Source organism: Allobosea sp. GW821-FHT12C12 (genome assembly GCF_058807355.1).
The window spans coordinates 1-46,621 of record NZ_JBXAQP010000019.1; the positions used below are offsets into that span (position 1 = coordinate 1).

The following is a 46,621-nucleotide window of genomic DNA, read 5'->3' on the forward strand; positions in this document are numbered from 1 at the left end:
CGCATGCATCGCGCTCCGAATCCATCAGAGCCAAGGAATCATGCCAACAACGCCCGAACGAGAACCTTCTTCAACAGCCTGATAGCGCTCGAAATCAGCTTGAGTGGGGGGCGACGGTCAAAAACTAGCTGTTGCAGATTGTGGATAATCTGCATATCTTTCCGCGAAGAGCAAGGAATGTCATCATGCTTCATCCCCAAAGCGGCACCCCAGTTGGCGTGGCGGTCATAGGTCTCGGGTCGATGGGGCTGGGCATTGCCGGTTCGCTTCTACGGCAGGGATTTGCCGTAGCGGGCTACGATCCGTCCGGCGGCGCGATGGAGCGCTTCGCGGCGCTGGGCGGTTGCCCCGCGGCCTCGCCGGCTGCGGCGGTTGCCGAGGCGGATATCGTCGTCTGCGTGGTCGTCAGCAGCATGCAGACAAAAGCTGTTCTGGCGGGAGAGAATGGCGTCCTGCCGGTTTTGAAGCCTGGGTCGGTTTTCATATCTTCGGCGACGGTGCCTCCCGCCTCGGCGAAGCGTTTTGCGGCGCTGCTGCAGGAGCATGGCGTCTTGTATCTCGACGCCCCCATTTCGGGAGGCGCCGCGAAAGCTGCTGACGGCGCCTTGACGATCATAGCCTCGGGCAGCGCCGCCGCCTTCGAACGTTCGACAGCCGTGCTGGACGCCATCTCCGCCAAGGTTTATCGCCTCGGTGAGGAAGTTGGCGTCGGCTCTTCCGTCAAGATGGTGAATCAGCATCTGGCGGGAATACATATCGCTGCAGCATGCGAGGCCATGGTGCTGGCCGCCAAGCTTGGGCTCGACCTTCCCGTCGTTTACGAGGTCATCACCGCATCCGCGGGCAATTCCTGGATGTTCGAGAACCGGGTGCCGCATATCATCAGCGGGGACTACACGCCGCTGAGCTCGGTCGAAATTTTCGTAAAGGACCTCGGCATTCTCAATGACATGGCACGGGAAGAGCGATTCCCCATTCCACTCGCCGCCGCTGCACTACAGATGTATCTGGCGACCTCGGGCGCTGGGATGGGGCGCGACGACGATTCCTCGGTTGCGCGCACTTATGCAGCGCTTTCGGCAACATCGCTTCCCTTCGCCAAAGCTTCCATGTGACGAGAACCTCGAATGGAGCGGCTCGAAATTTCACGCAGGAAACGCGGCTAATCGACGAATCGCAGATTCCGAAGGTCGGAGCTTCACCCTGCCGCGGTGCGCGCCATAGCCCGTACGGCGACATGACGTCGTGGGCGATTGTTCCAGATGAAGTTGCATAATCGGCCAGCAACATGGGTGATAAAATGTCCAGGAATTTTGAGGGCAAGACCGTCGTGATCTCGGGCGCCGCTGGCGGCGTCGGCCGTGCGGCAGTGGACCTTTTCGTAGAGCACGGAGCCCGCGTCTGCGCCACCGATATCAATCCCAGCGTTTCCGAGCTCGAATATGGCAATGACATCGTCTCCGTCCCCGCCGACGTTACCGTCGCTACCGACATCGAGAAGATATTCCATACTGCAGAGACACGCCTCGGTCCGGTCGATGCGCTGGTCAGCAATGCCGGGTTCATCGTGTCGAAGGCGGTTCACGATACCAGTGAAGCCGAGTGGGACAAGGTGATGAACATCAATGCCAAATCCCTGTTCCTGATGTCGAGGCGAGCCCTGCCGTCAATGATCGCGCGCGGCTCCGGCTCTATTGTGGCAACGGGCTCCATCTCGAGCATCGTCGGCCTGCCGGAGCAGGGCGCCTATTGCGCCGCCAAGGGCGCCTTGCTGCAGCTCGTTCGCCAGATGGCGGTTGATTATGCGTCTCGCGGTATCCGCGTGAACGCCGTCGGCGCCGGGTCGATCGATACACCGTTCCTAACCCGTTATCTCGAAGGGCTGGAGGATCCGGAGGCTGGACGAGAACAGATCCGCAAAGCCCATCCGCTGGGCCGATGGGCAGAGGCGAAAGAGATTGCCGAAGCCATCTTATATCTGTCCGGCTCCGGCGCCTCCTTCGTAACCGGACAGATTCTCATGGTCGATGGCGGATATACGGCGCGTTGATCGGATACCGGCTTCGTATGGATTTGATCGCAGGGGGTGTAAGCTCGCAGCTGCCAATATTCCGTCTGAGAGCGCCGGCCTATGTCGCCTGGTCGATCGCTATGTAAGGAGCGTCGTTAGTCTCGTTGATTGAGCGTATCTGTTCGAGAAAGCGTTCCACTGCGACGGAGAACTTCTCGTTCCAGATGCTCTGCGCGGTTTCCAGATCCCTGTCGCAGATCGCGGTCACTAGTGCATTTGCGTATTTTTTCGCATCTGCCAATCGGTCAGTATACGCGATTCGCGAGAGGTTGTTGAAGCGCTGGACTTCCGCCGTCGTCTCCTTGAAAAAGCGTATGGTTCTCTCGGCTCCCGAAGACTCGACGATGAAATCCTGGAGCGCCAGATCGTTGGCGATCGATGAGGTCTGGTCCTCCAGCGACGCGAACGTGAGCGCGTTCTTTGCGAATTTTTTCAATCCCTTGACATGGGCTTGGCTCAGGCGGCTCTCGTCCGATACGATATGACGCAAAGCAATTGCGCCGAGCGCCGAGCGCAACTCGTAGATTTCGAGTATATTCCTAGCATCCAGCATGGCGACGATGGCGCCGCGATTTAGGCGTATCTCCACGAACCCCTCGCGGGTCAGCATTCTCAGCGCTTCGCGCACGGGATGGCGGGACAAGCCAAGCTGCTCCGTGAGGCGCTGTTCGACGAGACGCTCTCCCGGCCGGTAATGACCCGCGACGATAGCGTCGCGTATCTGGTCAGCGGCGAATGCCGCGCTTTCCATCACCTTGATCGGAGCAAGTAGCGGCGTCACGCCGCGAAGTTTTGTCATGGCGCTGATGAGTCCTCCCCGCTTCGCGATGCGGTCCGACCATATGGGGATGCAGATATGTCGTATCGGACATCCTCAATCAAGCGCGCCGATATGTCGATAGTCAGCAATCGGAATGGGTAGTGGACCTGCCGGCTCGAAACCTGGCGGTCCACGAATTCCCTAGGGTCGAGGGAAGGTCGCCGTTCACTGAACGGCGGCCGCGCGCTCCAGTAAAACGCGCGCTGCGTGCTCTGGCGTGATCGTACCGGCCGTCGAGGCGAGCTTCTCGCGGGTCCAGCTTAGGACGGACTGCCGGATCCCGCGCGGGATCGACATGGCAGTGTTGGCGAGCATGACGCTGGTTTTGGTCGGCCAGACGGCCTCGTGCCGCTCCCGAGCCGAGCCGATCGCCAGCCACGGCGCCTCTTCCTTTCCCCGCGAGCGCAGGGCCAGCGTCGTCTCCTGGTCGACCGCGCCGTTGCGGATCGAAACGCCATAATGCTTGGCGGCGGTCTCGGCCGAGATCATGCCATCCAGCGTTTCTTCCAGGACCTGCCGGGGGTCCCTGTCAAAGGGCCGGCCGAAGCCGCCGCCGGAGGGCGAAATCATGCGCAGCCGCTGTCCGCTCTTCAGATAAAGGACAAGCACCCGTCCAAGTTCCTCGATTTCGTCTCCGCGTTCGATATAGGCTTGACCGCGCCGCCCAGGCTGCCCTCCGAAGACGCCCCAGGGCTGGAAGTGGAATCGATCGAGCCCACGCACCGTCATCGTCACCTCGGGAGCGCGCGCCTCGATCGTTATTCCCACGGAGGCGCCGCCTCTGAATCGGCCATGGCCGAAGCTTTCCGGAATGAGGCAATGGCTGCGCACGATGAGCGGCGTCTCTATTTCCACATGCTCGATCGGGGTGCTCTTGAGCGAGCCGATCAGCGTATCCGTCGCATCCACGCCGTCTGCAATGACCCGCCCGCCCGAGCCACCGGAAAAAGGTTCGACCACCGCGACCCTGCTGAGGCCGGATTCGGGGTCTATCCAGGCAGAGGAGATGATCCCCGCCTGGCCGGAGCCGCATGCCGCCAACCCGTCGGGAACCGCCATGTTGAGGCAGCCGATCAACGCATCATAGACCCGCATCGCCATCACCCAACGGTTGCCCATCGCTGCCGGCATGTCTGCGTTCATCACGGTGCCGAGCGGCGCGAAGGACTTGATTGCCCGCATGATGCCGCCATTGATCGGTATCGCGGGCTCGACAGTCTGAATATAATTAATAAGACCAAGGCACAGGAACGGATGCGATCGCGAGCCGGTGGCGAAGTTGAATGCAGCCTTCACCTGCGGCGCCGAGCCTGTATAGTCGATCGACGCTTCATCGCCTTTGACTGTCAGCGTGCAATGCACGTGAACGATCTCGCCGCCATTGCCTTCGAGATAGTCGATGAACTTGTATTCCCCGTCCTTGAGCCCGCCAATGACCTCCCGCGCCTTTCTTTCCGCATAAGCGAGAACATCGTTTATGCCTTTGGAAAAAGCCGCCGCACCGAACCTGGCGCACATTTCCCCGGCGCGCCGCTCGAAGACGCGCAGCGAGGCCATCATGGCTTCTAGGTCCCCCCAGATCGCCTCACCGATGCGGGAGTTGTCCTTCAGCATGTTGACGATGTCGTGGTTCAGCGTGCCGGCGCGGACCAGCTTGGTCGGCCTGATCCTGATCCCTTCCTGATAGATCTCCACAAGATCGGGGGAGATGCTTCCGGGAACCGCGCCGCCGATATCCGAGGCGTGAATGAAGGCCCAGGCATAGGCGATGATCCGGCCCTCGAAGAAGACGGGCCTGAGCAAATGGATGTCCATGGTATGAGTGCACAGGCCGCCAGTCCGGAAAGGATCGTTCGATATCAGGACGTCGCCTGGCCGAAGGTCGTCTTCGTCGAAGTTGTTGAGGAAGTAGCTTATCGACTCGCCGCAGCTCGAGGTGACTCCCGTCATCAGCGGATAAGCGAAAAACTCGCCGGCCGGGCTCGCCAGCGCGACCTGAAAATCTTGGGTTTGCTTGATGAAGGTTGTGTGAGCCGTCAGATAGCCGACGGCCGCAGCCTCCTCCGCCATAGCGCTGAAATAGTTCTTCATCACCTCGACAGGAACGTTTCTCATGCTTCTTCTCCCTTCTCGAGGATAATGTCGCCGAACTTTCCCAGACATGCGTGGTAGCCGGGAGGCACGAGAATCGTGGCGAGGTCTTGTTCGACGATAGCCGGGCCATGCACCTGGCCTTCGGCTGACAGGCAATTCCAGGAATAGATCGGGGCATCCTTCATGATATCTTCGCCGAACTGGATGTCCCTTCGGCTTTCGGGTTTGGGCAACTTTCCGTCTTTCTTCTCCGCGATCGGATTGTCACCCGGTTTTTGCTGAAGGCCGGTCGTGCGGAGTCGCAAGCCATCCATGACAACGGGCATGTCTTCCATTGCGTGTCCGAACAGACGATCGTGCTCGCGATGGAAAGCGCCGCAGATCGCTTGCGCCCCCTTGCGGCTGCGCATCACTTCCGAGAGATCAACGGGAATAGTGAAAGATTGCGCAGCGTAACGCATGTCGGCGAAATAGGCATGGTCGACGCTCAGGATCTGACTGCTGAGGCTCTGCCGCTTCAGCCAGGCTTCGCCCTGGTCGCCGAGCTTCGCGTAGGTCGCCTCGATCCAGTCGTATGAAGGCAGTATACCTCCCACAGAATGGACACCATCGTGCATCAGGTCAGAAACCAGGCAGCCATATGCGCAGAAGACCGAAGGAATGCGTGGCACGACTATACGCGAAATGCCGATTTCCTTCGCCAGGATCGGCCCATGCAGCCCGCCGGCTCCGCCGAAGATCAGGAGGCTGAGGTCGCTCGGCTCGGCGCCAACCCGTGCCAGGAACGGCAGCACCTTGGTCAGCATGTTGGATGTCGCGACCTGGATGGCCTCGGCCGCCACCTCCCGGACGCTGCTTTCCAGCGTGTCCGCGAGGGGCTGGAATGCCGCTTCCGCCGCTGCCCTGTCAAGCGGAAGGCGACCTCCGAGAAGTCCGCGCGGGGATAGGTACCCAGCGATAAGATAGGCGTCGGACAGGGTCGGATTAAGGCCTCCCCTACGATAGCAGGCGGGGCCGGGCACGGAGCCTGCGCTCCTCGGTCCGACTTTCAGCACGTTTCCGTCGAGCCAGATCAGGGAGCCGCCGCCCGCGCCCATGGCCTCGATATGCGTGACGTGCATCGTCAGCGGGAAATCACCGATCTCGGCCTGGCCCGTGGTGCTGGCCCGTCCCTGGTCGACGAGGGAGACATCCGTCGATGTGCCTCCCATGTCGAATGTCAGGATGCGGTCATGGCCGAGTTGCCGGCCGAGCGTCTGCGCGGCTGTTACGCCCGCCGCCGGGCCCGACAGCAGGGTATGCACGGGCTGCGAGCGCGCTTCGGCAGCGGACATGCTGCCCCCGTTCGACTTGGTGATGAAGAGCTTTGCGTTTGGAAAGCTGTCGTCGAGATACTGCTCTATATCCTTGATATAGTCATTCATGATACCTTTCACGTAAACATTGAGAAGGGTGATCATCGCTCGTTCGTATTCGGAATGGAGCGGCCAGACCTCGTGGGACGCGACGACTTCGATGTCCTTGTAGAATTCCCTGCCGATCGCGGCTACGGCGCGCTCGTGCGCGGAATTCCGGTAGGAATGCAGGAAGCAGATGCCTACCGCCTTTAGGCCGGCTTCGCGTGCGGCTTGGAACGCCTGATGCACGCTTTCCTCGCAAAGTGGCGTGTCGACGGAGCCGTCCGAAAGAATACGCTCCCTCACCTCAAACACATGACGGCGCGGGACGAGCGGAATCGACCGGCGATTGAAAAGGTCGACCGGCTTGTCGAGGCGAAGCCGCGCTATGTTCAGAATGTCCCGATGCCCTTCAGTGGTGATAAGCCCTGGCGACTGCCCGGTCCGCTCGATCACTGCATTGGTCGAAACGGTCGTTCCATGCACGATCAGGATCGGCTCTTCGCGGTGGACATCAAGCCGCTCCGTGATTTCCCGGATTCCCTCGATAACAGCCTCTGCAAAGCGCGGGCGTGTCGTCGACTTCTTCTGGCTTTCAATATGGATGTATCCGTCGGCTTCCTTTCGCCACACGGCGAAATCCGTGAATGTGCCGCCGATATCGATGCCGATCCGTAGCAACGTAAACTCCCCTGAGGTCGGAATGAGGGTGGTTCCGGCAAAAATACCGGAGCCTGGCCTGGCGGCGTCAATCACCGAACATGTTCTCGTCGAAAATCGTCCGTGCCAGTGAAGACAAGAAGCGGTTCAGAAGGCTCATTTTGCTGTCGGCCGCCGCCTGACGTGGGACATCTGCTGGGAACCGTTGCTCGCGCTGAATTCGGTCCATGGGCAAGGACGCGGCCGCAAAGCATTCCGCTGCCTGCAGGTGTATCTATAGAATGATGATCATCGACAATCTGTCAAGGCCGCGCTGGATCTTTTTTTGAGAATCTGGCATTGACAGATTGTGGATAATCTAACATTCTCGGCTAAATTTCGGCCGCGCGGCCGCATAAAAATCTGCGAGGGAATTTAGGATGGCGACAAATGATTTGAGCGGCAAGACGGCGCTCATCACCGGAAGCGCGTCAGGGATCGGTTACGCCGCGGCAGAGATGATCGTGAAGGCAGGCGGCGGTGTCGCGATCAACTACCTGCCTGGCGATGAGCGAGGCCCCAAGGCCATTGCGAGCTTGCGGGGGCTTGGCGGCGGCAGCGTTGTTGACGCGCCAGGCGATATCGGCGATGCGGCCGCAATCGATGACATGGTGACGAGCGCTGCGGAAGAGCTTGGCGGACTTGATCTTCTTGTCAACAATGCCGGCATTCCCGGCGTGGCGCGACCCATTCCAATAGAAGACCTCGACTCCGTTTCCGACGACCTGTGGGGAAAGCTGCTCAACGTGAATCTGTTGAGCGTTTTTCGCTGCGCCAAGGCGGCGGCTCCGTTTCTGAAGAAGCGCAACGGGGCGATCGTCAATATGGCCTCGAATTCGGGTATCAACTGCAAGAGCAGCTCGGTCGCCTACAGCGCGTCCAAGGCGGGCGTCATCAGTCTGACCAAGAACCTCGCGCGTGCCCTGGCCCCGGAGGTTCGGGTGAACGCCGTCGCGCCTGGCCTCGTCCTGAGCTCATGGACGATCGAGTGGAACGATGAGGAAAAGAAGCGGGCGGAAGACGTGGCGCTGCTGAAGCGCGTGTGTGTTCCCGAGGACGTCGCGAAGCTCATCGTTTTCCTGGGTTTTGGAGACCGGATGATCACGGCGCAGACAGTCGTCATCGACGGCGGGATCTCGTTCTGATGCAAAATATCGCCAAATCCGCGGACGCGCCGTCCGAGGTCGTTTTCTCCAATGCCTCGCTCGTCGACGGTGCCAGCAGCGAGCCGCTCGTCGACCGGCATCTCTTGGTGAGCGACGGGGTTATCGCCGAGATATCGGATGCCCCGATCGTCGCGAAGGGGGCGGTGCAGGTTGATCTGCGCGGCAAGACCTTGATGCCCGGGCTGATCGACTGCCACGTCCATGTCGTCGCGACGACCCTGGCGCTGAGTCAGAATGCTCTGTTGCCGGATTCTCTCGTGGCCGCGCGGGCGAGCGAGATCATGAAGCGGATGCTTCTTCGCGGCTTCACGACGGTCAGGGACCTGGGCGGCGCCGACATCGGTCTCAAGATGGCGATCGACGAGAAGCTTTTCCTTGGCCCGAACCTGATCATCTGCGGCAAGGGATTCTCCCAGACGGGCGGCCATAGCGATTTCAGGGGGCGCTTCGATCAGCGGCCGACCGACTGGATGGCCGGCAAGCTCGGTTCCGTGGGGCGAGTCTGCGACGGTGTCGATGCGCTGCGGACGGCAATACGAGAGGAACTCAAGGCTGGTGCCGAGTTCATCAAGCTCATGGCGAATGGCGGGGTCGCATCGCCGACGGATCCCTTGGATTTCTACGGCTACTCGCGTGACGAGCTGCGTGCGGCAGTCGAGGAAACCGAGATCGCGCAGACTTACGTCGCCGCGCATCTCTACACTGCCGCGTCGATCCGACGTGCTGTCGAGTGCGGAGTGACGTGCATCGAACACGCCAACCTGATCGACGCGCCCACCGCTCGTTTCGTTGCGGAGCGGAAGGCGGTCATCGTGCCGACGCTGATCATCTTCGAGGCCCTGAACAGGCACGGCCGCGACCTCGGGCTTCCGGCCGCGTCGATCGCGAAGATCGATCCAGTCAGGAAGGGCGCTCTGGAATCGCTGGAGATTATCAAGGCCGCCGGCATCCCGATGGGCTTCGGAACAGATCTGATCGGCGAACTGCACGACTACCAGTCCGACGAGTTTCTGGTCCGCAGCGAAGTGCTGAGCAACGAGGAGATCATCAGGTCGGCAACGATCGATGCCGCAAAGATCTTAGGTCTCGAAGGGAAGATCGGTTGCCTGGAGCCGGGTGCATTTGCGGATCTGCTGGTCGTGGACGGCAATCCGCTGAAGGACCTCAAGCTCCTGACCGAGCAGGGCCGCTATATGCCTGCGATCCTCAAGCGAGGAACGTTCGTGAAGTGTGAATTGGACTCCACCCTAAACTAGGAGCATGCACAATGTCCTTGAATCGTAGGCAGTTAATTCAAAACTCTATTGGAGCCGCCATACTGACTTCGGTCGGCTCCTCGGCAACATTAGCCCAGGGAACCGATCCGATCGTCATCGGCGCGCTCAACCCGATCACCGGAAGCGGGAGTCCCTATGGGACGGGCATGCAGCAGATGATTATCGCGGCGGCCGAGCACATCAACAATGCCGGCGGCATCCAGGGCCGGATGGTCCGTGTCATCGTCGAGGACGATCAGAGCAACCCGCAGGCGGCCGTGCTTGCCGCGAAGAAGCTGATCGAGGTTAACAAGGTCCGGGCGATCGTCGGGACATGGGTGTCTGGCGTGACGCTGGCGGTTCTTCCGCTCTGCACGGCTGCCAACATTCCCCTTCTCTACACGTCCGGCGCGCCCTCGCTGTCGGAGTTGTCGGTCAATCCCAAGCGGCTTGGCTTCAGATACAGTACGCCGAACACCCGCATCGGCAATTGTTACGCCGAGGTCTGTCAGCGCGAAGGCTTCAAGCGCGTGGCGACCATGTCGCTCAATAACGCCTCCGGGCTCGGTCAGATCAATGGTTTCAAGGCAGCCTGGGAAGCCAAGGGAAACAAGGTCGTCGCTGAAGTCATCTACGAGCCTAACCAGTCGAGCTATCGGTCGGAACTGATGCAGGTCCTGGCCGCGAAACCGGATGTCATCGTTGCAGGCTCGTACTATGTCGACACGGCCATATTGATGCGCGAGTGGTACCAGACCGGGGCGACCAACAAGTGGCTGGTGCCAGGCTGGGCGGCGACGCCGGAGTTTGTCAAGGCGGTCGGCAACCAGGTGGCGGAAGGGCTCATGAGCGCCGACAACGTGCTCCTTGAGGATTCTGCTGGTTATGGCCTTTATGACAAGGCCTACCGCGAAAAGATGGGCCTGCCGGGCAACGCAAACCTCTATGGCGGCTTTGCCTGGGACATGATGCAGTCACTAGGCGTTGCGATGGAGGCGGCGAAGACCATGGACATGGTCGCCGTGTCGCAGAAACTGCGCGACGTAACCAATCCGCCTGGAGACAAGGTCTATTCGTTCCGTGAGGCGAAAGAGAAGCTCGGCGCGGGGCTCAAGGTGAACTACGAAGGCGTATCATCCGCGCTGGATTTCGATGAAGCAAATGATGTGCGCCCTGAATATGGCGTCTACGTCATCAAAGGCGGAAACCTGGTCAAAATGTATAACGTTGCGGTGTGACACCGGGCATCTGGCGCAATCAGACAATACGGAGCAAACAATGACGACCTTGCTCCGTATTGTAACTTCACGAATGAGAATAAAATTATACTGAAGATGCTTGGGGGGACGAGAAGGTAGTTATGGTGTATGCACTGCAACTAGCGATCAACGGCGTTGCACAAGGTTTTATCATCAGTCTCGCGGCTCTCGCCGTCACGCTTGTGTTTGGAATCGTCCGTTTTCCGAATGCGGCCACCGGCGACAGCATGACGGCCGGTGCCTATGCCTTGGTCACGGTCCAGAAGCTGACGGGATCGCTTCTTTTAGGGGTTGTGTCTGCGGTATCTTTTTCCGTGGGCCTCGCCGCGCTCATGTATTTTCTCGTCTTCAAACGGCTCCAAGGCCGGTCGAGCGTCGTCTTTCTCCTGGCCTCGATTGGCGTCGCCTTCTCGTACAGGGGAATCGTCGGGCTTTTCTATGGCCATAGTCCGCAGATAATGGATCTCCCGATCCATAGGCCATATGTCATCAATGGAATAATGATAAATGTACTTGACCTGCAGCTTGCAATGGTCGCGATGATTGTCCTGGCGTTATGCTTTGCGACGCTCTACTATACGCCGATCGGCCGTCAAATGCGCGCCGTTTCTGAGAACCCTGAACTCGCCCGGGTTTCCGGCATCGCTCCGACACGCGTCATGCTGGCCCTCTGGATGATGGCCGGCTTCATCGCCGCAGCAGCGGGCGGCATACTCGGCGCCAAGACGGTGATCACGCCTGAGATGGGCTGGGAGATGCTGATGCCGGCCTTCGCGACGGCGATCTTGGGTGGAATCGGAAATCCCGTTGGCGCCGTGGTCGCTGGAATCGTCTTAGGTGTCGCCCAAGAGCTGGTGACGCCTATCGTCGGGTTTTCCTACAAGGTCGCGCTCTACTTCGTCGTTATCTTCCTGGTTCTTCTATTCCGGCCAAGAGGTCTTTTCGGGCAGATCGAGGGAGCAAGGTAGTGGACGCGTACCTTATCGCCTTTTCGATCATTACGTTGATTTACCTGCTGTTGTCGTTCGGCTTGACGATCCAGTATGGCCTCACTGGCATCAGCAATTTCGGCGTCGTTGCGTTCTTCGCGCTGGGCGCCTACGCCTCTGCGATCCTGTCGAAGCACGGCGCCCCCTTCCCGCTCTCGATGATGGGCGCCATCATCGTCGCCGCAGCATTCGCGTGGCCGATCGGAATCGTATCGTTGCGGCTTCGCGACGACTATTTCGCTGTCGTGACCCTTGGATTCTCGGAAACGCTCCGGCTCATCTTCACCAACGAGAACTGGCTGACCAACGGCATTCAGGGAATGCCCGGCATATCCCCGCTTTTCGGCAACCTCAAATCTTCGCAGCCTCTTGCGGTGCTGGCGTTGCTCATCCTGGTGGTTGTCGCGGTGGTGGCGATCATGCTGCGCCTGGTCAGGAGTCCATTCGGGCGGGTGCTGGAGGCGATCCGTGACGACGAAGAGGCGGTGACGTCCCTCGGCAAGGATCCGGCCCGTTTCAAAGTCCAGGTGCTGATGTTCGGATCTGGTCTCGCCGGTCTCGCTGGCGCGTTCTATGCGCATTACATCACTTATATATCGCCAGACCAGTTCATCCCTATTCTGACTTTCTACATCTGGATGGCCATTATCATCGGCGGCGTCGGCAAGATATCGGGCGCTGTCTTGGGAACCGTCATCCTGATGATCTTCCTCGAGGGCACGCGGTTTCTTAGAGATATCATCCCCGCAATTCCTGACGCCAAGATGGCTTCGTTCAGGATACTGATCGTCGGCCAGATGTTGGTCTGGTTCACGGTGTTCCGACCCAATGGACTGATGGGGGATTTTACCAAAAGATGAGTTTGGACATCGCTTCCCTCTCAATATCCCTTGGTGGCCTGCCAATCTTGAAGGATGTCTCGCTTACAGCGGACAGCAAGGGCATTACAGGCATCATCGGTCCCAATGGGGCTGGAAAATCTACCCTGTTCTCGGGTGTTTCCGGCTTTTTGAAGTTGACCCAGGGCACTGTGAAGCTGGGCGATCGAGACATCACCGATCTGACGCCGGCCGCTCGGGCGAATCTTGGTCTCGTGCGAACGTTTCAGGTTCCGCGCGAGTTCCGGCACCTCACTGTTGAGGAGAATTTCTGCGCGGCGGTGCCCGATCAGCCGGGAGAGCGGCTCGTCGAGCTTTTCCTACGGCCCGGCCGCGTCCTGAAGGCCGAGCGCGCGGTACTTGAGAAGGCGCGCGATACCATCAAGTTCCTGCGTCTCGGGCGAGTCGCCAAGCTCCCGGCCGGGATGCTATCAGGCGGGCAGAAGAAGCTCGTTGAACTGGGAAGGGCGATGCTGGTCGGGCCCTCGATGATCATGCTCGATGAGCCTTTTGCTGGCGTCAATCAAGTTCTCATCGCCGAGATCATGGAGCGCATAAGGGAGCTCAATCAGCGCGGAATCGGATTCCTGATCATCGAGCATGACCTCGACGCATTGACGAAGATCGCAAAGCATCTTTTCGTCCTTGATAGGGGCGAGATCATTGCTGAAGGTCCTCCCGATCAAGTACTCAGGAATCAGCGCGTTAGGGATGCTTATCTTGGCGGAGCGCATGAACATTCTTGAAATCGATGATTTGCGTGGCGGTTACACGGAGGTGGATATCCTCACGGGAGTGACACTGCATCTGCGCAAGGAACAGGTGTTTACCGTCGCCGGCACCAACGGCGCCGGTAAATCGACACTGGCGAAGGCTATCGTCGGCTTGCTGCCGCGTGCCTCGGGCCAGCTGCTCCTGCGGGACGGGGATGGATTTCGGGATATCGGAAATGTTCCCGCCGAAAATCGTGCGGCTCTGGGCGTCGGCTATGTGCCGCAGGTCGCCAATGTCTTCAGGAGCATGTCGGTTCTGGAGAACCTTCAGGTTGTTCGCGGCGTGGATCGGCCGGCGGCGCGCATTGAAGAACTGTTCGAAGGGTTCCCCTTGCTGCGAGAGCGCAAACGCCAGAAGGCGAGCAGTTTATCGGGTGGCGAACGGCAGCAGCTGGCATTCGCGAGGGCCTTGATGAACCGGCCACGCGTCCTCGTTCTGGATGAGCCGACGGCCGCGCTCTCGCCTAGCAGGGCTGCGAACGCTTTCAAGCTGATTCAAGACCTGCCGCGTTTCGGCGTGTCGGTCCTATTGGTCGAGCAGCGCGCCAGGCAAGCGCTCGCCATCTCGCATTATGGTTGCATCATGGACAGCGGGCGCATCGCGATGGAGGGGCCTGCGGGAACTCTGCTAGCCGACGAGCGAGCGGCCGAACTTTACCTCGGCCAAGGCAAGCATGGCCAGAAAAACCCCACCGAGTCTCAACGGGCTCCGCAGGAACTCGGTTCCGGCTCAAATCCCTGACAATGCCAGCGGCCGCTGAGGCTCACTCATACCAACGGCCTCCTGCTTTGCCTCAAGAGGGTAGCGGGGGGCGATTGTAGTGGTTCTCTTGGCGCGAGGAGGATTCGCGCCATGCCTGCCGCCGTTGCGCTGAGGAGCGATTTCAGCGCTTCCGCCCTTCGTCGTCCTGCTGCGAGCTCGCGCCACGCCAACCAGACCTTCCGCTCTTCGAACGCAGATCGCGTGAGATCGCCGACCTGGGTACCTTCTCCTAGCGACACAAAGTTCTCGCCTACAAAATCCTCGGGACAGATTTCCGGCTCAACAGCCAATGGATGGTCGGGACGCATTATTGCGACGATCGCCTCGGAGAAGATCGGCGCGACATGAAGGTCGCGGTTCGCTTTGGATCCGAGGACGAAGCCGATCTCGTCGATGCCCGTATCGACGAGATCGACAACCTCATATTCGGGCTTCATGTTCATGAAGACCTTGGTTTTGGCGAATGTCTTGCGGAACGCTTTGAGCGCGGCCGGGACCACGCTGTAGCCCAGCGGTGCCGTTGCGACCAGCCTCAGGGTACCCGAGTGGTCGCCGCGCAGGCCTTTCGCGACCGCCTGAATGCGGTTGTGGGCGCCGAAAAGCGGATCCGCCTCGGCATTCAGCACCCGCGCCTCGCTGGTCGGGAAAAGGCGATTGTTAACCCGTTCGAACAGCGGAAAGCCGAGTTGGTCCTCCAAATGGCGTATCGCATTGCTGACGGCCGGCTGCGTCATGCCGAGTTCGGCTGCGGCCCTGACGGTGGTTTCGCAACGGATTTGAGCCCTCAGCACCTCGATCTGGCGAAGGGATATCTCTGATCTGCTCATTTCGATGATTACACTTCTGGCGGTGGCTTATGCATGGTGGCAATGTCGCAGCGGGAAAGCAATTTCGCTGCCGGGCTGGCAGGCTCCGGCGTTGGGTGGGCAGTCGCCGGATTGACCTTTCGCCGAACTATGCGGCGGCTGCTCGCCGCCCTGCATCTCGATTAGGCTGAGCCGGCTTGAATTTGCACGGCCAGTCGAGCCAAGCTCGCGCCATGAACCTGCGCCAGATCGAGTTGCTGCGAGCGGTGGTCCGTTGCGAGACGACAGTCCGGGCGGCGCAGGAGCTTGGCCTCTCCCAACCGGCCGTCAGCAACGGCATCAAGCATCTCGAGGCGCAACTCGGCTTCCCGCTGTTCGAGCGCGTCAACAACCGCCTCTTCGCCACCGAGGAGGCGCGGGCGCTCTACCGCGATTCTGATCCGCTGTTCGCGATGCAGGCGGCTTTCGCCACCCGCGTTACGGACCTCAAGGAGAACCGCGCCGGCCATGTCCGGCTGATCGCGACCCCGCCTCTCGGCTACAGCGTGGTGCCGGCCGCGCTCCAGCTCTTCCTGGCGAAGCGACCCAATATGAAGGTGTTCTTCGACATCCGCCGCTTCGAGAACGTCATCGACGCGGTCGACAGCGGCACGGCCGAGCTCGGCTTCGTGCTCGGCCTCGGCGATCATCGCGGGCTGAACTCGGAAGTATTCTTCGCCGAGAACATGGTCTGCGCCATGCGGCCAGACCATCCGCTGGCGGAAATGCCGGTGATCACGCCGGCCGATCTGCGCGGTGTACCCTTCATCGCCCTCGAACGCGGCACCAAGATGGGCACGCTGGTGCGCCAGGCCTTCGATCAGATGGCGGAGACCTACGACTTCTCCGTCGAGGTTCGCTACTGCAACACGGCCTGCATGCTGGCCGAGGCCGGGGTCGGCGTGGCGGTCGTTGATCCGCTGTCGCCGCTCTTCGCCGGCCGCTTCAAGCTCGCGACCCGCCCCTTCGAGCCTGCGACCCGCGTCGCGGCCTCGGTCGTCCGCTCCGACAAGCGGCCGCTGTCGCGGGCCGCCGAGGCCTTCCTGCGCGAGGTCAGGCAGGTTGCCTGCGGCCTTGCCGAGAAGCTGGGCTGAGCTTCCCCACGAGACTATTCGCGGCGGTTATCGCCCCCGACCATAAAGCATAGCTGGCGCGATTGCCGGCTCTCCCGATCCATTTCACTCTTCCTGCGAATTTCCGTTCCCGGACAGAGATATGGACCTGCTCATCACCGGCGCCACCCTCGTCACCTGCGACGGCGAGCGGCGGATCATCGAAGACGGCGCCATCGCGATCGCAGGGAACCTCATCCTCGCCGTCGGCAAGAGCGCCGAGCTGGAAAAGGCGCATCCGGCATTCGAGCGCATGTCCGGCCGCGGGCTCGCCGTCCTGCCGGGGCTGATCAACGCCCACACGCACACGGTCCTGACCTCGCTGCGAGGCACGGTCGAGGACTGGAACGGCGAGATCATCTACCGCTACATGTCGCCGATCTCCTACACGATGAGCGAGCATGAGCGTGGCGTGATGGCGGCGCTCGGCTGCCTGGAGGCGATCCGCAGCGGCACCACCACCCTGGTCGATCCCTTCCGCCATGTCGTGACCTATGCCGGCGCGATGGCCGATACCGGCATGCGTCTCTGGCTCTCGGAATCCTGCGCCGACATCGACACCCGCAAGATCCGCTTCGGCGACTATTCGGTCGACGAGGCCTTTGGACAGGCCTTCCTCGACCGTGCCCAGGCGCTGGTCGAGGGTTGGCACGGCGCCCGCAACGGCCGTGTCAACTGCCAGGTTGCGGCCCATGCTCCGGACAACTGCTCGCCGGCGATGCTCGCGAAGCTGCTCGAGCTCGCAGGCAGGCACAAGCTGACCCGGACCTGCCATCTCGCCCAGAGCACAGGCGAGGTCGCCTCGATCCGCGAGCGCTACGGCCTGACGCCGGCGGCCTATCTCGATCGCGAAGGGTTCCTCGGCCCGGACCTGACCTCGGCGCACTGGACTTACTGCACCCGCGAGGACGTGGCGCTGCTGGCCGAGCGCGGCGTGACGCTTGCCCATTGCCCGGCGAGTTCCAGCCGTCGCGGGCTGCACAAGGTCCCGATCGGCTGGATCCGCGATGCCGGCGCCCGCATCGCGATCGGCACCGACAACATGAGCGAGGACATGTTCCAGGCGATGGCGATCGGCTCGATTGTGCATCGCACCGGGCGCGGCCGCGAGACCGAAAACGGAACGTCGCCGACGCCGCAGGACGTCCTCGATATGGTCACGCGCGATGCCGCCGCCAGCGTCGGCGCCGGCGACGATATCGGCGCGCTCGCCCCCGGCATGAAGGCGGACCTGACGATCCTCGATCTGCGCTCTCCGGTCATGCGGCCGATCATCAGGCTGACCTCCAACATCGTGCATTACGGCCATCCCGGTCTCGTCCGCTCCGTCATTGTCGACGGCGAGTTCGCGATGCGCGACGGCAAGGTCCTGACCATGGACGAGGATGCCCTGCTGGAGGAGGCCGATGCCGTCACCCGGGCCGTCTGGGACCGGATGATCGCCGCCAACCCCGATATCGCTCCCCCGCCCGGCGAGCTTCGCTGGCTCAACAGTTGATCGGACCGACCCGATGACCCTCACCACCGCGCCCAAGACCGGTCACGCGAGCTTCCTCTATTCCGAGCTCGCGACCGACCTCGACAATCTCGGGACGGCCGACATCGCCTTCCTCGGCATTCCCTATGGCGATGCCTACAGCTTCGCCGAGATCGTCAACGACCAGACCAACATGCCGGCGGCGATGCGACGTGCCACCGACCGCATCACCCGCTCGATCGAGCGCTATGATTTCGACGTCGGCGGGCCGCTCTACGACAACCGCCCGATCCGGACGATCGACTGCGGCGACATCATCGGCGATTTCCGCGATCTCACCGGGCATTACCGCAAGGCCGAGGAGGCGATCCGCAAGATCCGCGCGGCCGGAGCCATGCCGATCGTGCTCGGCGGCGACCATGGCGTGCCGATCCCGGTGCTGCGCGGCCTCGACGGCGACGGCCCGATCACGCTCGTCCAGATCGACCAGCATCTCGACTGGCGCCTGGAGGTCAATGGCGTGACCCAAGGCTATTCGAGCCCGATCCGTCGCGCCTCGGAGATGGAGCATGTTCACGACATCTTCCAGATCGGCCTGCGCGCCACCGGCAGCGCCCGTCAGGAGGAGGTCGATGCCGCGCAGGCCTATGGCGCCCATCTGGTCAGCGCCTACGAGGTCCATGACGATGGCATGGAATCGGTGCTGGCGCGCATCCCGGACGGCGGCCGCTACTACCTGACGATCGACCTCGACGGCATGGACCCGGCGATCGCGCCCGGCGTCGCCGGCCCTTGCCCCGGTGGCGTCACCTTCGCCCAGGCGCGTAAGCTGATCCACGGCCTCGTGGCCAAGGGAAGGGTGGTCGGCATGGACGTGGTCGAGATCACGCCGCGCAGCGACGTCAACCAGATCACCTGCATCACCGCCGGGCGCCTCGTGGTGAACATGATCGGTGCCGCCGTGCGCGCCGGCTATTTCGGCAAATGAGCAGAGGGCCGGAGGCAGAGGCCGTCGCCGGGATGGCGATACCCGACGCGAGCGCCTTGAAGCGAGCCGTGGGTGAGCAGCGTGCGTCGGCGCTCGCCTTCTTCGCGCGGCTGGCCGAAGGCAGCCAGGGCGAGCCCGGCATCACCCGCGACACATACGGCCCCGGCGAGAATTTCGGCCATGCCGTCTTCGCAGATGCTGCCGGCGCCGTGAAGCTGGAGCTGCATCGCGACGCCGCCGCCAACACCTACGCGACCTGGCCCGGCAGCGATCCGTCGTTGCCGCGCATCCTGATGGGCTCGCATCTCGACAGCGTACCGCATGGTGGGAATTTCGACGGGGCGGCGGGCGTGGTCGCGGGGCTCGTGGTGATCGAGAGCCTGCGGCAGCTCGGCCTGCGGCCGCGCCGGGACGTCACGGTGATGGGCGTCCGCGCGGAGGAGAGCGTCTGGTTCCAGGTCTCCTATATCGGCAGCCGCGCCGCGTTGGCGACGCTGCCCGCAGGCGCGCTGGACAGCCCGCGGATCGATACCGGGCGGCCGCTGACGCGCCATATCGCCGAATGCGGCGGCGATCCCGAGGCTCTCGCGCGCGGCGAGCGCTTCCTCGACCCCGCCACGGTCCATGCCTTCCTCGAAGTCCATATCGAGCAGGCGCCGAGCCTGGTCGAGGCTGGATATCCGCTGGCGATCTGCACCGGGATCCCTGGCAATTTCCGCTTTCCGGACGTCACCGTGACCGGTCGGCACGACCATGTCGGCACGCCCCGCCGCTTCCGGCGCGACGCCGCGATGGCGGCCAACGAATTCGCAAGCGCGCTCGACGCGATCTGGGCCGAGCATGAGGCGGCCGGCGTGCCCGTAGCGATGACATTCGGCCGCTTCCACACCGATCCCGCGATGCACGGCATGACCACGGTGCCCGGCGCCTTCCATTTCAGCCTGGACGTGCGCGGCTACGACGCCGGTGTGATCGCGGCGATCGAGGCGCGGATTCCCGAGATCGTCGCGCGCATCGAGGCCGAGCGCCGCGTCAGCTTCGATTTCGGCGCTCGCGCCTCCGCCGCGGTCGGCCTCGTCGACCAGGCGATCTTCCAGGACCTGACCGAGACGGCGGCCCGGCTCGATATTCCCGCCATGCCGCTCGGCAGCCCGGCCTCGCACGATTCCGCGGCTTTCGCCGCAGCCGGCGTGCCGACGGCGATGCTGTTCGTGCGCAACGAGAACGGCAGCCACAACCCGCTCGAGCGGATGGACATCGACGACTTCCTCGATGCCTGCACGGTTCTCGCGGATTGGGTCGCCCGCAACGCCTGCTAGAGGACGAGATGAGCGAAGGCGCGATTGTTGAACTGGCCAGCTTCGTCGCCGCGCTCACTTGCGACGATATTCCCGAGGCGATCACGCTCAAGGCCAAGCATCACAGCCTCGACACGCTGGGCGCGGCACTCGCCGGCGCGGTCTCGCAGGAGGCAATCCGCGCCCGCACGATGCTCGCCGCTGCAGGTCATTCCGGGATGGCGGCCCTCTGGGGCACGGGCGAAAGCCTCGCGCCGCGCGAGGCCGCTCTCGTCAACGGCATCGCCGCCCATGCCTTCGAGCTGGACGACACCGGCGGCTGCGACCATTCCGGGGCCGTCATCCTGCCGGCGCTGATCGCGGCGCTGCCGCTCGCCGGACGTGCCGTCACCGGCAGGGAATTCCTGGCCGCGGTCGTAGCCGGCTACGATGTCGGCCGGCGGGTGATGGAAGGCTTTGGCGGCTACGTCGCGCATAACGGCGTCGGCTGGCATTCGACCGGGACCTGCGGCGCCTTCGCGGCGGCGGCCGCCTGCGCCTCGCTGCTGCGCCTGTCCGCGGCGCAGGCCGCCGACTGCCTCGGCATCGCCGTCAGCCTCGCCTCCGGCACCTGGGGCTTTATCCATGACGGCGCCATGACCAAGCGGCTCCATGCCGGCCGCGCCGCGGAAGGCGGGCTGACCGCGGCGCTTCTGGCGCGCGAAGGCTTCACCGGCCCGCGCCGTGGCCTCGACGATGTCTGGGGCGGCTTCTTCGCGACCTATGCCAATGGGCGCGAAAGCAAGATTGAGCGGCTGACGCAAAATCTCGGCAGCGACTGGATGCTGCGGCATGCTGCGATCAAGCCCTACGCCTCCTGCCGCGACACGCATGCCGCCGTGGATGCGATCGGCCGGCTGATCGAGCGTGAGCGGCTGGCGGCGGGCGACATCGCCAGCGTCTCGGCACGTCTCAACGCCTTCCTCGCCGGCATGGTCGGCGGCAGCGACGTCTCGACCATGCCGGCGGCCCAGATGAGCCTGCCCTATGCGGTCGCGGCCCGGATCTGCTTCGGTACCGCCGGCCTTGCCGCCTATGGCGAGGAGCGCCGCAATGCGCCGGAACTGCACGCGCTGCTGGGCAAGGTCTCGATCCTGCGGGACCAGAACGTCACCGCGAGCTGGGCTTCGTCGATGATCGTCGAGACCGTCGACGGGCGCCGTTTCGACGAGCCGACCTCGACGCCGCTCGGCGCGCCCGACAATCCGGTTTCGCCGGCACAGCTGCGCGACAAGTTCGACGGGCTCGCCGCACTCACCCTGCCGCGCGCGCAGGCCGACGAGCTCGCCGAAACCATGCTGGGCCTCGAGCGCCTCGACGACGTCGCGGCGCTGCCGAAGCTCCTGGCGGCTTGAGACGCACCGCCTCAGTCCGGGTGCTACTGCACCATCACCGTGCCGATCGCCATCGCGACGGCGGCCTGGGTCGGATCGATCACCGGGATGCCGAGTGCCTCCTCGAGCGGCTTGCGATGGCGGGCCATTCCGGCGCAGCCCATCACGATGGCGCCTGCCCCGTCGAGCTCCTTCAGCTCGGTGCCGACCGCGATCATCCGCTCCAGCGTCTTCTCGCCGGTCGCGCTCTCGGCCACCGACATCTCCAGCGCACGCTCGCCGGCGAGGCGATCCATCAGCGCCATCTGCCGGAGATAGCGGATATGCCGGGGGATCGAGCGCGTGCGGATCGCGATCACGCCGAAGCGCTCGGCCCGGGTCAGCGCGGTCAGGACGCCGCATTCGGCGATGCCGAACACCGGGCGAGTGGTGCCTTCGCGGGCGATATGGATGCCCGGGTCGGAATAGCAGGCGATGATGAAGGCGTCGGCGTCGTTGACCGCCTCGATGCGGCGGCGCAGCGGGATCGTCACGCTTTCGGCATGTTCCTGCGTCTCGATGCCGATCGGCCCGTCGCGCAGCGTCTCGCAGATGATTTCAGGGCCGTCGGCGGTCGAAAGCGGCAGCACGGCCTGCCGGAGCCCTTCCGTCACCGTCTCGTTCGAATTCGGATTGATGACGAGAATACGCCGTCTGCGCGACATGCCCCGATTTCCCTGCCTCGATGCAATGCATCATTGTCCGAATCCATCATCGTCGCTCGCCCGCGCCGCGTCCAGCAGGAGACCCCATGACCACCCCCACTTATGATCTCGTCATCCGCGGCGGCACGGTCGGCGCCGCGACCGGGCGATTCGCCGCCGATATCGGCGTCACGGCCGAGCGCATCGTCGCCATCGGCGAGAAGCTAGCCGCCGGCGCCCGCGAGATCGACGCGACCGGCAAGCTCGTCCTGCCCGGCGGCGTCGACACCCATGCCCATATCGAGCAGGTCTCGGCCGGCGGCCTGCTCAACGCCGACAGCTTCGAGAGCGCGACCGCCTCGGCCGCATTCGGCGGGACCACGACGGTGATGTGCTTCGCCGCCCAGCATCGCGGGCTCGACCTGCGCCAGGTCGTCACCGACTACGAGGCGCGGGCGCGACGCGGCGCGATGATCGACTACGCCTTCCACCTGATCATCGCCAACCCCGATGCCAAGACGCTGGAGCAGGACCTGCCGGCGCTGATCGGCGAGGGCCATTCCTCGATCAAGGTCTTCATGACCTACGACCTGATCAAGATCGACGACGAGCCGCTGCTCGACCTGCTGCTGACGGCGAGGCAGAACCGCGCGCTGGTCTGCGTCCATGCCGAAAATCACGGCATGATTTCCTGGATGGGCAAGAAGCTGCTCGCGAAAGGGTATTCGGCGCCCAAATATCATGCACCGAGCCATCCGCGCGGATCCGAGGCCGAGGCGTTCACCCGGCTGATCGCGGCGGCCGAACTGCTCGACCAGCCGATCATGATCTTCCACGTCTCGACGCGGGAAGGCGCCGAGGTGATCCGCAGGGCGCGCGGGCGCGGCCTCAAGGTCTTCGCCGAGACCTGCCCGCAATATCTCTTCCTGACCCGGCACGACATCGACAAGCCGGGGCTCGAGGGGGCGAAGTGGATGTGCTCGCCGCCGCCTCGCGAGCGTGACGACCAGGAGGCGCTCTGGCAGGCGCTCGCGCTCGGCGACATCCAGACGATCTCCTCCGACCATGCACCCTATGCCTTCGATGAGACCGGCAAGCTCTCGGCCGGGCCGGATTCGACCTTCAAGCAGATCGCAAACGGGCTTCCGGGCCTGGAAACGCGCCTGCCGCTGCTGTTCGACGCGATGGTCAGCAAGGGTCGCGGGGATTTCGCCGGCCGCGGGCTCGAGGCCTTCGTCGACCTGACGGCGACGACGCCGGCCGCGATCTACAACCTGAAGGGCAAGGGCGCGATCCAGATCGGCAACGATGCCGACATCGCCATCTGGGACCCGGCGAAGACGGTCGCGATCACCGACGCCGCGATGCATGACCGGACCGGGTTTACGCCGTTCGCCGGGCGCAGCGTCCAGGGCTGGCCGGTCCATGTGCTGGTGCGCGGCCGGGACGTCGTCGCCGGCGGCGAGGTCGCGGGCGTGGCCGGCAGCGGGCGCTGGATCGGCCGCAGCGGCGGCTGGGCGGCGGAGCCGACCGGGCGCCTCTGCGCCGACATGGATCCGGAACGCAACTTCGGCGCGGCCCTGCTTTGAGAGCAGGTCCCGGCCGCGCCTATAATCCCGGCGAATAGGTAAGGCGCCATTTTAATTCGGTCACTCTGCCGACGATGACTTAGCTTCTCTCGCGAAGCCGCAAGAACCAGAAAACGGGGGGCTTCCAGGTTGATCGACGCCCCTCCCTGGGCGGTCGCGAGAGGAGAACGCCATGGCCACCGCTTCAGTGAAGCAACGAATCCTGTCCTGGATCGAGGAGGATCGTGATGAGCTCCTGGCCTTCCTCTCCAAGTTCGTCTCGATTCCCAGTCCCAACCCGCCCGGCGATACCCGCGAATGCGCCGACTGGCTGGTCGCGCGGCTGAAGCAGGAGGGCGTTCCGGTCGAGGTGCGCTCGGCGAAGGATCACCTGCCGAACGTCGTCGGCTCCTTCGAGGGCGGCAAGGCCGGGCGCCATCTCGTCCTCAACGGCCATATCGACGTGTTTCCGGAAGGGCCGCGCGAAAGCTGGTCGCGCGACCCGTGGAGCGGCGCGATCGAGGACGGCAAGGTACATGGCCGCGGCGTCGCCGACATGAAATGCGGCACCGCCGCCTCGATCTGGACCTATATCTATCTACACCGCCTGCGCGAGGAGCTCGGCGGACGCCTCACCCTGACCTGCGTCTCCGACGAGGAGACCGGCGGGACCTGGGGAGCGAAGTGGCTCATCGAGGAATTCGGCGAGGAATTCCGCGGCGACTGCATGCTGAACGGCGAGCCGAGCGTGCCGAGCATGGTGCGCTTCGGCGAGAAGGGCACGCTGCGCATCGTCGTCGAGATCGACACGCCCGGCGCCCATGCGGCCTACACTCATGCCAGCCCGAACGCGATCAAGATCGCTTCCGACCTGATCCAGGACCTCTATACGCTGGAGCAACTGCCGGCGGAGCAGGAGCAGTCGGTCCGCACCGCCATCGAGGCCGGCTTCGCCGCGATCGACAATGGCGTCGGCAAGGGCGCGTCAGGCATCCTCAACAAGGTCACGGTCTCGGTCGGCGTGGTCCAGGGCGGTGTCAAGATCAACATGCTGCCGGGGCATTGCCGGCTCGAATGCGACATCCGCCTGCCGATCGGCATGACGCATGCGTTCATGCTGGCCGAGGTCGAGAAGCGCGTCGCGCGCCACCCGCCGGCCCGGCTCACCCCGGTCTGGACGCATTCCTGCGAGCCGACGGCCAGCCCTCCGGAGCATGAGATGCTCGCGATCGTCAAGGGCACGGTGAGCGAGCTCGGCTGGCCCGAGCCCGTCTCGGCCGTCAGCCTCGGCGCGACCGACTGCAAGCATTGGCGGCAGAACGGCGTGCCTTCCTATGTCTATGGCTGCAGCCCCACCGGCATGGCGAAGCCGAACGAGTATGTGGAGATCGAGGAATTCCTCCACGTCGTCCGCACGCATGCGCTCGCCGCCGCAGCCTATCTCTCCGCCTGACCACGCCCGCGATTGGACATCACCATGGATCGCCTCGTTCCGCTCACGCTCTCCCTTCCCGGCTGCGGCGCCGCCCCGGTTCCGACCGGGGTCAAGCATGGCGAGCGCCTTTATCTCAGTGGCGCCAACGCCGCGCAGCCCGACGGGTCGGTCAAGGGCCTCGGCGACGCCGCCGCCCAGACCCATGCGGCCCTGGACTATCTCGAGGCCGCGCTGAAGGCGGCCGGCGGTTCGCTCGACAACCTCACCAAGCTGACCACCTGCATCGTCGACCGCGGCTACCGCACGGAAGTCTACCGCGTCATCACCGAGCGCGTGCCGAATGCCCGCCCGGTTTCGACCGGGCTGGTCGTCGCCGGGCTCGGGCGGCCCGAGCTGATCGTGCAGATCGATGCAGAGGCGGCGATCCCGCAGGTTCCGGCCGTCTATACCCGGGCCTACACCTTCGACAACTGGCACGGGCAGGGCTTCCCCTGGACCGGCTCGATGGTGGTGAAGACCGACAACGAGTTCTTCGTGCGCGGGCAGACGGGCTCCGGGCTCGACCACGGCCAATCGCCCGATACCGGCCGCAGCGTCGCCGATTCGGCGGCCCAGGCCGACATCGCGATGAAGAACCTCGCAACGCTGCTCGCCGAGGCCGGCGCCGCGATGGACGACATCTGCAAGATGACCGTCTACATCAGCGACCGCGCCTATCGCGCCGGCGTCTATCCGATGATCGGCAAGCATTTCGGCGATGTCCGCCCGGTCTCGACCGGCATCGTCACGACCGCTTTCGCCCGGCCGGAAATCCTGTTCGAGATCGACGTGGTCGTGATCCCGAAGCAGGGCGGCAAGCCGCATGAGCGCCTGCGACCCTACCATTCCAGCAATGCGCGCTACGGCACCCGGGCACAGAGCCTCGACAGCAAGCTCTGCATGGCCGTCGTCGCCGGGGACCGCGTCATCCTGCGCGGCCAGACCGGCATGGGCCTCGACCACCAGATGCACGGCGCCGGCGACGCGACGGCCCAGGCCGAGAAGGCGATGGACAATGTCGAGCTCCTGCTCGCCGATGCCGGCGCGAAGCTCGCCGATGTCGCCAAGGCAACGGTCTACGTCACCGAAAGCGACTTCCTGCCCGCCGTCAACGAAGTGGTTCTCAAGCGCTTCGGCGCCAATCCGCCGGCTTTCACCACCGTCGTGGTCAAAGGGCTCGCCAGCCCCGAGCTGCTGATGGAAGTTGATATCGTCGCCGTCAAGGGACAGAGTGCGCGATGACCTTCTCGCTGGCAGGGCGTTGCGCTCGCACCGGGATGATCGGTGCCATCGTCACCACCTCGTCGATCGCCGTCGGCTCGCGCTGTTCGCATGCCGCCGCCGGCGTCGGCGCCGCCCTGACCCAGCACACGACCGATCCGCGGCTCGGCCCGCTGGCACTCGATCTGCTGCGCCGCGGCTACTCCGCCGAGAACGTCATCAAGGCGCTGGTCGGTGCGACGCCGCGCAGCGATTGGCGCCAGCTCGCCGTCATCGACGCGCAGGGCCGCACCGCCTCCTATAGCGGCGCGAGCTGCAAGCCGGAGCTGGCCGAGGCCCATGGCAAGGATTGCGTCGCGCTCGGCAACATCGTGCGCAGCAAGGAGGTGCCCTTCGCCATGGTCAGGGCCTTCGAGGCCGAGTCCGGCAAGCCGCTCGCGGCGCGGCTGATCGCGGCGCTGAAGGCGGGCGACGACGCCGGCGGCGAGTTCAAGCCGCTGGTCTCGACCGCCCTGGTCATCGCTGACAAGCAGTCCTTTCCCTATGTCGACCTGCGCGTCGACAGCGACACCGATCCGATCGCGACGTTGGCACGGCTCTGGCGAGAGTACGAGCCCGTGGCCGATCTCTACGTGATGCGTGCGATCGATCCGGATTCCGTGATCTCGCCGCCCTGAGGCACCGCCTGCACCAACGACAAACAAAAAGGGGATTACAATGAGACGGATTCTACTAGGACTTTCGGTTGCCGCTGGCGTGATGGCCGCAGCCATGGCTCCCGCCCTCGCCCAAGGCACCCTGCGCGTCGCCGTCGGCTCCACGCTGAACCAGCTCGACCCGGCCAAGACCACGATCGGCGACGAGTACATCTACGTTAATCTGGTCTTCAACGGCCTGACCCGGATCGAATCCGACCTGACCGTGAAACCGGACCTCGCGGAGAGCTGGAAGATCTCGGACGACCTGAAGACCTGGACCTTCAAGCTCCGCGACGGCGTGAAGTTCCACCACGGCCGTGCCTTCGATGCCGAGGACGTTGTCGCCACGGTGAAACGGATCCTCGACCCCGCCACGGGCTCGCGCGCCCGCACCAGCCTGGACATGGTCGAGAGCGTCACGGCGAGCGGCCCGCTCGAGGTCACCTTCAAGCTGAAGTTCCCCTATGCCGGCTTTGCCGACATCTTCGCCGACCGCCAGTTGCGCATCGTGCCCAAGGACAGGCTCGCCGAGCTTCCGACGCAGCCGATCGGCACGGGCCCGTTCATGTTCAAGTCCTGGTCGCCCGGCGACCGCATGGAGCTGGTCAAGAACCCCAACTATTACGAGAAGGACCTGCCGAAGCTCGACGGCGTCACCATCCGCATCGTGCCGGAGGCCGCCGCCCGCACCGCCGCGCTGGAATCGGGCGCGATCGACATTCTCTGGAACCTTCCCTACGAGTCGGTGGAGAAGTTCGAGAAGCACGCCTCGATCCGCGTCGACAGCGTGCCGACCCCGACCTGGGACGGCGTGATCCTCAACAACGAACGCCCGCCCTTCAACGATCCGCGCGTCCGCAAGGCGCTCGCGCTGACGATCGACAAGGCGGCGCTCGTCGAGCTCGCCCTCTTCGGCCAGGGCGCGCCGACCTTCAGCCCGCTGCCGCCGGGGCACCCCTATTTCAACACCGAGCTGAAGTTCAACCCGCCGGACGTGGCGCAGGCACGCAAGCTGATGGCCGAAGCCGGCCTCGCGAACGGCGTCGACGTGCCGATGCAGGTTCCGCAGGAGCGTGAGCAGCGTGTGCGCCTCGGCGTCGCGGTGCGCGACATGGCGCGCGCCGCCGGCATCCGCATCAATGTCGAGCGCGTGCCCTTCGCCTCCTATGCGGCGAACGTCGCTGGCAAGGCGCAGATGTATGTCGACGGCTACTTCGCCCGGCCGACGGTCGATACCGCGCTCTACCCCTTCTATCACTCCACCGGGTCCTGGAACCGCCAGCTCTGGCGCTATAGCGAGCCGCGCGTCGACAAGATCCTCGACGAGGCCCGCCAGACCAATGACGAGGAGGCGCGCAAGAAGCTGTTCAAGGAGTTCCAGGCGGTGGTCGAGGAGACCCAGCCGAGCATCATCGCCTACGCGATGGCGCATGTGAACGGCGTGAGCAAGAAGGTCGAGGGCTTCAAGTCGACCCCGATGCTCTGGCTCGATCTCAAGAACGTCACTCTCAAGCCGTAAGCGGGGCCAGCAGCGATGACCGCCTACGTCGTACGCCGACTTCTCTTCGTCGTCCTCGTCCTCGTGGCGGTCTCAATGCTCGTCTTCGGCATCACCGCGCTGCTGCCGGCGAACGTCGCCTATCTGATCCTGGGGCCCTTCGCGCCCCCGGAACAGGTGCGCGCGCTCGAGCTCAAGCTGGGTCTCACCGACCCGATCTGGCAGCAATATCTGCGCTGGGCCAGCGGTTTCCTGACCGGCAATCTCGGCGAATCCACCCTGATGAACCGCCCGATCGGGCCGCTGCTCGCGGAAGCGATCGGGCGCTCGCTGATGCTGACCGGCGCCTCCTTCGTGCTGATCGCGGTGATCGGCGTCGGGCTCGGCATCGTGGCGGCGCTCCGCCACGGCCGCCCGCTCGACCACGGCATCTCGGTCAGCACCTATCTCGGCATCGCCGTCCCGGAATTCTTCTGGGCGATCGTCGTGATCATGCTGTTCGCCGCCTGGCTGGGCTGGCTGCCGGCCTCCGGCTACGAGCCGCCCTCGGCGGGGCTCTGGGTCTGGGCCAAGCACCTGATCGCACCGACCATCACGCTGGTCTTCGGCCATCTCGCCCATGTCTCGCGCCTGACGCGGTCGAGCATGATCGAGGTGCTGCAGAGCCCCTATGTCACCGCGGCGCGCGCCAAGGGCCTACCCGAGCGCGTCATCGTGCTGCACCACGCCCTGCGCAACGCGCTGCTGCCGACGATCACCGTGCTGGCGCTGGATTTCGGCCGGCTGATGGGCGGCATCGTCGTGGTCGAGACCATCTTCGCCTATCCGGGCCTCGGCCGCCTGATCGTCTTCTCCATTCAGAACCGGGACCTGCCGACCTTGCAGGCCTCGATCCTCGTGGTGGCCGCGATCTACGCGCTCGCCAACCTCATGGCGGACCTCCTCTACGCGCGCTTCAATCCCAAGATCAGGTTTGGCCGCAATGTCGGGTGAAGCCGCCATGGCCCCCGCGGCCGCACCCGAGAAGCCGCCGCGCCGGCCGATGTCGCTACAGCTCAAGATCGGCCTCGTCATGACGGCGACGATCGTGCTGCTCGGGCTGCTGGCGCCCTGGATCGCGCCGCATCCCTGGGACACGATCTCGATGCGCACGCGCTTCCTGCCGCCGAACGCGACCTATTGGTTCGGCACCGACGAATACGGCCGCGACGTGCTCAGCCGCATGCTGATGGGCGCCCGCCTGTCGATCGCCATGGGCGTCAGCGCCACGCTGGTCAGCCTCGCGGTCGGGGTGCCGATGGGGCTGGCCGCAGGCTATTTCCGCGGCTGGACCGACGAGATCCTGATGCGCATCGCCGATATCCTGATGGCGATCCCGGCGATCATGCTCGGCCTCCTGGTCCTCGCCGTCACGCCGCCGACGCTGTGGAAGACCGCTTTGGCCGTCGGCTTCGTCTACATCCCGCTGATCGCGCGCATCGCGCGCAGCGTGACGCTGACGCTCGCCAACGAGGAGTTCATCCAGGCGGCACGGGCGCGGGCCGAGAGCAACTGGTACATCCTGTTCCGCGAGATCCTGCCCAATGCCTGGCCGCCGCTGCTGGTCGAGGCCAGCCTGCGGGTGACCTATGCGATCCTGCTCGGCTCGGCGCTGAGCTTCCTCGGGCTGGGCGCGCAGCCGCCCAGTTCCGACTGGGGCCTGATGATTGCGGAGGCGCGTTCCTTCATCGACCGGGCGCCTTGGATCGCGCTGGCGCCGGGCATCGCGATGTGCCTGCTCGTCATCGGCATCAACCTTCTCGGCGACGGCGCCCGCGAGCGGCTCGACCCGCGCCTGAAGGCCCGGATCGGAAAGCGCTGACATGCTGCAGATCGACGACCTCACCGTTCGATACCGCACGCCGGGCGGCGTGCTCGAGGCGCTGTCCTCGATTTCGATCTCGGCCGAGAAGGGCCGCACCTTGGCGCTGGTGGGCGAATCCGGCTCGGGCAAGAGCACCGTGGCGCTCGCCACGATGGGCCTGCTGCCGCAGGAAGCCGAGATCGCCTCCGGCAAGATCGCCTTCGACGGCAGGGACATCGGCGCGATGTCCGTCGAGGAGCGCCGCCAGTTGCGCGGCTCGCGCCTCGGCTTGGTCTTCCAGGATCCGTTTTCCGTCCTCAACCCGTCGCTGCCGATCGGCGAGCAGGTCGGCGAGGGGCTGGTCCATCACCGCGGCTTCACCAAGGCCCAGGCCTTCGAGCGGGCGGTGGAACTGCTCAACGAGGTCGGCATCGTCAACCCGCAGGCCGTCGCCAAGGCCTATCCGCACGAGCTCTCCGGCGGCATGCGCCAGCGTGCGCTGATCGCCGGCGCGCTCGCGCCGGAGCCGGAGCTGCTTATCCTCGACGAGCCGACGACCGCGCTCGACGTGACGATCGAAGCGCAGATCCTCGAATTGCTTGAGCAGTTGCGGGCGAGCCGCGGCCTGACCATGCTCTTCATCAGCCATAATCTCGGCGTCGTACGCCGCATCGCCGACGAGGTCGCGGTGCTCTATGCCGGGCAGATCGTCGAGCACGGCGAGACGACGGAGGTGCTGCATCATCCCGTACACCCCTATTCCAAGGGGCTGCTGGCCGCGATCCCGCGCATCGGGCTGAAGCAGCATCGTCTCGCCGCCATTCCCGGCCGGCTGCCCGATCTGCGCAAGCCGCCGACCGGCTGCCGCTTCGTCTCGCGCTGTCCCTTCGCCACGCCGTCGAGCGACGCGCCGCAGACGTTACGCCAGGTCGGCGAGCGCGAGGTTCGCTGCGCCAATGCCGAGGCGCTGCGCGACACACCCTGGCCGAAGCCCGAGCAGGTCGCCGAGCCGATCGATCTCGCTGCCCGCGACCAGAAGCCGATCGTTTCCATCACCGATCTCACCAAGACCTTCCGCCTGGGCGGCGGCTGGCGCTTCGACGGCTGGCGGCCGCGCAAGGTCGAGACGCTGCTGACGCCGGTCAACGCGATCAGCCTCGACATCCGCCAGGGCGAGGTGCTCGGGCTCGTCGGCGAATCCGGCTCGGGCAAGACCACCCTCGGCCGCACCATCCTGCGCCTGATCGACCCCGACGCCGGCACGATCCGGATCGGCTCCGAGACGGTTTCCGGCAGGCCCCAGCGGGAGCTCGAGGCCATGCGGCGCACGGCCCAGATCGTCTTCCAGAACCCGGACTCCTCGCTCAACCCGCGCAAGACCATCGGCGAATTGCTGGCCCGGCCGATCGCGCGCTTCGGGCTCGCTCCGAAGGCCGAGATCCCCGCCCGCGTGCGAGCGCTGCTCGATCTGGTGCGCCTGCCGGCGCATTACGCCGATCGCTACGCCCACCAGATGAGCGGCGGCGAGAAGCAGCGCGTCGGTATCGCCCGCGCGCTGGCGACGGAGCCCAAATTCATCGTCTGCGACGAGCCTGTCTCGGCGCTCGACGTCTCGGTGCAGGCGGCGATCGTCAATCTCCTGGCCGACCTGCGCGACCGGCTCGGCGTCGCCTATCTGTTCATCTCGCATGATATTTCGGTGGTCGCCCATTTGGCCGACCGCATCGCGGTGATGAACCGGGGAGAGCTGGTCGAACTTGGAGACGCCGACACGGTGATGAACAATCCGCAGCACCCCTATACGATCAGGCTGCTGTCGGCCGTCCCGAGGGTCGATGGGGCGGTGCAAGCGAGAACATGAGCAGGAGCGAGATGGCAGCCGGAATTCGTCCCGCGACCGTTGCGGACGCAGCACTCGTCGGGCACCGGGGACTTCGCCTCTAACCGTCACCCACATCCGATGCGACGAGGCGATCTGGGGAGGTCGTCTCAAGCGAAAGGCCGATCAGTTTTTGTGCAGCACATCGGACGGCCGTATGGGTCTTATCGATGACAAACGCAGGGATGGCGCCGGGCTCGCTTCCGATGCCGCGGTGACCTGCAAAGCCTGTTTGGAAGCAGCAAAAAGGTGGAAGGAGCGAAAGGCAGCCTGAGTCTTTCAAACCTGATGTCCGACGAGATTCGGACGAGCGGATCTCGCAGGCTCGTCAGACGCTTACTAAGTCATTGAAATTAATGGCGTCCCGGAAGGGATTCGAACCCCTGACCTACGGTTTAGGAAACCGTTGCTCTATCCTGCTGAGCTACCGGGACGCATGCGAATGCATGTATCATAATCTCCATGCCGGTGAAGCCCGCTATCGTCGCTTTTGTCGCGCTTCTGGCGATCGGGGAGGCGCGCGCCGCCGGCGGGGCCTGTCCGGACCCGGCCGCCGATGCGCCGATGGTGCGGCTGGCCGGACTGGACGCCGCCGGCGACATCCTGCTCGACGACGGCCGCAGCCTGCGGCTGATCGGCCTTGCCGCGCGGCAGGACGAGGCCGAGGCCGAGCGCTTCGCCGCCGCGATCGCGCCGTGGAAGGGCAAGGCCTTTCTGCTCGTCGCGCTGGCGAAGCCCGATCGCTGGGGTCGATCGCCGGGCCGCCTGATATCTGTGGCGGAGCGACCGGAGGACACACCCGCCGATCTCGCGGTCGCGCTGCTGCAGGCCAAGGCCGCCTCGCGCCTGCCGGAGCCCGAGCATCGCGCCTGCGATCTGGCGTTGCGCGCCGCGCTCGGCGATGGCGCGCCGCGGGCGACGCAGGCGGCTCCGCTTTCGACCGATGCGGCCGTCGATGGTCACGATGTTGCCGCGTTGAAGGCGCAGGCGGGGCGGATCGTCGCGCTGCAGGGGCGCATCGCCTCGGTCGGCGAGCGCGCCCAGCGCACCTATCTCAACCTCTCGCGCCGGCGAGGCGAGGCCGCGTCGATCGTCATGTCCCGGAAGCTGTGGCGCGAGATGCAGGACAAGGGCTGGACCGCCGCCTCCTTGCCGGGCAAACGGCTGCTGGCGCGCGGCGCGCTCTCGGGGCGGGACGGCCTGCTGCTCGAGATCGGCGCCGCCTCCGCGCTGGATGTGATTGACTGATCCGATGCTCGCCAGATCACGATTCGCCCGCTCGATGAACCGCCTGCCGCTGTTGCTGGCGGCGCTGCTGCTGGCCGCCTGCGCCGGCGAGCAGAGCGTCCTCCTGCCGCCGCAGCGTCCTTCCGACGCCGAACTCGCGCCGCGCATCGCCGCGATCCAGCGCGGCGCCGACAGCGAGCACCAGCGCCTGTTGTCCGCCTTCGGCGGCGAATATCGCGCACCGGCGGTCAAGGCCGTGCTGGACGACATCGTCGCCAGGCTGGCGCGCGCCGGCGAGGGCCAGATCGGGGCCTATGAGATCACAATCCTGAACTCGCCCGTGGTCAACGCCTTCGCCCTGCCCAATGGCCGGCTCTATGTGACGCGCGGCCTGCTCGGGCTGGCCAGCGACACCTCCGAGATCGCCTCGGTGCTGGCGCACGAGATCGCCCATGTCACGGCCAAGCACGCGGTCGAGCGCGCCGAACTGGAGGCCGAATCGGCGCTGTTCACCAAGGTCGCCGGGCAGCTTCTGAACGATCCGGCGGCGGGCGCGTCGTTGCAGGCCGGTTCGCGGCTCTCGCTCGCGCGCTTCTCGCGCCAGCAGGAGTTGACGGCCGACCAGATCAGCGTGCGCACCATCGCCGGGGCCGGGTTCGACCCCTACGGCGCCAGCCGCTTCCTCGGCGCGCTCGGCCGCAACACGGTGTTCCGCAGCGCGGCGCAGGACCGCAGTTCCGAGGATCGGCGCCTCGACATCCTGTCGAGCCACCCCTCGACGCCGGAGCGCGTCGCCGCCGTGACGTCGGCGGCCCGCCAGATCGGGGCGCCGGGCATCGGCGAGCGCGAGGCCGGCCACTGGCTCGCCGCGATCGACGGCCTCGCCTATGGCGAGGATCCGCGCGACGGCGTGGTGCGCGGCCGCAGCTACCTCAACAGCGCTTTACGGATCGCCTTCACGGCGCCGGAGGGCTTCGGGCTGGAGGCGGCGCGCGACATGGTCGTCGGCGTCGGCGGCAACGGAGTCCAGGCGCTGCGCTTCGATTCGGTGACGCTGCAGGCCAACCAGACCTTGGAGAGCTATGTCGCCTCGGGCTGGATCGAGGGCGTGCGGACCGGGGCGGTCGAGCAGGTCGAGGTTTCGGGCCAGCCGGCGGTCGTGACGGCCGGGCGCGGCGCCGACTGGTCGTTCCGGCTCGCGGCGATCCAGAGCGGCGGGCGGGTCTACCGCTTCATCATGGCCTCGCGCGGCCCGAACGATCCGGAACGGCCGATGCGGGCGCTGCTCGACAGCTTCAGGACCCTGTCCGCGACCGAGGCGCAAGGAGCGCGGCCGCTCCAGATCAGGCTCATCGCCGCCAATGCCGGCGACACGGCGGCCGGCATGGCGCAGCGCATGGCCGGCGTCGAGCGGCCGCAGGAACTGTTCCAGATCCTGAACGGCCTCGACCGCAACGCCGCGCTTGTCCCGGGCCAGCGCTACAAGATCGTCGCCGAATAGAAAGCGGCCGGATTCGCGCTGATCCCGGCCGTTCCATCCAGTCGGTCGGCGAGCTTTCGTCAGGCGGCGAGACGCTCCGGCTCGATCGCCATCCCGTCGGCCGCGCCCGTCGCGAGCAGCACGCCGTCAGCTCCGGCCAGGGCGCCCTGGCGCAACTCCAGCCCGAGGAAGCGCTCGCGTTCGACGGGACCCGGCATGGCGAGTTCGCGCGTGGCCTCGCCCGAGAAGCCGAAGCGTTCGTAGTAAGCGGCATCGCCGACCAGCAGCACCGCGCCATGGCCCTTGCAGGCGGCACGCCAGAGCGCCTCGCGCATCAGCGCCTTGCCGAAACCCTCGCCCTGCGATTCGGGCGCGACCGCGAGCGGGCCGAGCAGCAGCGCGGGGACGCCGTTCGCCGCGACATGCCAGAGCCTGACCGTGCCGACGATCTCGCCGTCGCGCTCGGCGACGAGCGCCAGCCCCTCGGCCGGCAGCCGGCCCTCGCGCAGGCGCTCGCTCGACTTCGCGGTCCGGCGCTCGCCGAGGCAGCGATCGAGCAGGGCCTCGCGGGCCGCGGCATCGGACAAGACTTCCTCGCGGATCGCGATCATGACGCACCTCCGGCCGGAGCGCCTGCAGGCTCGCAGACCTTCCCGGCGCCGCGCGAACGCGGCCACGAATGAACGATGTGGGGTGGACGGGCGCGGCGGGAGCCGCGCCCGGAACGTCAGATGACGTACTGCCTCAGCGGCGGGAAGCCGTTGAAGGCGACGGCCGAATAGGTCGTCGTATAGGCGCCCGTGCCCTCGATCAACAGCTTGTCGCCGATCTCCAGGCTGAACGGCAGCATGTACGGGGTCTTCTCGTACATCACGTCGACCGAATCGCAGGTCGGGCCGGCCAGCACGCAGGGCACCGTCGCATCGCCGTCGCGGGCGCTGCGGATCGGATAGCGGATCGCCTCGTCCATGGTCTCGGCGAGACCGTTGAACTTGCCGATATCGAGATAGACCCAGGCGACCTGATCGTCCTTGGCCTTCTTCGAGATCAGCACGACCTCGGTCTCGATCAGGCCGGCATCGCCGACCATGCCGCGGCCCGGCTCGATGATGGTCCGCGGCAGGCGGTTGCCGAAATGCTTCGACAGCGCCTGGAAGATCGCATCGCCATAGGCCGGGACGCCCGGGATCGGACGCAGATAGCGCGCCGGGAAGCCGCCGCCGAGATTGACCATCGACAGCGACAGGCCGCGCGTGGCGCACTCCTTGAACACGGCGGACGCCGAGGCGAGCGCCGAATCCCAGGCGTTGATGTTGGCCTGCTGCGAGCCGACGTGGAACGAGATGCCATGGGCTTCCAGACCCAGGCGATGGCCGTGCTCGAGCACGTCCGCGGCCATCTCGGGCACGCAGCCGAACTTGCGCGAGAGCGGCCAGTCGGCGCCGGCGCCGTCGCAGAGGATGCGGCAGAAGATGCGCGCGTCCTGCGCGGCCGTCGCCGCGGCGGCGCGGGCGACCTTCTCGACCTCGGCCGTGCAGTCGACGGCGAAGAGGCGCACGCCGAGCTCCATGGCGCGCACGACGTCGCGCTCCTTCTTGATCGTGTTGCCGAAGGAGATCCGGTCCGCCGTCGCGCCGGCCGCGAGCGCGAGCTCGATCTCGACGACCGAGGCGCAATCGAAGCAGGAGCCGAGCTTGGCCAGCAGCGCCAGCACTTCCGGCGCCGGGTTCGCCTTCACGGCGTAGAACACGCGCGTGTCGGGCAGGGCCCGCGAGAAGGCATGGTAGTTCTCGCGCACGACATCGAGATCGATGACGACGCAGGGCCCATCCTCGCGGCGGGTACGAAGGAACTCACGGATGCGCTCGGTCATGAGACGCTGCTCCCTTCGGCGCAAGCGGCGCCGATGCGACGTGAAGCCGGCTGAAACGTCGGCTGTCCCAGGCGCGATGGAGACGCCATGAACAGCCGAACGCAACGCCCGGACTCTGACAACCGTCGATTGGGAGGTTAACCCCGCACGCCCGGCAATGAAGGACAAGCCTCTTCGGTGCTGGTCTTTGGAGGACCAGCGAGACCAAAAAAAGCCCGTTCCGTCGTTGCTTTAAGCTGCGTCCCCCGTGGAGATTCGGGGTTCGCCGGTTTCGCCTCCGGCTGCCAGTCGCTGTTCGGAGAGCAGCTCCCCTGGGGGAACCGGGAGGCGTGATTTGAGGGGATATCCATCCCCCTCCATCCGTCCTCCAACTCCTGGCGGCTGTCCGGCCTCTTGTCCGGATGCCCACCGACTGGCACGCGGCCACAGGCACGTGCGAATTGGGTGAGACCGATATACGGATCGCGGGGTCGGACGACAAGAGTTTTTTGGACGGTCGGGACGATTTGTAAGCGCCGCGCCGCATGTGTAGGATAATGCGGAAACGGACACATCAGGTGCGTGATGCGAACGAATATCGAGATCGACGACGAGCTTCTCAAGACGGCGATGCGAGTGACCGGAAAAGCGACGAAACGGGCGACGGTCGAGGAAGCCCTGCGTCGAACCGTCCAGATGTCTCGCCAGCGAGAAGCCTTCGAGGCGCTGCGAGGGATGGGCTGGGAAGGCGACCTGGACGAGATGCGAACGGATCGCGAGCCGGATCGGGAGACGTGATCGTCGCCGATAGCTCCGTCTGGATCGATCATCTGCGCGGCGTCGAATCCGTCCAGGTCGATCAGCTCGATAGACTGATCGGATCGCCGGACCTCGTTCTCGGCGATCTCGTGTTGTTCGAGCTATTGCGCGGCGCACGCGACGATCGGCATGCCAGGACGCTCGAAACGTGGATGCGGAGGTTCTCGCTCCAGCGCATGGTCGATCCGAAACTTGCAGTCGCAGCGGCCCGCCATTCGCGCAGGCTCAGAAGCGTCGGCATCACACCCCGCAAAAGCATTGATCTCCTGATCGCGACATTCTGTATCGAGCGACAATATGAACTGCTGCACCGCGACCGTGATTTCGACCTAATGGCGCTTCATCTCGACTTGCGCATCTTCGATGCGTCCGCATTCGACCCTCTGTCCTGAAGATCGAACAACCCTATGCCCGCCCCTCATCGCCGCTCCGTTCTTGCCGGCCTCTCGACCTTGCTTGCCGCCTCCGTCGCGCCCTCGGCCCTGCTCGCCCAGCAGCCCGAGCCGCAACCGCCTCCTCCCGCCCCGCCGCAGCCGCGTTTCGGCTTCGAGCAGGTCGTCGCCCGCGCCCGCGAGATCGCGTCCGTGCCCTACGAGCCCGGGCCGGTCCTGCCCGAGCAGCTTTCTCGGCTCGATTTCGACGCCTGGCGCGACATCCGCTTCCGCCCCGAACGGGCGCTGCTGGCGCAGACCGGCGCCGGCTTCCGCATGCAGATGTTCCACCCGGGCTTCCTGTTCAACCGGCCCGTGGTGGTGAACGTGGTGCGCGACGGCGTCGCGACGCCGGTGCCCTACTCCGCCAACCTGTTCGACTATGGCCGGGTCAGGTTCGAGAAGCCGCTGCCGGTCAATCTCGGCTTCGCCGGCTTCCGGCTGCACTACCCGCTCAATGATCCGCGCATCTTCGACGAGCTGATCTCCTTCATCGGCGCGAGCTATTTCCGCGTGCTGGGCCGCGAGCAGCGCTACGGCCTGTCGGCGCGCGGGCTCTCGATCGGCGCGGGCGTGCCCGGCGGCGAGGAGTTCCCGATGTTCCGGGAGTTCTGGGTCGAGGCCCCCGCGGCCAACGCCGAGCGCGTCACGGTCCATGCCCTGCTCGATTCGGCCTCGGTCACCGGGGCCTATCGCTTCCAGATCTATCCGGACGTCGACAGCGTGGTCGACGTCTACGCGACGCTGTTCCCGCGCAAGGCGATCGAGAAGCTCGGCCTCGCGCCGCTGACCTCGATGTTCTTCACCGGCGAGAACGACCGGCGCTTCCAAGACGATTTCCGCAGCGAGTTGCATGATTCCGACGGGCTGATGATCCATTCCGGCACCGGCGAATGGATCTGGCGGCCGCTGCGCAATCCCAGGCAGCAGGCGACCTCGTCCTTTGTCGAGCGCAATGTCCGCGGCTTCGGCCTGATGCAGCGCGACCGCGTCTTCGAGCACTACCAGGATCTCGATCTGAGCTACGAGCTGAGGCCCTCCTACTGGATCGAGCCGCAGGGCGACTGGGGCGAGGGCGTCGTCGAGCTGATCGAGCTGCCGACCACCGACGAGACCAACGACAATGTCGTCGCGCTCTGGGCGCCGAAAACCCCGCTGGAGCCGGGCCGCGAGTTCTCCTTCGCCTACAAGCTGACGGCGATGCTCGATTCCAACGACCTGCATCCGGGCGGGCGCATCATCAACACCTATCAGGCCCGGCCGAAGGCGCTGGGCTCGGGCGAGGCGGTGACGACCGGGTCGCGCCGCTTCATCGTCGATTTCGCCGGCGGCGACCTCGGCTTCCACCTGCGCCAGCCGGACAAGGTCGAGATCGTGCCCTCGATCGCCTATGGCCGGATCGACCGCGCCTTCATCGTGCCCAATCCGAAGACGCAAGGCTTCCGTGCCTTCATCGACATCGTCGTCGAGCCGGGCCAGCTCGCCGAGATGCGCGCCTTCCTGAAGATCCGCGACAAGGCGCTGACCGAAACCTGGAGCTATCCATGGCGGGCCGAGAACTGACCGGACCGATTCAGAACTTTTCCGCCCCGACCCTGACCTTCCGGCGCTTCTCGGGGGCGGCCGCGACCACTTCGATCTCGACCTTGAACTCCGGCAGGGTGAAGCCGGAGACGATCACCAGCGTCGAGGCCGGCGGCGGCGTCCCGACATGGGCGTCGCGCGACTCCATGTAGTCCTTCATGTGCTCGCGGTCGGTGACATAGGCGTTGATGCGCACGATGTCGGAAAGCCGCATGCCGGACTCGGTCAGGATCGCGGCGATGTTGGAAAAGCAGAGATCGGCCTGGGCGCGCGCGCCTTCCGGAATCGTGCCAGCGGCCGCGACGCCGAGCTGGCCAGAGCAGAAGACCAGCCTGTGCCCGGCCGGCACCTCGACGCCATGGCTGTAGCGCGCGAAGGGCGGACGGATCGTGGCGGGGTTGAGCGGCTTCATCGGCGTCTCCGAACTTGCAGGCCAGATCGCATGACTATGCCCGGCCGCGGCATGCGGAACCAGACCGTTCGCGGCGGGTTCGTAAGGCTTGCGCACTGGGAAAGGTCCATGCACTGGGCTAAACAGGACTTGCGGCAGCCGCGATCCACATGGCGATCATGTCAGGTTCAATTGGCGGCTGCAGTCTGCTCCCGGCCCATGAAGACGATCGAGACGAGCTTGGCATGACGACGACCGCATCGACCGCCCGCGCCCTCCTCAAGGCCGCTTGCCTGCTGCCTCTGCTCGGGCTCGCCGCCTGCGCCGGCTCGCAGCGCTTCGTCGGCGGTCAGCCTGCCGGCGGGCAGGCCTATGGCGGCCCCGGAGGCGGCTACGGCCAGCCGCCGCTGCAATCGGCGCCGCCGATCTCCTCGTCCCCGGTGATTTCCGAGCCGTTGCCGCCGCCGGGCGGCTATCCGGTCGCGAGCGCGCCGCCCGGCCCCGGCGCCCTGCCCCCGCCGCAGGATCCGTTCTTCGATCCCAATGCCGGTGCGCCGCAGGCCCCGCCCCCGGCCACCCCGGCGCAGCCGCCGACCCTGCGCGGCGGCGGCGATATTCAGACGCTTGGCTCGGGACAGGCGCGCGCGCCTGTTTCCTCGCGCGACGGCGTCGTCGGCGGCTGGACCGCGCGCGAGGCGACCGGCGGCTCCTGCCGGGTCCAGCTGTCCAGCGCCTCGACGCTCGATCTCTACCGCGCCAGCGCGTCGGGCTGCTCGAACCGCGACCTGCAGACGGTCAACGCCTGGGACTACCGCAATGGCGAGGTCTATCTCTACCAGCAGGGCGGCGCCGTGGTGGCGCGGCTGCGCGCCGACAGCGGCGGCTCGCTCAGCGGCGCGGTGACGAAGTCGGGCGCGGCGCTGTCGCTCAGCCGCTAGCGCGCTTTTCGCTTGGCTGGAATCAACCGAGCGAAGAGAATTCGCGTCAGATGATATCAGGCGCCGCCGCGCAGGGCCCGACCGAACAGCGCCGGCCGCCAGAACTTGCGCTGCAGGGAGAGCGCGATCGTGGCGAAGCTCCGGGCGTTGTCGAAGGCCTCGTCGAGGATGGTGAACGGCGTCGGCCCGCCGGTCGCGATCGAGCCCTCGACATCGGTGTAGCCGCCGACGAGATCGGCCTCGAACTTGCGCGCGAGCCGGCGCATCGCCGCGTTCTCGGGCAGGCAGGTCATATAGAGCGTGCGGATGCCGCGATTGCGCCCGGCCGTGATCAGCCGGCTTAACAGCGCCTCGCCGACTCCCTGCCTGCGCCAGTCGCGCTCGACGCTGAAGGCGGCCTCGCCGGTCTGCGCGACGATGTCGTCGAGCCCGCGCAATTCGCCGGCGCCGCGCACGGAGCCCGCCTCGATATAGGCATAGACCAGCCCGCCGACGCCGAAGGTGGCGGCGGCATAGTTGATCAGAAAGTCGTCGTTAACCGCCGTCCCGAAGCGCTCGCGGCGCGTCCGCGCGTCGAGCCGCAACAGATGGGCTGTGAAGAGGTCGCGTTCCGCGGGCCAGAGCCGGCGGATTTCGCCACCAACCGCGGTCGATCGGGCCTTGCTTGAGCTAGCCAATGTTTTCTCCTGTCAAAGCGCGCATCGATTGCGCTGCCGACCGGAGGCGTGTCTTCCCTGACATCTCGAGAGATGCGCCTTGTCTGCTGCAATGCAAGAGGCGCGCCGCCTCATGGCGGGCGGGAGAGCGGCGCATGGCGAATGCCGCGCCGCTCTGCCTCGGCATTGATCGGCGCCATGGCCGTCCAGCGCGCCGGATTGAACCAGGCTTCGGCGCGCGGAAATCGTGCCGGCCTTCATCACCGCCGCGAAGACTTCGATCTGGCGATTGTTCGCGGCAAGCGCGTTCCCGGCCGTGCGGAGCTACAGCGCATTCGCGGCCGCCGCAAAGCGGCTCAGGCCGCCTTGACCTCGCTGAAGAAGGTCGCCATCGCGCCGCGCAGCTCGTGCGCTTCGCGGGCGAGGCTTTCGGCGGTCGCCAGCACCTGGCTCGCCGCGCTCATCGTCGCCTCGGATGCCGCCGTCACGCCCTCCATCCGGCGAACGACGCCGGACGTGCCGGTCGCGGTCGCCTGCGCGTTGCGGGCGATCTCGGAGGTCGCCATCATCTGCTGCGAGGTCGCGCCGGCGATCGCGAGGGTGTGCTGCGCGACCTCGTTCATCACCGAGGCGATCTGCGCGATCGCGCCGACGGCGCCCTGCGCCTCGCGCTCGAAGGCGGCGATCTGGCCGGCGATGTCGTCGGTCGCCTGCGCCGTGCGGCTCGCGAGCTCCTTGACCTCGCCCGCCACCACCGAGAAGCCGCGCCCGGTCTCGCCGGCGCGCGCCGCCTCGATGGTGGCGTTGAGCGCGAGCAGATTGGTCTGGGCCGCGATATCGCGGATGAGATCGACGATCTTGCCGATATTGCCGGCGGCCTCGGCGAGATTGGCGACGTTGACGCTGGCGCCGCTCGCCTCCCGCGCCGCGGCGCTGACGACCGCGTTGGCCTTGCCGACGCGCTCGGCGATCTCGGCGATCGACTCCGACAGCTCCTCGGAGGCCGCGGCCACGGCCGTGACGTTGCCCGACGCCTCGAGCGAGGCGCCGCGCGCCTGCCCGGCCTGATCGCTGGCGACGACGGCCATCCGGTTCAGGCTGCGCGCCGTCTCCTCCATCGCGCCGGCGCTGGAGCGCACCGTGTCGAGCACCGCTTCGATCCTCGCATCGAAATCGAAGATCAGCTCTTCCAGCCTCGCTTGCCGGCTCATCCTGGCGCCCTCGGTCGCACGCGCCTCGCGTTCCAGGGCCTCGCGCGCCATGGCGTTGTCGCGGAACACGACGACGGCGCGCGCCATGTCGCCGATCTCGTCCGGACGCGTCGCCGACGGAATCGCGTCGACCGGCCGCGCGGCCGCCAGCCCAAGCATGGTCAGCGACAACTGCCGCAGCGGCTGGACGACACGGCGTCGCACCACCATCAGGGCCAGGGCAAGCCCGAGCGCGAGCGACAGGAGACCGCCGGCAAGCTGGGTCGTCATGCTGCGCTGCTGCAGCAGGTCCAGCGCCTGGTCGATGACGGCGCTGTCGCGACTGTTCAGTTCGGCGACGCGCCTGAGCGCCGCGTTCAAGGCCTGCCGGTTGCCGCGATTATCCTCGTTGTTGCCGAGCGCATCCGCGGCCGCGGGTCCGTCTACCCGCGCGCGCCTGACGATCTCGCTCCGGAAACGCAGAAAGGCCTCGACCTGCAGCGTCACGTCCTGGAGCGCCGCCGAGCTGCTGCCGGCCGCGGCGATGCCGCGCCATTCGCGAAGCAGCCCCTCGATCTCGGCGAGGTTGGCCAGCAGCGGCACGGCGAAGCGCTCGGCATCCGCCGCGTCGCGGCTCATATAGATGCCGCGCGATTCCATCACCGTGGCGTTGACCGCGCCGTTGATCCTTTCCGCCAGCAGCTCCCGGCGCGACGCCGCCTGCATGTCGTCGGTCATGGCGGCGTAGCGGCCGAGCGTCGCCGTGCCGAAGCCGATCGCGAACGCCCCCGACAACGCGAGAACCAGGACCGCGCAGAAGATCTGTGTGGAGATTCGGCGCAGGATGGCCATCGCCGGAAAACCTTAGCCCGGGACGATCCGCGCCCGGCCGGGCGCGGCTTCGACCCGAGATCATGCCCGTGAAGGATTAAGCCCCGGTAATCGCCGCCAGATATTCAAACGCCGATGCGAACGGATCGGCGGGCAGGGGTCGCCCGGCGGCCGGAGGGCGGCTATTCTGCCACCGAGGGGGAGCCCATGCATACGCTCAAGGTCATCGCCGGCGGTTTCGCCCTGCTCGGACTGCTGCTGATCCTCGCGCCGCGCCTGAAGGCCGCGGGCACGCGACCGATCGCCTTCGCCACGAAGATCTTCGTTCCGCTCTGGTTCGCGGCCGCGCTCGTCAATCTCTGGATCGGCATCAACCGCGCCGGCTTCAGCGCGATGCGGGAATGGCCGATCTTCCTCGTCGTCTTCGGCGTGCCGGCGCTTGCGGCCCTGGCGCTGCGCTGGGCCTTCGGAGGAACCCGGCGATGAGTCTCGCCAGCGTCCGTGCCTTTCTCAGCCAGCACGCCCCCGACATCGCCATCGTCGAGACCGGGGAAAGCAGCGCCACCGTGGCGCTGGCGGCGGCCGCGCATGGCGTCGCGCCGGGGCAGATCGCCAAGACCCTGTCGCTGCGCATCGGCGAGCGCGTCGTGCTGGTGGTCACGCGTGGCGACGCCCGGCTCGACAACAGGAAGGTCAAGGACGCGCTCGGCGGCAAGCCGCGCATGCTCGATGCGCAGGAGGTCTCGGGCCTCACAGGCCATCCTGTCGGCGGCGTCTGTCCGTTCGGCCTGGCGACGCCGCTGCAGGTCTATTGCGACGTCTCGCTGCGCGCCTTCGACGAGGTCGTGCCCGCGGCCGGCTCGACGACCAGCGCGCTCCGGATCGGCCCGGACCGGATGGCGGCGCTGACCGGCGCGATCTGGGCCGATCTCTGCCAGGATTCACCCTAGGCGGAAACCCGCTCGATCAGCGCCATCGCGGCAGCCGGATTGCGCATCTTGTCGCCGCTGATCACATAGAGGAACACGTCGCGCGGCGTTTTCGTCGGCGCATCCGCCACCACCACGTCGAGCCCCTCGGCGGCACCGCCCGCGGCCCAGTCGCGAGCGCGCCTCGCCCAGGCATCGAGCGCCTTGTCAGGATAGCCCTTCGGCTCCGCTTCTTTCGCGCCCATGATCCGGCAATAGACGAACGGCGCCGTGACGTCGGCGATCTGCGTGTAGGGGGAATCCGCCGAGACGATCGCGGCGACCCCGTACTCCCGCAGCAGCGCGACGAACGCGGGCGAGCGGAAGCTGTCATGCCGGACCTCGACGGCGTGGCGCAGCGCGACGCCGCCATCGCTTTTCGGCAGCAGCCTGAGAAAGGCCTCGAAATCGGCCGGGTCGAACTGCTTCGTGCCCGTGAACTGCCAGTTGATCGGGCCGAGCTTCTCCTTCAGCTCGGTCACGCCGGTGGCGAAGAATTTCTCGATCGAGGGCCCAGCCTCGGCCAGCACGCGGCGATTGGTGATGTAGCGCGAACCCTTCAGCGCGAAGACGAAGCCGTCGGGCGTCTCGGCGCGCCATCGCGCGAAGCTCTCGGGCTTCTGCGAGCCGTAGTAGGTCCCGTTGATCTCGATCGAGGTGAGCTTGCCGGCGGCGTATTCGAGCTCGCGCTTCTGCGACAGCCCGTCGGGATAGAAGGTTCCGCGCCAGGGCTCGAACACCCAGCCACCGACGCCGATATGGATTTTTCCGGAACTGGCCATCGTTCTTGTTCTCACCTATCCGCGCACCTCGCCAGGATCGACGCCCGACCGGGATATCGTGGAGATTAGCTAGGGATTTTGAAATCCATCAGCCGTCTCGGCGAATGATCGTGGCGAGCAGTGCGATGCCTGGGGCGATCGAGAGCCAGCAGGCCTTCTCCGCCTCGATCCGCAGCGCATCGCCGGCCCCGATCGCGAAGGCCTGCCCGTCCACTTCGCCTGAAGCCCGCGCGTCGGGCGCATAGAGCAAATGCAGGCCGGGCGGCAGTTCTGCCGGTTCGCCCGGCCTCGGCACGACGAGCGCGATCTCGCAGAGCCGGCGGTCGGCGATCAGGTTCACCACCTCGACCGGGCCGTGCTCCAGCCGGGTCACGATCGGCGTGCCGCCATCGTAGCGGACCGGACGCCAGGGCTCGCGCAGGTCGATCTCGCTGTCCGGGGCCGCCAGCACGAGGCCCCTGCCGGCGATCGCGACCTGCAGGCGTTCATAGCCGGTGAGATCGGAAAACGGGCCGGGCGTCACGATCTGCGTGCGGCCGAGCCGCCAGATCACGCCGTCCCAGGCGCCAGGCGCGGCATCCGCCCTGTAGCAACCGGCGATGTCGGTGCTGACCCCGCCGCCGTTCTTCCAGGGGGTGCGGCGAAAGCCGCTCGCCGGCAGCGCGGTCAAACGGGCCGTGTTCACGAGCCGGGCGTCTCGCCGGCGCTGCCGTCGACGCTGGCGATCCAGGCCAGCGCCTCGGGCAAGGTCGCGAAGACCGGGCCATGGCGCAGCCTGTCCTCCTCCTCGGTCAGGCCGAAGCGGATGCCGTAGCCGTCGCTCTCCCGCCGGATGGCGATGAAGCGCGGGCGCTCGCGGGTGCTGCTCGAGATCGGGCCGGCGGCGGACATGGGCATGGACTGCAAAACTCACAGACTCCGACGCGGCCGGAACGCAAGGCCGAGCATCCTTCGCAGGACGTCCTTAGCCGAATAGCGGTCCGGCGCGCGGGACGCAACCGCACCGGCCACATCGCGCATTCCGTCCCGCCATCTTCGCGCTCAGTTCTTCTGGCCCTCGAGCTGCGCCTTCAGCGCGGCGAGCTTGGCGAATGGCGAATCCGGATCGGGCTCGCGCTCGGCCGGGCGGGGACGCTGCGGCTGATTGAGGCGCTCGACATCGCGGTCGTCGCGGCGCGGGCCGCCGGGCCGGCCGTCGCGCTTGAAGTCCGGCCTCGGGCCGCGGCCCTGCTCGGGACGGCCCTGATCCGGCCTGCCGGTGCGCGGCGGGCGGTCCTGACGGGGTCCGTCCTGACGCGGCCGGTCGTCGCGGCGTGGCGGGCGGCGATCGGGGCGCGGACCGGCGGCGGC

General features: G+C 65.8%; 45 protein-coding genes and 1 tRNA gene. 31 read left to right on the forward strand and 15 right to left on the reverse strand.

Annotated features, from left to right (window positions below; all coding sequences use genetic code 11):
• Nucleotides 1-185 precede the first annotated feature (185 nt).
• Both ltnD and AC1RRW_RS20685 read left to right on the forward strand, forming a co-directional pair.
• On the forward strand, nt 186-1,115 hold the full coding sequence (ltnD, locus tag AC1RRW_RS20680) for an L-threonate dehydrogenase (RefSeq protein WP_492903378.1): 930 nt from the start codon (nt 186-188) through the stop codon (nt 1,113-1,115).
• Between the two features lie 173 nt (nt 1,116-1,288).
• Nucleotides 1,289-2,050, forward strand: a complete 762-nt coding sequence (locus AC1RRW_RS20685; protein ID WP_492903380.1) for an SDR family NAD(P)-dependent oxidoreductase — start codon at nt 1,289-1,291, stop codon at nt 2,048-2,050.
• A gap of 79 nt (nt 2,051-2,129) precedes the next feature.
• Here AC1RRW_RS20685 and AC1RRW_RS20690 read toward each other — a convergent pair whose 3' ends face one another.
• The 3 genes from AC1RRW_RS20690 to AC1RRW_RS20700 form a co-directional block, all read right to left on the reverse strand.
• Entirely contained in the window at nt 2,130-2,870 is a 741-nt protein-coding gene (locus AC1RRW_RS20690; protein ID WP_492903381.1) for a GntR family transcriptional regulator, read from the reverse strand.
• A 186-nt stretch (nt 2,871-3,056) separates the two neighbouring features.
• Nucleotides 3,057-5,006, reverse strand: a complete 1,950-nt coding sequence (locus tag AC1RRW_RS20695; protein WP_492903383.1) for a hydantoinase B/oxoprolinase family protein — start codon at nt 5,004-5,006, stop codon at nt 3,057-3,059.
• The gene (locus tag AC1RRW_RS20700) at nt 5,003-7,138 is read right to left on the reverse strand and encodes a hydantoinase/oxoprolinase family protein (RefSeq protein WP_492903385.1); all 2,136 of its coding nucleotides are present in this window, start codon (nt 7,136-7,138) and stop codon (nt 5,003-5,005) included. The genes AC1RRW_RS20695 and AC1RRW_RS20700 overlap by 4 nt, the downstream gene beginning before the upstream one ends.
• Nucleotides 7,139-7,461: 323 nt before the next feature.
• On the opposite strand from AC1RRW_RS20700, the gene AC1RRW_RS20705 reads away from it, so the two are divergent.
• From AC1RRW_RS20705 to AC1RRW_RS20735, 7 genes are all read left to right on the forward strand, one after another.
• Nucleotides 7,462-8,226, forward strand: a complete 765-nt coding sequence (locus AC1RRW_RS20705; protein WP_492903386.1) for an SDR family NAD(P)-dependent oxidoreductase — start codon at nt 7,462-7,464, stop codon at nt 8,224-8,226.
• Nucleotides 8,226-9,503, forward strand: a complete 1,278-nt coding sequence (locus AC1RRW_RS20710; protein ID WP_492903388.1) for a metal-dependent hydrolase family protein — start codon at nt 8,226-8,228, stop codon at nt 9,501-9,503. Before AC1RRW_RS20705 ends, AC1RRW_RS20710 begins: the two co-directional genes overlap by 1 nt.
• A gap of 11 nt (nt 9,504-9,514) precedes the next feature.
• Nucleotides 9,515-10,741, forward strand: a complete 1,227-nt coding sequence (locus AC1RRW_RS20715; protein ID WP_492903390.1) for an ABC transporter substrate-binding protein — start codon at nt 9,515-9,517, stop codon at nt 10,739-10,741.
• Between the two features lie 122 nt (nt 10,742-10,863).
• Nucleotides 10,864-11,730: a branched-chain amino acid ABC transporter permease gene (locus AC1RRW_RS20720; protein ID WP_492903392.1), complete on the forward strand. Its 867-nt coding sequence runs from the start codon at nt 10,864-10,866 to the stop codon at nt 11,728-11,730.
• Nucleotides 11,730-12,611, forward strand: coding sequence for a branched-chain amino acid ABC transporter permease (locus tag AC1RRW_RS20725; protein WP_492903394.1), 882 nt, complete (start codon nt 11,730-11,732; stop codon nt 12,609-12,611). The genes AC1RRW_RS20720 and AC1RRW_RS20725 overlap by 1 nt, the downstream gene beginning before the upstream one ends.
• Nucleotides 12,608-13,375: an ABC transporter ATP-binding protein gene (locus AC1RRW_RS20730; protein ID WP_492903395.1), complete on the forward strand. Its 768-nt coding sequence runs from the start codon at nt 12,608-12,610 to the stop codon at nt 13,373-13,375. Before AC1RRW_RS20725 ends, AC1RRW_RS20730 begins: the two co-directional genes overlap by 4 nt.
• Entirely contained in the window at nt 13,350-14,144 is a 795-nt protein-coding gene (locus AC1RRW_RS20735) for an ABC transporter ATP-binding protein (RefSeq protein ID WP_492903397.1), read from the forward strand. Before AC1RRW_RS20730 ends, AC1RRW_RS20735 begins: the two co-directional genes overlap by 26 nt.
• Before the next feature lie 26 nt (nt 14,145-14,170).
• Here AC1RRW_RS20735 and AC1RRW_RS20740 read toward each other — a convergent pair whose 3' ends face one another.
• A complete protein-coding gene (locus tag AC1RRW_RS20740) occupies nt 14,171-14,992 on the reverse strand; it encodes a LysR family transcriptional regulator (protein ID WP_492903399.1) in 822 nt (273 codons plus the stop codon).
• Between the two features lie 212 nt (nt 14,993-15,204).
• On the opposite strand from AC1RRW_RS20740, the gene AC1RRW_RS20745 reads away from it, so the two are divergent.
• The 5 genes from AC1RRW_RS20745 to AC1RRW_RS20765 all read left to right on the forward strand — a co-directional run bounded on the left by AC1RRW_RS20745 (nt 15,205) and on the right by AC1RRW_RS20765 (nt 21,279).
• Nucleotides 15,205-16,104 (forward strand): LysR family transcriptional regulator, encoded by a 900-nt coding sequence (locus tag AC1RRW_RS20745; protein ID WP_492903401.1) that lies wholly within the window; start codon nt 15,205-15,207, stop codon nt 16,102-16,104.
• Between the two features lie 121 nt (nt 16,105-16,225).
• Complete coding sequence (locus AC1RRW_RS20750) at nt 16,226-17,620, forward strand: amidohydrolase family protein (protein ID WP_492903403.1); 1,395 nt, start codon at nt 16,226-16,228, stop codon at nt 17,618-17,620.
• Between the two features lie 13 nt (nt 17,621-17,633).
• Nucleotides 17,634-18,587 carry an agmatinase gene (locus AC1RRW_RS20755; protein WP_492903405.1) on the forward strand — a complete coding sequence of 318 codons (954 nt, stop codon included), beginning with the start codon at nt 17,634-17,636 and terminating at the stop codon, nt 18,585-18,587.
• 68 nt (nt 18,588-18,655) lie between these two features.
• Complete coding sequence (locus AC1RRW_RS20760; RefSeq protein ID WP_492903407.1) at nt 18,656-19,906, forward strand: Zn-dependent hydrolase; 1,251 nt, start codon at nt 18,656-18,658, stop codon at nt 19,904-19,906.
• Nucleotides 19,907-19,914: 8 nt separating this feature from the next.
• Nucleotides 19,915-21,279, forward strand: coding sequence for an MmgE/PrpD family protein (locus tag AC1RRW_RS20765; protein WP_492903408.1), 1,365 nt, complete (start codon nt 19,915-19,917; stop codon nt 21,277-21,279).
• Nucleotides 21,280-21,302: 23 nt separating this feature from the next.
• Here the strand turns inward: AC1RRW_RS20765 and AC1RRW_RS20770 are convergent, their stop codons facing one another.
• A complete protein-coding gene (locus AC1RRW_RS20770) occupies nt 21,303-21,962 on the reverse strand; it encodes an aspartate/glutamate racemase family protein (protein WP_492903410.1) in 660 nt (219 codons plus the stop codon).
• A gap of 86 nt (nt 21,963-22,048) precedes the next feature.
• Between AC1RRW_RS20770 and hydA the strand changes: the two genes are divergently transcribed.
• From hydA to AC1RRW_RS20815, 9 genes are all read left to right on the forward strand, one after another.
• Nucleotides 22,049-23,530 carry a dihydropyrimidinase gene (hydA, locus tag AC1RRW_RS20775; protein ID WP_492903412.1) on the forward strand — a complete coding sequence of 494 codons (1,482 nt, stop codon included), beginning with the start codon at nt 22,049-22,051 and terminating at the stop codon, nt 23,528-23,530.
• Between the two features lie 172 nt (nt 23,531-23,702).
• The gene (locus AC1RRW_RS20780) at nt 23,703-24,962 is read left to right on the forward strand and encodes a M20/M25/M40 family metallo-hydrolase (RefSeq protein WP_492903414.1); all 1,260 of its coding nucleotides are present in this window, start codon (nt 23,703-23,705) and stop codon (nt 24,960-24,962) included.
• Nucleotides 24,963-24,986: 24 nt separating this feature from the next.
• Entirely contained in the window at nt 24,987-26,225 is a 1,239-nt protein-coding gene (locus AC1RRW_RS20785) for a RidA family protein (RefSeq protein WP_492903416.1), read from the forward strand.
• Nucleotides 26,222-26,881 carry a DUF1028 domain-containing protein gene (locus tag AC1RRW_RS20790; RefSeq protein ID WP_492903418.1) on the forward strand — a complete coding sequence of 220 codons (660 nt, stop codon included), beginning with the start codon at nt 26,222-26,224 and terminating at the stop codon, nt 26,879-26,881. The genes AC1RRW_RS20785 and AC1RRW_RS20790 overlap by 4 nt, the downstream gene beginning before the upstream one ends.
• Before the next feature lie 94 nt (nt 26,882-26,975).
• Complete coding sequence (locus tag AC1RRW_RS20795; RefSeq protein ID WP_492903420.1) at nt 26,976-28,421, forward strand: ABC transporter substrate-binding protein; 1,446 nt, start codon at nt 26,976-26,978, stop codon at nt 28,419-28,421.
• A gap of 15 nt (nt 28,422-28,436) precedes the next feature.
• Nucleotides 28,437-29,393 carry an ABC transporter permease gene (locus AC1RRW_RS20800; protein ID WP_492903422.1) on the forward strand — a complete coding sequence of 319 codons (957 nt, stop codon included), beginning with the start codon at nt 28,437-28,439 and terminating at the stop codon, nt 29,391-29,393.
• A 7-nt stretch (nt 29,394-29,400) separates the two neighbouring features.
• The gene (locus AC1RRW_RS20805) at nt 29,401-30,261 is read left to right on the forward strand and encodes an ABC transporter permease (RefSeq protein ID WP_492903424.1); all 861 of its coding nucleotides are present in this window, start codon (nt 29,401-29,403) and stop codon (nt 30,259-30,261) included.
• Nucleotide 30,262: 1 nt separating this feature from the next.
• The gene (locus tag AC1RRW_RS20810; protein ID WP_492903425.1) at nt 30,263-32,104 is read left to right on the forward strand and encodes a dipeptide ABC transporter ATP-binding protein; all 1,842 of its coding nucleotides are present in this window, start codon (nt 30,263-30,265) and stop codon (nt 32,102-32,104) included.
• A complete protein-coding gene (locus AC1RRW_RS20815; protein WP_492903427.1) occupies nt 32,079-32,396 on the forward strand; it encodes a hypothetical protein in 318 nt (105 codons plus the stop codon). The genes AC1RRW_RS20810 and AC1RRW_RS20815 overlap by 26 nt, the downstream gene beginning before the upstream one ends.
• 83 nt (nt 32,397-32,479) lie before the next feature.
• On the opposite strand, the gene AC1RRW_RS20820 is transcribed toward AC1RRW_RS20815, so the two are convergent.
• Nucleotides 32,480-32,556 (reverse strand) — tRNA-Arg (locus tag AC1RRW_RS20820).
• A gap of 28 nt (nt 32,557-32,584) precedes the next feature.
• Between AC1RRW_RS20820 and AC1RRW_RS20825 the strand changes: the two genes are divergently transcribed.
• Together AC1RRW_RS20825 and AC1RRW_RS20830 are read left to right on the forward strand one after the other, a co-directional pair.
• Complete coding sequence (locus AC1RRW_RS20825) at nt 32,585-33,370, forward strand: hypothetical protein (protein WP_492903428.1); 786 nt, start codon at nt 32,585-32,587, stop codon at nt 33,368-33,370.
• Nucleotides 33,363-34,850 (forward strand): M48 family metalloprotease, encoded by a 1,488-nt coding sequence (locus tag AC1RRW_RS20830; protein ID WP_492903430.1) that lies wholly within the window; start codon nt 33,363-33,365, stop codon nt 34,848-34,850. Before AC1RRW_RS20825 ends, AC1RRW_RS20830 begins: the two co-directional genes overlap by 8 nt.
• 59 nt (nt 34,851-34,909) lie before the next feature.
• On the opposite strand, the gene AC1RRW_RS20835 is transcribed toward AC1RRW_RS20830, so the two are convergent.
• On the reverse strand, nt 34,910-35,440 hold the full coding sequence (locus tag AC1RRW_RS20835; protein WP_492903432.1) for a GNAT family N-acetyltransferase: 531 nt from the start codon (nt 35,438-35,440) through the stop codon (nt 34,910-34,912).
• A 116-nt stretch (nt 35,441-35,556) separates the two neighbouring features.
• Complete coding sequence (locus tag AC1RRW_RS20840; RefSeq protein ID WP_492903433.1) at nt 35,557-36,702, reverse strand: type III PLP-dependent enzyme; 1,146 nt, start codon at nt 36,700-36,702, stop codon at nt 35,557-35,559.
• Nucleotides 36,703-37,266: 564 nt separating this feature from the next.
• Here AC1RRW_RS20840 and AC1RRW_RS20845 point away from each other — a divergent pair.
• Genes AC1RRW_RS20845 through AC1RRW_RS20855 form a run of 3 tightly spaced genes read left to right on the forward strand, consistent with a single transcriptional unit; the run spans nt 37,267 to nt 39,494 of the window.
• The gene (locus AC1RRW_RS20845) at nt 37,267-37,479 is read left to right on the forward strand and encodes a type II toxin-antitoxin system VapB family antitoxin (protein ID WP_492903435.1); all 213 of its coding nucleotides are present in this window, start codon (nt 37,267-37,269) and stop codon (nt 37,477-37,479) included.
• Nucleotides 37,476-37,892, forward strand: a complete 417-nt coding sequence (gene vapC, locus AC1RRW_RS20850; protein ID WP_492903437.1) for a type II toxin-antitoxin system VapC family toxin — start codon at nt 37,476-37,478, stop codon at nt 37,890-37,892. Before AC1RRW_RS20845 ends, vapC begins: the two co-directional genes overlap by 4 nt.
• 15 nt (nt 37,893-37,907) lie before the next feature.
• A complete protein-coding gene (locus tag AC1RRW_RS20855) occupies nt 37,908-39,494 on the forward strand; it encodes an OpgD/OpgG family glucan biosynthesis protein (protein WP_492903439.1) in 1,587 nt (528 codons plus the stop codon).
• 10 nt (nt 39,495-39,504) lie between these two features.
• Here AC1RRW_RS20855 and AC1RRW_RS20860 read toward each other — a convergent pair whose 3' ends face one another.
• Entirely contained in the window at nt 39,505-39,927 is a 423-nt protein-coding gene (locus AC1RRW_RS20860) for a RidA family protein (protein WP_492903441.1), read from the reverse strand.
• A gap of 224 nt (nt 39,928-40,151) precedes the next feature.
• On the opposite strand from AC1RRW_RS20860, the gene AC1RRW_RS20865 reads away from it, so the two are divergent.
• Nucleotides 40,152-40,844 (forward strand): AprI/Inh family metalloprotease inhibitor, encoded by a 693-nt coding sequence (locus tag AC1RRW_RS20865; RefSeq protein WP_492903443.1) that lies wholly within the window; start codon nt 40,152-40,154, stop codon nt 40,842-40,844.
• Nucleotides 40,845-40,900: 56 nt separating this feature from the next.
• Here AC1RRW_RS20865 and AC1RRW_RS20870 read toward each other — a convergent pair whose 3' ends face one another.
• Entirely contained in the window at nt 40,901-41,521 is a 621-nt protein-coding gene (locus AC1RRW_RS20870) for a GNAT family N-acetyltransferase (RefSeq protein ID WP_492903445.1), read from the reverse strand.
• Nucleotides 41,522-41,856: 335 nt separating this feature from the next.
• Nucleotides 41,857-43,542, reverse strand: a complete 1,686-nt coding sequence (locus AC1RRW_RS20875; protein ID WP_492903447.1) for a methyl-accepting chemotaxis protein — start codon at nt 43,540-43,542, stop codon at nt 41,857-41,859.
• Between the two features lie 186 nt (nt 43,543-43,728).
• Between AC1RRW_RS20875 and AC1RRW_RS20880 the strand changes: the two genes are divergently transcribed.
• Nucleotides 43,729-44,007: a hypothetical protein gene (locus AC1RRW_RS20880; RefSeq protein ID WP_492903449.1), complete on the forward strand. Its 279-nt coding sequence runs from the start codon at nt 43,729-43,731 to the stop codon at nt 44,005-44,007.
• Complete coding sequence (locus AC1RRW_RS20885) at nt 44,004-44,471, forward strand: YbaK/EbsC family protein (RefSeq protein ID WP_492903451.1); 468 nt, start codon at nt 44,004-44,006, stop codon at nt 44,469-44,471. The genes AC1RRW_RS20880 and AC1RRW_RS20885 overlap by 4 nt, the downstream gene beginning before the upstream one ends.
• On the opposite strand, the gene AC1RRW_RS20890 is transcribed toward AC1RRW_RS20885, so the two are convergent.
• From AC1RRW_RS20890 to AC1RRW_RS20905, 4 genes are all read right to left on the reverse strand, one after another.
• Entirely contained in the window at nt 44,468-45,271 is an 804-nt protein-coding gene (locus AC1RRW_RS20890; protein WP_492903453.1) for a DUF72 domain-containing protein, read from the reverse strand. The two genes, AC1RRW_RS20885 and AC1RRW_RS20890, sit on opposite strands and share 4 nt — an antisense overlap.
• 88 nt (nt 45,272-45,359) lie before the next feature.
• Nucleotides 45,360-45,956 (reverse strand): HutD/Ves family protein, encoded by a 597-nt coding sequence (locus AC1RRW_RS20895; RefSeq protein ID WP_492903455.1) that lies wholly within the window; start codon nt 45,954-45,956, stop codon nt 45,360-45,362.
• Complete coding sequence (locus AC1RRW_RS20900; RefSeq protein WP_492903457.1) at nt 45,953-46,168, reverse strand: hypothetical protein; 216 nt, start codon at nt 46,166-46,168, stop codon at nt 45,953-45,955. The genes AC1RRW_RS20895 and AC1RRW_RS20900 overlap by 4 nt, the downstream gene beginning before the upstream one ends.
• Nucleotides 46,169-46,312: 144 nt before the next feature.
• Nucleotides 46,313-46,621: hypothetical protein (locus tag AC1RRW_RS20905; protein ID WP_492903459.1), on the reverse strand; the 309-nt coding region annotated here is incomplete at its 5' end.

Excerpts from the sequence above, each read along its gene's own strand:
- ltnD (WP_492903378.1), top strand. The coding sequence starts at position 186 with ATGCTTCATCCCCAAAGCGGCACCCCAGTTGGCGTGGCGGTCATAGGT.
- AC1RRW_RS20685 (WP_492903380.1), top strand. The coding sequence starts at position 1,289 with ATGGGTGATAAAATGTCCAGGAATTTTGAGGGCAAGACCGTCGTGATC.
- AC1RRW_RS20690 (WP_492903381.1), bottom strand. The coding sequence starts at position 2,870 with ATGACAAAACTTCGCGGCGTGACGCCGCTACTTGCTCCGATCAAGGTG.
- AC1RRW_RS20695 (WP_492903383.1), bottom strand. The coding sequence starts at position 5,006 with ATGAGAAACGTTCCTGTCGAGGTGATGAAGAACTATTTCAGCGCTATG.
- AC1RRW_RS20705 (WP_492903386.1), top strand. The coding sequence starts at position 7,462 with ATGGCGACAAATGATTTGAGCGGCAAGACGGCGCTCATCACCGGAAGC.
- AC1RRW_RS20710 (WP_492903388.1), top strand. The coding sequence starts at position 8,226 with ATGCAAAATATCGCCAAATCCGCGGACGCGCCGTCCGAGGTCGTTTTC.
- AC1RRW_RS20715 (WP_492903390.1), top strand. The coding sequence starts at position 9,515 with ATGTCCTTGAATCGTAGGCAGTTAATTCAAAACTCTATTGGAGCCGCC.
- AC1RRW_RS20720 (WP_492903392.1), top strand. The coding sequence starts at position 10,864 with ATGGTGTATGCACTGCAACTAGCGATCAACGGCGTTGCACAAGGTTTT.
- AC1RRW_RS20730 (WP_492903395.1), top strand. The coding sequence starts at position 12,608 with ATGAGTTTGGACATCGCTTCCCTCTCAATATCCCTTGGTGGCCTGCCA.
- AC1RRW_RS20740 (WP_492903399.1), bottom strand. The coding sequence starts at position 14,992 with ATGAGCAGATCAGAGATATCCCTTCGCCAGATCGAGGTGCTGAGGGCT.
- AC1RRW_RS20745 (WP_492903401.1), top strand. The coding sequence starts at position 15,205 with ATGAACCTGCGCCAGATCGAGTTGCTGCGAGCGGTGGTCCGTTGCGAG.
- AC1RRW_RS20750 (WP_492903403.1), top strand. The coding sequence starts at position 16,226 with ATGGACCTGCTCATCACCGGCGCCACCCTCGTCACCTGCGACGGCGAG.
- AC1RRW_RS20755 (WP_492903405.1), top strand. The coding sequence starts at position 17,634 with ATGACCCTCACCACCGCGCCCAAGACCGGTCACGCGAGCTTCCTCTAT.
- AC1RRW_RS20765 (WP_492903408.1), top strand. The coding sequence starts at position 19,915 with ATGAGCGAAGGCGCGATTGTTGAACTGGCCAGCTTCGTCGCCGCGCTC.
- AC1RRW_RS20770 (WP_492903410.1), bottom strand. The coding sequence starts at position 21,962 with ATGTCGCGCAGACGGCGTATTCTCGTCATCAATCCGAATTCGAACGAG.
- hydA (WP_492903412.1), top strand. The coding sequence starts at position 22,049 with ATGACCACCCCCACTTATGATCTCGTCATCCGCGGCGGCACGGTCGGC.
- AC1RRW_RS20780 (WP_492903414.1), top strand. The coding sequence starts at position 23,703 with ATGGCCACCGCTTCAGTGAAGCAACGAATCCTGTCCTGGATCGAGGAG.
- AC1RRW_RS20785 (WP_492903416.1), top strand. The coding sequence starts at position 24,987 with ATGGATCGCCTCGTTCCGCTCACGCTCTCCCTTCCCGGCTGCGGCGCC.
- AC1RRW_RS20790 (WP_492903418.1), top strand. The coding sequence starts at position 26,222 with ATGACCTTCTCGCTGGCAGGGCGTTGCGCTCGCACCGGGATGATCGGT.
- AC1RRW_RS20795 (WP_492903420.1), top strand. The coding sequence starts at position 26,976 with ATGGCTCCCGCCCTCGCCCAAGGCACCCTGCGCGTCGCCGTCGGCTCC.
- AC1RRW_RS20800 (WP_492903422.1), top strand. The coding sequence starts at position 28,437 with ATGACCGCCTACGTCGTACGCCGACTTCTCTTCGTCGTCCTCGTCCTC.
- AC1RRW_RS20805 (WP_492903424.1), top strand. The coding sequence starts at position 29,401 with ATGGCCCCCGCGGCCGCACCCGAGAAGCCGCCGCGCCGGCCGATGTCG.
- AC1RRW_RS20810 (WP_492903425.1), top strand. The coding sequence starts at position 30,263 with ATGCTGCAGATCGACGACCTCACCGTTCGATACCGCACGCCGGGCGGC.
- AC1RRW_RS20815 (WP_492903427.1), top strand. The coding sequence starts at position 32,079 with ATGGGGCGGTGCAAGCGAGAACATGAGCAGGAGCGAGATGGCAGCCGG.
- AC1RRW_RS20825 (WP_492903428.1), top strand. The coding sequence starts at position 32,585 with ATGCCGGTGAAGCCCGCTATCGTCGCTTTTGTCGCGCTTCTGGCGATC.
- AC1RRW_RS20835 (WP_492903432.1), bottom strand. The coding sequence starts at position 35,440 with ATGATCGCGATCCGCGAGGAAGTCTTGTCCGATGCCGCGGCCCGCGAG.
- AC1RRW_RS20840 (WP_492903433.1), bottom strand. The coding sequence starts at position 36,702 with ATGACCGAGCGCATCCGTGAGTTCCTTCGTACCCGCCGCGAGGATGGG.
- AC1RRW_RS20845 (WP_492903435.1), top strand. The coding sequence starts at position 37,267 with ATGCGAACGAATATCGAGATCGACGACGAGCTTCTCAAGACGGCGATG.
- AC1RRW_RS20855 (WP_492903439.1), top strand. The coding sequence starts at position 37,908 with ATGCCCGCCCCTCATCGCCGCTCCGTTCTTGCCGGCCTCTCGACCTTG.
- AC1RRW_RS20860 (WP_492903441.1), bottom strand. The coding sequence starts at position 39,927 with ATGAAGCCGCTCAACCCCGCCACGATCCGTCCGCCCTTCGCGCGCTAC.
- AC1RRW_RS20865 (WP_492903443.1), top strand. The coding sequence starts at position 40,152 with ATGACGACGACCGCATCGACCGCCCGCGCCCTCCTCAAGGCCGCTTGC.
- AC1RRW_RS20875 (WP_492903447.1), bottom strand. The coding sequence starts at position 43,542 with ATGGCCATCCTGCGCCGAATCTCCACACAGATCTTCTGCGCGGTCCTG.
- AC1RRW_RS20880 (WP_492903449.1), top strand. The coding sequence starts at position 43,729 with ATGCATACGCTCAAGGTCATCGCCGGCGGTTTCGCCCTGCTCGGACTG.
- AC1RRW_RS20885 (WP_492903451.1), top strand. The coding sequence starts at position 44,004 with ATGAGTCTCGCCAGCGTCCGTGCCTTTCTCAGCCAGCACGCCCCCGAC.
- AC1RRW_RS20890 (WP_492903453.1), bottom strand. The coding sequence starts at position 45,271 with ATGGCCAGTTCCGGAAAAATCCATATCGGCGTCGGTGGCTGGGTGTTC.
- AC1RRW_RS20900 (WP_492903457.1), bottom strand. The coding sequence starts at position 46,168 with ATGCCCATGTCCGCCGCCGGCCCGATCTCGAGCAGCACCCGCGAGCGC.